Annotated in this window: 45 protein-coding genes and 1 pseudogene (1 of these 46 cut by a window edge); 24 read left to right on the top strand and 22 right to left on the bottom strand. The window is 65.7% G+C overall.

The features are described from left to right. The 3 genes from atpA to ACJ8FR_RS13265 all read right to left on the bottom strand — a co-directional run. A partial coding sequence (gene atpA, locus ACJ8FR_RS13275) for a F0F1 ATP synthase subunit alpha (protein WP_407829111.1) occupies window positions 1-953 on the bottom strand: 953 nt, incomplete at its 3' end. An 8-nt stretch (window positions 954-961) separates the two neighbouring features. Further along, window positions 962-1,516 (bottom strand): F0F1 ATP synthase subunit delta, encoded by a 555-nt coding sequence (locus tag ACJ8FR_RS13270; RefSeq protein WP_407829110.1) that lies wholly within the window; start codon window positions 1,514-1,516, stop codon window positions 962-964. A 124-nt stretch (window positions 1,517-1,640) separates the two neighbouring features. Beyond that, window positions 1,641-2,063, bottom strand: coding sequence for a nuclear transport factor 2 family protein (locus tag ACJ8FR_RS13265; protein WP_407829109.1), 423 nt, complete (start codon window positions 2,061-2,063; stop codon window positions 1,641-1,643). Window positions 2,064-2,200: 137 nt separating this feature from the next. Here ACJ8FR_RS13265 and ACJ8FR_RS13260 point away from each other — a divergent pair, with 137 nt between their 5' ends. From ACJ8FR_RS13260 to ACJ8FR_RS13250, 3 genes are read left to right on the top strand one after another with little or no spacing between them, the layout of a single operon-like run. Further along, window positions 2,201-2,668 carry a DUF1203 domain-containing protein gene (locus tag ACJ8FR_RS13260; RefSeq protein ID WP_407829108.1) on the top strand — a complete coding sequence of 156 codons (468 nt, stop codon included), beginning with the start codon at window positions 2,201-2,203 and terminating at the stop codon, window positions 2,666-2,668. Between the two features lie 2 nt (window positions 2,669-2,670). Continuing rightward, complete coding sequence (locus tag ACJ8FR_RS13255; RefSeq protein ID WP_407829107.1) at window positions 2,671-3,783, top strand: bifunctional transcriptional activator/DNA repair enzyme AdaA; 1,113 nt, start codon at window positions 2,671-2,673, stop codon at window positions 3,781-3,783. Between the two features lie 3 nt (window positions 3,784-3,786). Further along, a complete protein-coding gene (locus ACJ8FR_RS13250) occupies window positions 3,787-4,725 on the top strand; it encodes a lysostaphin resistance A-like protein (protein ID WP_407829106.1) in 939 nt (312 codons plus the stop codon). Here ACJ8FR_RS13250 and ACJ8FR_RS13245 read toward each other — a convergent pair. The 5 genes from ACJ8FR_RS13245 to ACJ8FR_RS13225 form a co-directional block, all read right to left on the bottom strand. After that, window positions 4,722-6,254, bottom strand: coding sequence for a tetratricopeptide repeat protein (locus ACJ8FR_RS13245; RefSeq protein ID WP_407829105.1), 1,533 nt, complete (start codon window positions 6,252-6,254; stop codon window positions 4,722-4,724). The two genes, ACJ8FR_RS13250 and ACJ8FR_RS13245, sit on opposite strands and share 4 nt — an antisense overlap. A 78-nt stretch (window positions 6,255-6,332) precedes the next feature. Next, window positions 6,333-8,501, bottom strand: coding sequence for a primosomal protein N' (locus tag ACJ8FR_RS13240; RefSeq protein WP_407829104.1), 2,169 nt, complete (start codon window positions 8,499-8,501; stop codon window positions 6,333-6,335). 91 nt (window positions 8,502-8,592) lie between these two features. After that, the gene (gene purC / locus ACJ8FR_RS13235; protein WP_407829103.1) at window positions 8,593-9,372 is read right to left on the bottom strand and encodes a phosphoribosylaminoimidazolesuccinocarboxamide synthase; all 780 of its coding nucleotides are present in this window, start codon (window positions 9,370-9,372) and stop codon (window positions 8,593-8,595) included. Window positions 9,373-9,461: 89 nt separating this feature from the next. After that, the gene (locus ACJ8FR_RS13230) at window positions 9,462-9,638 is read right to left on the bottom strand and encodes a hypothetical protein (protein WP_407829102.1); all 177 of its coding nucleotides are present in this window, start codon (window positions 9,636-9,638) and stop codon (window positions 9,462-9,464) included. 30 nt (window positions 9,639-9,668) lie between these two features. Beyond that, the gene (locus tag ACJ8FR_RS13225) at window positions 9,669-9,857 is read right to left on the bottom strand and encodes a hypothetical protein (protein WP_407829101.1); all 189 of its coding nucleotides are present in this window, start codon (window positions 9,855-9,857) and stop codon (window positions 9,669-9,671) included. A gap of 158 nt (window positions 9,858-10,015) precedes the next feature. Between ACJ8FR_RS13225 and ACJ8FR_RS13220 the strand changes: the two genes are divergently transcribed. The 4 genes from ACJ8FR_RS13220 to ACJ8FR_RS13205 all read left to right on the top strand — a co-directional run bounded on the left by ACJ8FR_RS13220 (window position 10,016) and on the right by ACJ8FR_RS13205 (window position 17,233). Next, window positions 10,016-10,993 (top strand): LysR substrate-binding domain-containing protein, encoded by a 978-nt coding sequence (locus ACJ8FR_RS13220; RefSeq protein ID WP_407829100.1) that lies wholly within the window; start codon window positions 10,016-10,018, stop codon window positions 10,991-10,993. Window positions 10,994-12,005: 1,012 nt separating this feature from the next. Continuing rightward, window positions 12,006-13,133, top strand: coding sequence for a hypothetical protein (locus tag ACJ8FR_RS13215; protein WP_407829099.1), 1,128 nt, complete (start codon window positions 12,006-12,008; stop codon window positions 13,131-13,133). Window positions 13,134-13,173: 40 nt separating this feature from the next. Continuing rightward, window positions 13,174-15,399, top strand: coding sequence for a DNA topoisomerase IV subunit A (gene parC / locus ACJ8FR_RS13210; RefSeq protein ID WP_407829098.1), 2,226 nt, complete (start codon window positions 13,174-13,176; stop codon window positions 15,397-15,399). Between the two features lie 181 nt (window positions 15,400-15,580). Continuing rightward, the gene (locus ACJ8FR_RS13205) at window positions 15,581-17,233 is read left to right on the top strand and encodes a putative bifunctional diguanylate cyclase/phosphodiesterase (RefSeq protein WP_407829097.1); all 1,653 of its coding nucleotides are present in this window, start codon (window positions 15,581-15,583) and stop codon (window positions 17,231-17,233) included. Here ACJ8FR_RS13205 and ACJ8FR_RS13200 read toward each other — a convergent pair. Next, window positions 17,230-17,970 (bottom strand): DUF2334 domain-containing protein, encoded by a 741-nt coding sequence (locus ACJ8FR_RS13200; RefSeq protein WP_407829096.1) that lies wholly within the window; start codon window positions 17,968-17,970, stop codon window positions 17,230-17,232. The genes ACJ8FR_RS13205 and ACJ8FR_RS13200 overlap by 4 nt on opposite strands. A 93-nt stretch (window positions 17,971-18,063) precedes the next feature. Here ACJ8FR_RS13200 and ACJ8FR_RS13195 point away from each other — a divergent pair, with 93 nt between their 5' ends. Then, on the top strand, window positions 18,064-19,308 hold the full coding sequence (locus ACJ8FR_RS13195; RefSeq protein ID WP_407829095.1) for a glycosyltransferase: 1,245 nt from the start codon (window positions 18,064-18,066) through the stop codon (window positions 19,306-19,308). Window positions 19,309-19,323: 15 nt separating this feature from the next. Here ACJ8FR_RS13195 and ACJ8FR_RS13190 read toward each other — a convergent pair whose 3' ends face one another. Genes ACJ8FR_RS13190 through ACJ8FR_RS13180 form a run of 3 tightly spaced genes read right to left on the bottom strand, consistent with a single transcriptional unit; the run spans window position 19,324 to window position 21,649 of the window. Beyond that, entirely contained in the window at window positions 19,324-20,514 is a 1,191-nt protein-coding gene (locus ACJ8FR_RS13190; protein WP_407829094.1) for a CCA tRNA nucleotidyltransferase, read from the bottom strand. Then, complete coding sequence (locus tag ACJ8FR_RS13185; protein ID WP_407829093.1) at window positions 20,505-21,086, bottom strand: CoA pyrophosphatase; 582 nt, start codon at window positions 21,084-21,086, stop codon at window positions 20,505-20,507. The genes ACJ8FR_RS13190 and ACJ8FR_RS13185 overlap by 10 nt, the downstream gene beginning before the upstream one ends. Beyond that, window positions 21,083-21,649, bottom strand: coding sequence for a DUF1285 domain-containing protein (locus ACJ8FR_RS13180; RefSeq protein WP_407829092.1), 567 nt, complete (start codon window positions 21,647-21,649; stop codon window positions 21,083-21,085). The genes ACJ8FR_RS13185 and ACJ8FR_RS13180 overlap by 4 nt, the downstream gene beginning before the upstream one ends. A 52-nt stretch (window positions 21,650-21,701) precedes the next feature. Here ACJ8FR_RS13180 and ACJ8FR_RS13175 point away from each other — a divergent pair, with 52 nt between their 5' ends. From ACJ8FR_RS13175 to glmU, 7 genes are all read left to right on the top strand, one after another. Next, window positions 21,702-22,433, top strand: a complete 732-nt coding sequence (locus ACJ8FR_RS13175) for an SDR family oxidoreductase (RefSeq protein ID WP_407829091.1) — start codon at window positions 21,702-21,704, stop codon at window positions 22,431-22,433. Then, on the top strand, window positions 22,430-22,855 hold the full coding sequence (locus ACJ8FR_RS13170) for a dihydroneopterin aldolase (protein ID WP_407829090.1): 426 nt from the start codon (window positions 22,430-22,432) through the stop codon (window positions 22,853-22,855). The genes ACJ8FR_RS13175 and ACJ8FR_RS13170 overlap by 4 nt, the downstream gene beginning before the upstream one ends. A gap of 203 nt (window positions 22,856-23,058) precedes the next feature. After that, window positions 23,059-23,712 (top strand): energy transducer TonB, encoded by a 654-nt coding sequence (locus tag ACJ8FR_RS13165; protein WP_407829089.1) that lies wholly within the window; start codon window positions 23,059-23,061, stop codon window positions 23,710-23,712. A gap of 41 nt (window positions 23,713-23,753) precedes the next feature. Beyond that, window positions 23,754-24,572, top strand: coding sequence for a MotA/TolQ/ExbB proton channel family protein (locus ACJ8FR_RS13160; RefSeq protein ID WP_407829088.1), 819 nt, complete (start codon window positions 23,754-23,756; stop codon window positions 24,570-24,572). Between the two features lie 66 nt (window positions 24,573-24,638). Then, the gene (locus tag ACJ8FR_RS13155) at window positions 24,639-25,124 is read left to right on the top strand and encodes an ExbD/TolR family protein (RefSeq protein ID WP_407829087.1); all 486 of its coding nucleotides are present in this window, start codon (window positions 24,639-24,641) and stop codon (window positions 25,122-25,124) included. Window positions 25,125-25,142: 18 nt separating this feature from the next. Next, entirely contained in the window at window positions 25,143-25,571 is a 429-nt protein-coding gene (locus ACJ8FR_RS13150) for an ExbD/TolR family protein (RefSeq protein ID WP_407829086.1), read from the top strand. 89 nt (window positions 25,572-25,660) lie between these two features. Further along, window positions 25,661-27,034 carry a bifunctional UDP-N-acetylglucosamine diphosphorylase/glucosamine-1-phosphate N-acetyltransferase GlmU gene (glmU, locus tag ACJ8FR_RS13145; protein ID WP_407829085.1) on the top strand — a complete coding sequence of 458 codons (1,374 nt, stop codon included), beginning with the start codon at window positions 25,661-25,663 and terminating at the stop codon, window positions 27,032-27,034. 6 nt (window positions 27,035-27,040) lie between these two features. Here glmU and ACJ8FR_RS13140 read toward each other — a convergent pair whose 3' ends face one another. Then, window positions 27,041-28,024, bottom strand: coding sequence for a proline iminopeptidase-family hydrolase (locus tag ACJ8FR_RS13140; protein WP_407829084.1), 984 nt, complete (start codon window positions 28,022-28,024; stop codon window positions 27,041-27,043). A gap of 121 nt (window positions 28,025-28,145) precedes the next feature. On the opposite strand from ACJ8FR_RS13140, the gene glmS reads away from it, so the two are divergent. Continuing rightward, entirely contained in the window at window positions 28,146-29,969 is a 1,824-nt protein-coding gene (gene glmS / locus ACJ8FR_RS13135) for a glutamine--fructose-6-phosphate transaminase (isomerizing) (RefSeq protein WP_407829083.1), read from the top strand. Window positions 29,970-30,046: 77 nt separating this feature from the next. Next, window positions 30,047-30,922 (top strand): phytanoyl-CoA dioxygenase family protein, encoded by an 876-nt coding sequence (locus ACJ8FR_RS13130; RefSeq protein WP_407829082.1) that lies wholly within the window; start codon window positions 30,047-30,049, stop codon window positions 30,920-30,922. Here the strand turns inward: ACJ8FR_RS13130 and ACJ8FR_RS13125 are convergent. Then, window positions 30,919-31,833: a LysR family transcriptional regulator gene (locus ACJ8FR_RS13125; protein ID WP_407829122.1), complete on the bottom strand. Its 915-nt coding sequence runs from the start codon at window positions 31,831-31,833 to the stop codon at window positions 30,919-30,921. The two genes, ACJ8FR_RS13130 and ACJ8FR_RS13125, sit on opposite strands and share 4 nt — an antisense overlap. 149 nt (window positions 31,834-31,982) lie before the next feature. Between ACJ8FR_RS13125 and ACJ8FR_RS13120 the strand changes: the two genes are divergently transcribed. The 3 genes and pseudogenes from ACJ8FR_RS13120 to alr form a co-directional block, all read left to right on the top strand. Then, the gene (locus ACJ8FR_RS13120) at window positions 31,983-32,312 is read left to right on the top strand and encodes a UrcA family protein (RefSeq protein WP_407829081.1); all 330 of its coding nucleotides are present in this window, start codon (window positions 31,983-31,985) and stop codon (window positions 32,310-32,312) included. Between the two features lie 86 nt (window positions 32,313-32,398). Next, window positions 32,399-33,112 (top strand): haloacid dehalogenase type II, encoded by a 714-nt coding sequence (locus tag ACJ8FR_RS13115; RefSeq protein ID WP_407829080.1) that lies wholly within the window; start codon window positions 32,399-32,401, stop codon window positions 33,110-33,112. Between the two features lie 6 nt (window positions 33,113-33,118). Continuing rightward, window positions 33,119-34,141: pseudogene (gene alr, locus ACJ8FR_RS13110) on the top strand (alanine racemase); the annotation flags it as partial. Here the strand turns inward: alr and nth are convergent. From nth to ACJ8FR_RS13085, 5 genes are all read right to left on the bottom strand, one after another. Continuing rightward, the gene (gene nth / locus ACJ8FR_RS13105; protein ID WP_407829079.1) at window positions 34,026-34,793 is read right to left on the bottom strand and encodes an endonuclease III; all 768 of its coding nucleotides are present in this window, start codon (window positions 34,791-34,793) and stop codon (window positions 34,026-34,028) included. The pseudogene alr and the gene nth sit on opposite strands and share 116 nt — an antisense overlap. Before the next feature lie 2 nt (window positions 34,794-34,795). Beyond that, window positions 34,796-35,512: a 4-hydroxy-tetrahydrodipicolinate reductase gene (gene dapB / locus ACJ8FR_RS13100; protein WP_407829078.1), complete on the bottom strand. Its 717-nt coding sequence runs from the start codon at window positions 35,510-35,512 to the stop codon at window positions 34,796-34,798. A gap of 59 nt (window positions 35,513-35,571) precedes the next feature. Further along, window positions 35,572-36,012 carry a hypothetical protein gene (locus ACJ8FR_RS13095; RefSeq protein ID WP_407829077.1) on the bottom strand — a complete coding sequence of 147 codons (441 nt, stop codon included), beginning with the start codon at window positions 36,010-36,012 and terminating at the stop codon, window positions 35,572-35,574. A gap of 138 nt (window positions 36,013-36,150) precedes the next feature. Further along, a complete protein-coding gene (locus tag ACJ8FR_RS13090) occupies window positions 36,151-36,900 on the bottom strand; it encodes a DUF72 domain-containing protein (protein WP_407829076.1) in 750 nt (249 codons plus the stop codon). Between the two features lie 22 nt (window positions 36,901-36,922). After that, window positions 36,923-37,420: a YybH family protein gene (locus tag ACJ8FR_RS13085; protein ID WP_407829075.1), complete on the bottom strand. Its 498-nt coding sequence runs from the start codon at window positions 37,418-37,420 to the stop codon at window positions 36,923-36,925. 142 nt (window positions 37,421-37,562) lie between these two features. Here ACJ8FR_RS13085 and ACJ8FR_RS13080 point away from each other — a divergent pair, with 142 nt between their 5' ends. After that, on the top strand, window positions 37,563-38,327 hold the full coding sequence (locus ACJ8FR_RS13080) for an NAD-dependent deacylase (RefSeq protein WP_407829074.1): 765 nt from the start codon (window positions 37,563-37,565) through the stop codon (window positions 38,325-38,327). Here the strand turns inward: ACJ8FR_RS13080 and era are convergent. Genes era through lepB form a run of 3 tightly spaced genes read right to left on the bottom strand, consistent with a single transcriptional unit; the run spans window position 38,263 to window position 40,684 of the window. Continuing rightward, a complete protein-coding gene (gene era, locus ACJ8FR_RS13075; RefSeq protein ID WP_407829073.1) occupies window positions 38,263-39,165 on the bottom strand; it encodes a GTPase Era in 903 nt (300 codons plus the stop codon). The two genes, ACJ8FR_RS13080 and era, sit on opposite strands and share 65 nt — an antisense overlap. After that, a complete protein-coding gene (gene rnc / locus ACJ8FR_RS13070; protein ID WP_407829072.1) occupies window positions 39,162-39,827 on the bottom strand; it encodes a ribonuclease III in 666 nt (221 codons plus the stop codon). Before rnc ends, era begins: the two co-directional genes overlap by 4 nt. Beyond that, window positions 39,824-40,684, bottom strand: a complete 861-nt coding sequence (lepB, locus tag ACJ8FR_RS13065; protein ID WP_407829071.1) for a signal peptidase I — start codon at window positions 40,682-40,684, stop codon at window positions 39,824-39,826. The genes rnc and lepB overlap by 4 nt, the downstream gene beginning before the upstream one ends. Before the next feature lie 78 nt (window positions 40,685-40,762). Here lepB and pgi point away from each other — a divergent pair, with 78 nt between their 5' ends. The 3 genes in view from pgi to ACJ8FR_RS13050 are tightly spaced (at most 23 nt apart) and all read left to right on the top strand, a layout consistent with a single transcriptional unit that may run on beyond the window. Further along, window positions 40,763-42,238, top strand: a complete 1,476-nt coding sequence (gene pgi / locus ACJ8FR_RS13060; RefSeq protein WP_407829070.1) for a glucose-6-phosphate isomerase — start codon at window positions 40,763-40,765, stop codon at window positions 42,236-42,238. Continuing rightward, complete coding sequence (gorA, locus tag ACJ8FR_RS13055; protein ID WP_407829069.1) at window positions 42,238-43,578, top strand: glutathione-disulfide reductase; 1,341 nt, start codon at window positions 42,238-42,240, stop codon at window positions 43,576-43,578. The genes pgi and gorA overlap by 1 nt, the downstream gene beginning before the upstream one ends. Window positions 43,579-43,601: 23 nt before the next feature. Next, on the top strand, window positions 43,602-45,032 hold the 5' portion of the coding sequence (locus ACJ8FR_RS13050; RefSeq protein WP_407829068.1) for a phytoene desaturase family protein. 153 nt of this gene lie beyond the right edge of the window; 1,431 of the gene's 1,584 nt are visible here — the first part of the coding sequence; the start codon lies at window positions 43,602-43,604; its stop codon lies off the right edge, out of view.

Below are 45,032 nucleotides of genomic sequence, written 5' to 3'. Positions count from 1 at the left end.
GCGCCATTGTCCTCGTTCATCTTGGCGGCGCGCTCGAGCAGGCGGCTGTGGAGATAGAAGACGTCGCCGGGATAGGCTTCGCGGCCGGGTGGGCGGCGCAGCAGCAGCGACATCTGCCGGTACGCGACGGCCTGCTTGGAAAGGTCGTCGTAGACGATCACGGCGTGCATGCCGTTGTCGCGGAAATATTCGCCCATCGCGCAGCCCGTGTAGGGCGCGAGGAACTGCAGCGGCGCCGGCTCCGACGCGGTCGCGGCGACGACGATCGTATATTCCATCGCGCCATTCTCTTCGAGCGCGCGGACGATTTGCGCGACGGTCGAACGCTTCTGGCCGATCGCGACGTAGATGCAGTAGAGCTTCTCGCTCTCCTTGCCCGACTTGTTGATGTCCTTTTGGTTGATGAAGGTGTCGAGCGCGACAGCGGTCTTGCCGGTCTGGCGGTCGCCGATGATCAGTTCGCGCTGGCCGCGGCCGATCGGGACCAAGGCGTCCAACGCCTTCAAGCCAGTCTGGACCGGCTCGTGCACCGACTTGCGCGGGATGATGCCCGGCGCCTTGACCTCGACACGGCTCCGTTCGGTTGTTTCGATCGGTCCTTTGCCGTCGATGGGATTGCCGAGCGCATCGACGACGCGGCCGAGCAGCGCCTTGCCGATCGGCACGTCGACGATGGTGCCGGTGCGCTTGACACCCGAGCCCTCGGAAATCGCGGCGTCCGAGCCGAAGATCACGACGCCGACGTTATCGGCTTCGAGGTTGAGGGCCATGCCCTTGGTGCCGTTGTCGAACTCGACCATCTCGCCAGCCTGGACATTGTCGAGGCCATAGATGCGGGCGATGCCGTCGCCGACCGAGAGGACCGTGCCGACCTCGGAGACCTGCGCTTCGGCGTCGAAGTTCGCGATCTGGTCGCGGATGACGCGGGAAATTTCAGCGGCGCGGATGTCCATTGTCTTGCTTAGCCTTTCATCGCCGAAGCGAGTCGGTTGAGTTTGGTGCGGATCGAGGCGTCGATCTGCTGGCTGCCCAGCTTGACGACGATCCCGCCGAGGATGTCAGGATCGACCGTCGCGTCGATCGTCACGTCGCGGCCGGCGCGGGTGCGCAGCTGTTGCTTCAGAGCCGCGAGCTGGTCGTCGTTCAAGGGCCGGGAGGTGACCACTTCGGCGGTGGCTTCGCCGCGATGCTCAGCCGCGAGCCGGCCGAAGGCGCGGATGATCTTGCGCAATTCGCCTTTGCGACCGTTGCGCGCGAGAACGCCGAGGAAGTTGGCGGTGATGGCGTCGAGGTTCAGCTGGGGCGCGAGGGCGGCGAACGCCTTGGCGGCCGCTTCCCGGGAGACGATCGGGCTCGAGACGAGCTCGGCGAAATCCCTGGAATCGAGCAGCGCCTGGCTCAGCGCATCGAGGCCCTTGCCGACGGATTCGATCTGCCGCTGGTCGCGGGCAAGATCGAACAAAGCGGTCGCGTAGCGCCCTGCTAAGCTGGCCCGAATGCCGCCGGATGTCTCCACGCGCTTGCAAGCTCCAGTAACGGAATGTGCCCCATGCGAAAATGGGGCGTAGCAGCGGCTTAGCCCCGCACGCCCCCATGGGATGGCGCGCCACTAGCAAGGGGTTTGCGGCGATGCAAGGAGGCTAGTGCCCAGCTTGAGCGATCGGGGTCGAAGCGCCTTCGATCATCTCCCAGCGGCCGGCGCGGCGGCGGTAGATGTGCAAGTAGAAGCTGTCGCTGATGATGCGGGTGCGGTCGGCCGTCGTCAGCTTGAGACGGCCCTCGGCAAAAACCACGCCGTTGACGCGCCGCGCCGAGAGGATGGTGCTGTCGGCGATGAAATCGCCGCCCGCGTTGCGCTTGAAGACCCCGAGCAGCGTATCGCGGTCGACCCGAGCGCCGCTTGCCGCAATGCCGTGGAACCCAGGCGCGTAGAGCTTCCTCAGCGCCGCCATGTCTCCGGCTTTGATGGCCGCGTTGCGGCCCGCCTCGACACGCTGCATGTCGGCGAGCAGCCGATCGGCCGACGCAGGACTGGCCACGGCCAGAACCAGGGCAAGGATCATCTGAGCCTCCTGTCCGCCCTTCGATTGAGCAACGGGCGGATCAAGGCCAGCGCCGGGCTGCAAACCGGCCGGAACATTCGACGTTTGACCGCAAGCCAGCGGAAGCGGGGCGGTGCCCCACGCCATACAAGCCGCCCATGACTTATCGAATCAAAGGCATTGACGCCGCGCCTTACAGGCACCTCTACGGACTGTCCGACGAGGAGCTGGCGAAACAGGGAATCGTCCGCATGACGGTCACCCAAAAACCCAGCTTCCCGTGCCGCGTGAGCCTGACCGATCGGGACATCGGGGAGCGCGTGCTGCTGCTCAACCATCTCAGTCATGATGTCGCCAATCCTTACCGCGCAAGCCATGCGATCTTCGTGACGGAGGGCGCGGACGCGGCAACGGAATATGTCGACGAGGTGCCGCCCGTATTCGGCCCCCGCGTCCTGTCGTTGCGCGGCTTCGACAAAGACGGGATGATGACCGAGGCGATCTTGACCCAGCCGGGTGAGGCGGACGCGGGGATCCGTACACTGTTCGAGAATCCCGAGGTCGAGACCATCCACGCTCATAACGCGACACGCGGATGCTTTGCCGCGAAGATCGAAAGGAACTGACCATGGCCAGCCTTGCACCCACCGCCGACGCGGCTAGATCGAGCAACGTGAGCAATGTCTTGCGCCTGGATCCGGAGACCGCCTGGGCGGCGTTCGAGCGCCGCGACCGAAGCTGGGACGGCCGCATCATCGGCGCGGTCAAGACGACCGGAATCTACTGCAAGCCGAGCTGCCCGGCGCGGCGCCCGAAGCGCGAAAATGTCGAGTTCTTCGCGCGCAGCGAGGAAGCGCGGGCCGCGGGCTACCGCGCCTGCATGCGCTGCAAGCCTGACGAGGTCGGCCGCGACCGCGAGGCCGTGGCCGCCGCGGTTAAGCTGATCGAGCGGGCCGAGGAGCAGCCGACCCTCGATCAATTGGGAAATGCCGTCGGTTATGCGCCCCATCACTTCCAGCGCATCTTCAAACGCGAGCTCGGCGTGTCGCCGGCGGAATATGCGCGCGGGCTGCGCAATCGACGCACCGAGGCGGCGCTCAAGGCCAATGGCCGGGTCACCGATGCGGTCTATGAAGCCGGATATTCGGGGCCGAGCAGCTTCTACAGCGATGCGAAGGAGAGGCTTGGAATGACCCCTTCCGCGTGGCGCGACGGCGGGCGCGGCGAGACCATTCGCTGGACCCATTTCGACAGTCCGCTCGGACAGATGCTGATCGCCGCGACGAGCAAGGGCATCTGCCGCCTGACGTTCGACGACAATGTCGAATCGCTCCGCCGCCTGTTCCCCAGGGCCACGATCGTCGAAGACGGCGGCGGGCTTCGTGAACTGGTCGAAGGCGCGCTCGAGGCGATCCAGCGGCCGCTCGCCGCCCGCGACCTGCCGATCGACGTGGCAGGGACGGCGTTCCAGGAAGCCGTGTGGCGGGAATTGCGGAAAATCCCGGCGGGCGAGACGCGCAGCTATGCCGACATTGCCGCGGCGATCGGCCAGCCCAAGGCGGTTCGTGCGGTCGGGACGGCGAACGGCGACAACCATGTCGCGGTACTGATCCCGTGCCACCGGGTGATCCGCTCGGATGGCACGCTCGGCGGCTATGCCGGTGGTCTCGACCGCAAGCGCAAATTGCTGTCGATCGAAGGGAGTCGCCAAGACGCTCCGGAGCTGCCGCTGCTCGATTGAGACTTGCCGATCCACCCGGTCTGCCCTCAACTGTGGGGAGAAAGGGCGGGTATGACCGACGTTCAAGCCTTCACTAGCGACGAGCGGCCGCTTTGGCGGCGGATCGTCGATTTTCCGCTGATCGCGATGGTCATCGCGGTGGCGCTTTTCATTCTCGCGAACGGCGCAGCCGGCTTACTTGGCAAGCTCCTCCCGCCCATGGCCCCCAACGCCGCGGCCGCGATCAAGGGGCTGATGGCCGTTGCACTGGTACTCGCCGTCTACAAACTTGTGATCGTCCGCCTCGGCCAACGGCCTCGTGACGATTTGCCCATTGAAGCGGCGCCGCGAGGGCTCACGATCGGGCTGCTGATCGGTTTTTTGCTTTTCTGCGCCGTGGTCGGAATCGCGGCGCTGTTCGGCGTTTACGATATCGTGGGTCGCGGCGACACGCGCGAGCTGATCAAGGATCTGATCGGAATGACGGTCCTTGCCGCCTTCATGGAAGAGCTGCTGTTTCGCGGGATCCTGTTCCGCTGGATCGAAGAGTTCGGCGGGAGCTGGGCGGCGCTGGTTGTTACCTCGGCGTTGTTTGGGCTGGCGCACATCTTCAACGCCAATGCGACCTGGACGTCCTCACTCGCGATCATGGTCGAGGCCGGGATGCTGCTCGGCGGCGCCTACATGCTGGCACGAAACCTGTGGCTGCCCATGGGCCTGCACGCAGCGTGGAACTTTACGCAAGGATTCGTCTTCGATGTGCCGGTTTCCGGCCATGACATGCACGGGCTGGTTCAAGCCAAACTCTCCGGGCCGGTGCTTCTTTCGGGCGGCGCGTTCGGCCTGGAAGCTTCGATGATCGGCGTTGTGCTGTCGATTCCGCTCGGCGCGGCCATGATTGCGCTTGCCGCTCGCCGCGGGAAGCTGGTGCCACCCTATTGGCGCCGTAATCGGCCCGGCTAATCATTGTTGCCGGGGGCTGCGGCAGCCTGGCTCAACGCAGCCAAGGCTGCTTTTTGGTCCTTGGCCTTCAGCGCGTCCATGACCTTGCGCGCCCGTTCTCGACCGCCGCTCGAATGGGGGTCGTACGCGAGCGGCCCGAGAGTTTCCTGAGCTTCGGCTATCCGGCCGGCGTTGATCATTTCGGCGACCGCCATCAGCCGCAGCGATTTGTCCTGCGGCGCAAGAACCAAGGCGTATCGAAGACCTTCGACGGCATTCGCGGTCGGCCGCTCGCCCGATGCGCCGAAACTTTCATAATAACGCATCAGGGGCTCGGCGTCCTCAGTGTCGAGCAGGTTTGCTTTGAGGAAATTGTCGCGGATCGCACTCCAGTCCGCCTTTGGATCGGACGCGGACAATTCCATCTCCGCGCGTCCTTTGTAGATCAGTGCTTTCTCGAGCTTCGGATCGAGTGCCAGAGCGCGCAGCGCAGCCTTTCTCGAAGCGGCATAATTTTGCTCATCGAACTCTGCTTCCGCGAGCTCGCGCTGAACGAATGGATCGTCCGGATAAGACGCCGCAACTGCGCGGGTCTGCGCGGCGACCCCCGCAGCCTCCGTCTTATCCACCCCGCGCGTCGAATGAATCCGTGCGGGCATCCCTGCCGCTTCGCCTGGACGCAGCGGTCGCACTACGACCGAAATTCTATTCAGCTCCGGTGCGTTCACCTGGAGATACCTGAACCGATTGACGTGCAGATAGTGATCGGAGTCGCGATCAAGCCTCTTCAAGTCGCCGAATGCCACGGTCGCTGCCTTCATCAAATCATCGCCGCTGCGGATCAACGCGATATAGCGGGCGAGTTGACCCTTCCGTTCATCGGCAAAGGTCAAATAGTGGGTGAGCACCCACGCCCAACCGTAGAAGGCTTCGAGTTGGTCCTCCGTTGCCTTGTTGGTTCCTGGCCCGAGCAGCATGTCCATCGACGGCTTGGCGAGCAGGTAGAGGCCGACGATGCGGTGGTTGGCGGGATTGCCCAGCCGGACCGAGCCGTCCCGTTCGAACTCGGCTGTGCTGTAGAATTCCGCAAAACCTTCAACCAACCACGGCGGTAGCGCGGCATCGGTATTCTGAAGCTGAAGGTGATGCGAATATTCGTGGAAGAAGACGGTGTCGGCACTTATGTCCCATTCCTGGTGGCCGTCGGTCTGCTTGGGAACAAAGGCGACGGACCCCGAAGCGCGCGGGAGATAAAAGCCGGCGATCGAGCTATCCTTACCGACGGCAAGATGCGACACGGCGTCGGTTGACGGCAGGACGTAGACATTGACGCGGCCGCCGTCGCCGATTGGCGGGTCGTCCATTGCGCGCAGAATGCGCACGGCCTTGTCGAACTTCTCAAGCTTGGTGGCGAACGCCTGCAACGACTTTGGGCTTTCGTCCGCATAAATGGCGAAATGCTTCGATTTCGCCTCATACCATGCGGCGTGGGCCGGCATGGCGGTGGCGCTCAAAAGGATCGCGAGCGATGCTCCAGATCGACGACGCATAGTTCCCCCAATCCCGAGCTTGCCACGAGTAGCATGATCGCAACTGCGTGCAAGCTGCTGATTAGGTGAGCCTTTCCATTAAACGAACGAATAGGGATCGACGTCGACGCTGACGCGGACCTTGGCGCTCCATTCGACTGCGGCGAGCCAGTCGCGGATCACGTCCTGGACGTCGAGGTTGCGCCGTGCGTGGACGAGCAAGCGTTGCCGGTATCGGCCGCGAAGCATCGCCAGCGGCGCTGGGGCGGGGCCGAACACAGCCATGCCTTCGACATCGGGGGCGGCATGGCCAATGCGCCGGGCGACAGCGTCGGCTTCGGAAGCGTCCTCCGCCGATACGACGATCGCGGCGAGGCGCCCGAACGGCGGCATTGCGGCCTCGCGCCTGGCCTCGGTCTCGGCGGCGTAGAAGCCAGGCGCATCGCCCTTCACAAGCGCCGCGATGACCGGCGCGTCCGGGTCATGGGTCTGGACGAAGACGCGGCCCGGCTTGTCGGCACGCCCAGCGCGGCCGGCAACCTGCTGGATCTGCTGGAAGCTGCGCTCGGCCGCGCGGAGGTCACCGCCGGCAAGGCCGAGATCGGCGTCGACGACGCCCACCAAGGTGAGGTTGGGGAAGTGATAGCCCTTGGTGACGAGCTGGGTGCCGATCACCACGTCGATCGCGCCGGCTTCCATCGCACCGACGAACTCGGCCGCGCGCAGCGGCGACCAAATGGTATCGGACGTGACGATCGCGGTGCGGGCTTCCGGGAACAGCTCGGCGACTTCGTCGGCAATCCGCTCGACGCCGGGGCCGCAGGCGACCAGGCTGTCCTCCTCGCCGCATTCGGGACAGGCCTTGGGCGGCGGCATGACATGGCCGCAATGGTGACAGGCGAGGCGATGCATCAGCCGGTGCTCGACCATCCAGGCGGTGCAGTTGGGGCACTGGAAACGATGGCCGCAGTGGCGGCACAGGGTGAGCGGCGCGAAGCCGCGGCGGTTGAGGAACAGGAGCGATTGGTCGCCCCGCTCGAGATTGGTCTCGATCTCGGTGACAAGCGACGGCGCCAGCCACCGCCCGCGCGGCGGCGGATCCTGCGTGAGGTCGATCGCGCTAATGTCGGGCAGCGATGCGCCGGCGAAGCGCTGCGGCAGGCTGACTTCGCGGTAGCGCCCAAGCTCGACCATGTGGCGGCTCTCGATTGGCGGCGTGGCGGTCGACAGAATCACCGGAATGCCCTCGAACCTCGCGCGCATCACCGCCGTGTCGCGGGCGTGATACTGGACGCCGTCTTCCTGCTTGAAGCTCGGCTCGTGGGCCTCGTCGACGACGATCAGGCCGAGGTTTGGATAGGGCAGGAAGAGGGCCGAGCGGGCACCGACCGTGACGGCCGCTTCGCCGCTCGCGATCCCGCGCCAGGCGCGCCGTCGCTGCGACGAACGGAGGTCCGAATGCCAGGCGACGGGTGCGCAGCCGAAGCGCGCATCGAACCGCTTGAGGAAGGGCTCGGTGAGCGCGATCTCGGGGAGGAGGACGAGCGCCTGCTTGCCCTGGCGGAGGCATTCGGCGATCGCTTCGAAATAGACCTCGGTCTTGCCCGAACCGGTCACGCCGTCGAGCAGTACCGGGTCGAAGCCCTTACCAACCGATGCGGCCAGGCTGGCCGAGGCTTCGCGTTGATCGTCATTGAGCTCCGGCGGCGCGAAGTCCGGGCGCGGGCGGGGGAGCGGGCGGTCGGCATCGACGGCGATGGCTTCGAGAGCGCCGGCATTGACCAGGCCGCGAAGCACCGCGTCGCTGACGCCGGCATGATGGGCGAGCTCGCGGATCGTGCCCTGGCGGCCTTCCAGCACAGCCAGCGCTTTCTCGCGTCGCGGCGTCAGGCGCGCGGGAGCGAGGCCGGTCGGGCGATATTCAATGAGCTGGCGGGGGCCATCGAGCGCGGCCGACGAGGGCAACACCATCCGCAGGACCGAGGCCAGCGGGGCGAGATAATAATCCGCGGTCCACTCGCACAGCCGGCGAAGCGGCGCCGCGAGCGCCGGAACGTCGACCACGCCGGCCAGCGGACGCAGCCGGCTATCGGGCACCTCAGTGGCCGGCAGCCGCTCGGGCTCCCAGGCGACCCCAAGCAGCTGGCGCGGGCCGAGCGGCGCGACCACGATCGAGCCTGGCTCGACGTTCATGCCCTCGGGCACCCGGTAATCGAGCGGCCCCAGCGCGGCATTGAGGGTGACGACACGGGCGCGGCGAATGATCATTCCCGTCCGTCATTGCGAGGAGCGAAGCGACGAAGCAATCCAGTCCGCGTAGCTGGATTGCGTCGCTACGCTCGCAATGACGCCGGTGTGACTACTTGCCCCGCTTCTTGCGGTGGCTGTCGAGGTCGAGGACCGCGGATTCCTCTTCGGGCTGGAGCAGGCCGAGCCTGCGCGCGACTTCCTGATAAGCTTCCTCGACGCCGCCGAGGTCCTGGCGGAAGCGATCCTTGTCGAGCTTCTCGTTGGTCTTGATGTCCCACAGGCGGCAGCCGTCCGGGCTGATCTCATCGGCCAGGATCACGCGCACATAATCGCCTTCCCACACTCGCCCGAACTCGAGCTTGAAGTCGATCAGGCGGATGCCGATCGCCGCGAACATGCCGGACAGGAAGTCGTTCACCCGGATCGCCATGTCGGCGATATCGTTCATCTCGTCCTGGGTCGCCCAGCCGAAGCAGGCGATATGCTCGTCGGCGATCATCGGGTCGCCGAGCGCGTCGTCCTTGTAATAATATTCGATGATCGTGCGCGGCAGCTGCGTGCCCTCCTCGATCCCGAGGCGCTTGGACAGCGAACCGGCGGCGACGTTCCGGACCACCACCTCGATCGGGATGATTTCGACTTGGCGGATCAGCTGCTCGCGCATGTTCACGCGGCGAATGAAGTGCGTCGGCACTCCGATCGCGGCGAGCGAGGTGAAGATATGCTCGGAGATGCGGTTGTTGATGACGCCCTTGCCGCTGATCGTGCCGCGCTTCTGCGCATTGAAGGCGGTCGCATCGTCCTTGAAATATTGGATGAGCGTGCCCGGCTCGGGACCCTCGTAGAGGATCTTGGCCTTGCCCTCATAAATCTGGCGGCGGCGAGCCACGGTTCGCGTCACTCCAAGGAAATTTCGAAGGAGCGCGCGCTATAAGCGAGGAGGGCGGTGCGTGCTAGTCCGCCCTCCTCTTTGCGGGATCAATGGAGACGGGCGCGCTTGGGCTTCGCCGCCCACGGTGCCGAATACTCGATCCGGTTGAGCACTTCGAAGGCGTTCCCAAACGCCTTGCCGAAGCGGCCGGCGATTTCGAGAATGGCTGCATTCATCTCGATTCGGCCGGCTTGATAGTGGCGATCGAAAATCTCATCGACCATGGTGACCATTCCTTCTCTTTCCTGTGCTCGTCAGAGCGCGATCGGATAGCTGTCGATACGGTCGTTGGCGGCGCGAACGGCCTGCTCGACGACGGCCAGGCGGCAAGCTTCGCTCAGCGCGCGCCACGAGCGCGCGGTGGAGTAGGCCGCTTCCACTTTGGCGACCTGCTCGACAGGGCCGTCTTCGATGAACGCACGGGTGCTGAGGCCATAAGTCATGGCAAGTCTCCTATCGGTATCGGTGGCCGCCGGCGGGGCGGGCTGTGAGGGGAGGGTTTGTCCCCGCCGGCGACTTGAATACCATGTAGGATTCGAGCGTTCGTTTCGCCAATCAAACACTCGACACAGGTCATAAATTGGACTTATCAACTGATGTGATGAGAAGGCTTCCTCCACTGGCGGCGATCAGGGCGTTCGAGGCGGCCGCTCGGACGGAGAATTTCACCGCGGCCGCGGCCGAGCTTGGCATGACCCAGGCCGCGGTCTCCTATCAGGTGAAGAGCCTCGAGGAGCGGCTCGGGGCCCCGCTGTTCGTGCGCGAGAAAGGGCGCGCCCGGCTGACGCCTCTCGGAGCACGGTTGCTGCCCGCTTTGTCGGGCGCCTTCGACGCCATCGAAGCCGCGTTCGCGAGCCACCGCGAGGAAGACGAATCGCTGCTGACGATCACCACGACCCATACGTTCGCCAACACCTGGCTGGCCTGGCGGCTCGGCGCCTTTCAGATGGACCATCCCGATCTTGCCGTTCGAATGACGACCAGCAACGAAATGTGCGATCTGCGCGGCGGGGATGCGGATGTGGCCGTTCGCGCCGGCGGCGGCGGCTGGGAGGGAATGGACGAGCATCGGCTGTTCGAATCCGCGTTCACCCCGATGACCAGCCCGGAATACCTCGCTGAGGTCGAGCGCAAGATCGGCCGCAAGCTCGAGCCGCACGACCTCCCGGGCGAGAACCTCATCAATCCGGCGGACGAATGGTGGCAGCAGTGGTTCTCCGACAATGGCGTCCCCGCCGACGAAGCCGTGCTTCGCCGCCCGGGCATCCGTCTTGAGAACCAGGCGAACGAAGGCCATGCGGCGATGGCGGGGCAGGGCTTTGCGCCACTGACACCGTTGCTGTGGAAGGGCGACATTGCCGCGGGCCGGCTGTGCATGCCGTTTCCCGACCGGATTTCGGCGCGGGCCTGGGCTTATTGGCTGGTCTATCCAAAGGAGCGACGGACGGTTCCGAAGGTCAAGCGCTTTCGCGAATGGCTGATCGCCGAAATGGCCAAGGCACTGGCCGAACAGGATGGCGGCTGGGCGAGCCAAGGGCGTATTTCGTTGGAAACACAACCGACGGCAGTGGCAAACTAGCCTCGCACCCCTGCCCGCGAGCCGCATCTCGCGTGAACTCGGTCGGACGATTGTTAAACACCCGTTCAAGAGATGTGGTTAACAAAAAAGCTTGCATAATTAACCAAATCTGGCTTCCGCTGCGTCGTCTAGCCGACGATTTTGGCCGAGTCGCGTCTCCTATAGGGGCGGAAGGAGCGCTGTGGTTCGTTTGGCGCCGAATGCCGGAGCGGGGACGCGCGTCGGGGGGCGGGCGACGTTGCTGTGCGCCTGTGCGATTGCGGCTTTGGTAGTCGGTGCAGGTCTCAGCATGACGGCTGCGCGGGCGGATCCGCCCACTTGGGCCGGTCCACCGCCAAATGCGGGTCCACCGCCAAATGCGGGCGCACCACCCAACGCGGGTACACCGCCCAACGCTGGTCCACCACCCAACGCTGGTCCACCACCCAACGCTGGTCCACCGCCAAATGCGGGTCCACCGCCGAACGCTGGTCCTCCGCCCAATGCGGGGCCGCCGCCCAATGCGGGGCCGGCGCCCAGCGCAGTCCCGGTGCCCAACGCGGGGCCTCCGCCCAATGCGGGCGTGCCATCGAACGCCGGACCTCAACCCAATGGGGGCCCGCCCCCGAACGCTGGCCCGCCACCCAACGCTGGCCCGCCACCCAACGCTGGTCCATCACCGAACGCAGGACCTTCACCGAACGCCGGTCCGCCGCCGAACACAGGACCCTCGCCAAACGCGGGTCCGCCGCCCGATGCAGGTCCACCATCGGGCAGCGGCTCATCCAATGCGGGCGGGCCGCCGTCCAATACTGGTGCACCTCAAGGGACACCTGGCACGCCAGCTGGATCACCTCCATCGAACGGCGCTGCACCGGAAGGGTCGGGCGCGAATGGCGGCGGGTCTTCGCCCAGCGCAGATCATGGCGGGAATTCTCAGGGCGGGGCTGGTTCGCAGGGCCAGGGCGCTCCTTCCGCGACAGCCGGCACTGGTGCAAGCAATGCGTCCGCTGCACCGACCCCGGTCGCGGAAGTGGTTGTCAACCAGGGCACCTTCGACGTCGTCGCCAGCGCCACCGCTGCCCAGTTGGCGTCGGCGGGGACAGCCACCGCACAAGCGGCCTTAATCATCTTTGCCGGGAACCTGGCACCGCCAGCCGACACTGCGCGCGTGGAAAGCGGCACGATCGTTTTGGCCGCTTCCACACAGGGTTCGGGCCGCGGCAACGGTGCGATCGGCTCCGACCACAGCAACGGTAAGGCTCCGCCGGGTGATCCCTGCTCGAAGGGCAACGGCAACCCGTGCGACGGCAACAACGGCAATGGCGGCGGCCAGGGCAACGCCAACCGGCCGCCGCCGCCGCCTCCACCGCCGGAAGCTACGCCGCCTCCGTCTCCGCCGCCGCCGCCGCCGCCAGGCGACCCGTGCGCCAAGGGCAACGGCAATCCGTGCAATGGCAATAACGGCAACGGCGGCAATCAGGGCAATGCGAACCCACCGCCTCCACCTCCGCCCCCGCCGCCGCCTGAGGTAACTCCGCCCCCGCCACCGCCGCCACCGCCGGGCGATCCCTGCGCGAAGGGCAACGGCAATCCGTGCAACGGCAATAATGGCAACGGCGGCCAGCAGGGCAACGCTGTCCCGCCGCCGCCGCCGCCGCCGCCACCGCCACCACCGCCGCCGCCTCCGCCGCCACCGCCGCCGCCGCCGCCGCCACCGCCTCCGCCTCCGCCTCCGCCACCGCCGCCGCCGCCACCTCCGCCACCGCCACCGCCACCGCCACCTCCGCCGCAGGTGCCACCGCCACCTCCGCCGCCGCACGTGCCACCACCGCCGCCGCCGCCGCACGTGCCACCGCCACCGCCGCCGCCGCCGCCGAAGCCGCCGCATCTCGATATCGTCAGCGCGCCCGATCGCGAAAAACCGAACGTAGACCTGTTCGACTTCTCGCAGCTCAGCGCCTCGGACGCGGATTTCGAAATCGATACCGGCGTGACAAGCGGTGCAGATTCCTCGTCGTGGGAGGAGGTCAGCGTCGACAGTGACGGAGGCGGGAACAGCTGCGACGACGCGACCGCGCACAAGAAATCCGCTGACCACGAAGCGGCGGCCGTCTGCAGCGACTCCCAATCCGGGAAATCGACGACTCCGAAGTCCTGAACGGCTGGAAGAGCGCGGAGGCGCTTGCTAGCGAGGGGGAATGGCCGACCCTGATATCGCTTCCGTAATCGAGACCCCATTCGATGCCGCACTGTCCGAGCGCTATCTTGTCTATGCGCTGTCGACGATCACCGCCCGCTCGCTGCCCGACGTTCGCGACGGGCTGAAGCCGGTCCATCGTCGTTTGCTGTGGGCGATGCGGCTGCTGCGGCTCGATCCCGCCGGCGCCTACAAGAAATCGGCGCGGGTGGTCGGCGACGTCATCGGCAAATATCACCCGCATGGGGATCAGTCGGTGTACGACGCGATGGTCCGCCTCGCGCAGGATTTCGCGCTCCGCTATCCGCTTGTCGACGGCCAGGGGAATTTCGGTAACATCGACGGCGATAATGCCGCCGCCTATCGCTACACCGAAGCGCGGCTGACGCCGGTCGCGATGCAGCTGATGGCCGGGCTCGACGAGGGCACGGTCGACTTTAAGCCGACCTACAACGGCGAAGAGGAAGAGCCCGAAGTCTTCCCCGGTCTGTTCCCCAACCTGCTGGCCAATGGCGCGAGCGGCATCGCGGTCGGAATGGCGACGTCCATCCCCCCACATAATGTCGCCGAGCTGATCGATGCCGCGGTCCATCTGATCGACGACCCGAAGCTCGACGACCGGGCGCTGATGGAGTGGGTCAGGGGCCCCGATTTCCCGACCGGCGGCGTGCTGGTCGACGATCCCGACACGATCGCCCGCGCCTACGTCAGCGGGCGCGGCTCCTTTCGCCTTCGTGCCTCGGTCTCAGTTGAGCGCGAAAAGGGCGGCGGTTGGCACCTGCTGGTCAGCGAGATTCCCTACGGTGTGCCGAAGGCCAAGCTGATCGAGCAGATCGCCGAGCTGATCGCCGAGAAGAAGCTTCCGATCCTTGCCGACGTCCGCGATGAAAGCGACGAGCAGGTGCGCCTCATCCTCGAGCCCCGCGCTCGGACGGTCGACGCTGAGCTGCTGCTCGAGAGCCTCTATCGGCTGACCGATCTCGAAATCCGGTTCCCGCTCAACCTAAATGTCCTCGACGCGACGCGAACGCCGGGGGTGATGAGCCTCAAGGAGACATTGCTCGCCTGGCTCGATTTCCAACGCGAGGTCCTCGAGAATCGTTCGCGCACGCGGGTGGGCAAGATCGTCGACCGGCTTGAGCTGCTCGACGGCTTCCTCGTCGCTTTCCTCAATCTCGATCGCGTGATCGAGATCATCCGCACGCAGGATGAGCCGAAGCCGATCCTCATGGCCGAGTTCTCGCTTTCCGACCGCCAGGCGGAGGCGATCCTGAATATGCGGCTGCGCTCGCTGCGCAAGCTCGAGGAAATGGAAATCGGGCGTGAGCGCGCGGCGCTGGCCAAGGAGCAGGAGCAGCTCGAGCGCCTCGTCGCCAGCCCCCGCAAGCAATGGCAGCGGCTGCAAAAGGACCTTGGGCAGCTCAAGGAAAAGTTCGGCGATGCGCGGCGCACGCGTGTCGAGGAGGCGAGCGCCGCGCGCGAGATCGACTGGTCGGCGATGATCGAGAAGGAACCGATCACCGTCATCCTGTCGCAGCGCGGCTGGATCCGCGCGATGAAAGGCCATCTCGCGCTCGATCAGGTTGGCGAGCTCAAGTGGCGCGAGGGCGACGGACCGTTCCTCCATTTCCATGCGCAGACGACGGATCGGCTCGCGCTTTTCGCGTCGAACGGGCGGGCGTACACGCTTGCGGGCGACAAGCTGCCAAGCGCCCGCGGCTTTGGTGAGCCGGTCCGCCTGTTCATCGACCTCGACGCCGACGTCGACATCGTCCAGCTGCTGGTCGTGCGGCCGGAGACAAAGCTCCTGATCGCCTCGTCCGACGGCAAGGGGTTCGTCACCGGCAGCGATGCGACGCTGGCGGAAACGCGCAAAGGCAAGCAGCTCGTCAACATACGCCCCGGTGCGCGAGTCAAAGTGGTGCGCCCAGTGCCCGCGAACGCCGATGCCGTCGCGGTGGTTGGCGATAATCGTAAAATGGTGGTGTTCCCGCTCGCCGAGCTACCGGAGCTCGCCCGTGGCCAGGGCGTGACGTTGCAACGGTATCGTGACGGCGGATTATCGGACGCCGTCGCGTTCCCGCTGGCCGAAGGGCTAAGTTGGCCGCTCGGCGGCGAGAGGGGGCGCGTGCGGACCGAGGCAGACCTGTCGCCGTGGCGCGCGGCGCGCGGGGCCGCCGGCCGCATGCCGCCGATCGGCTTCCCGCGTGATAATCGCTTCGCCTGAGCATGCCGCAGGGCGGCCGCTCCCTAACCGGTGTTAAGATGCTGGCTAGAGGGAAAAAGATACTCGGAATTAACCCCTTCCGCCCATAGAAGCCGGAATGCAGGCTGCAGCGACCCGTTCGGCCGGAGCTCAACGGTTCCGACGGACGGACAGATTGAATGTGACTCCACACCTTGCGGCGGTGGACGACCTTGGCTTGCTTCACGCGCTGCCCATTGCAGCCGCGATCATCGAACGAACCGACGGCGTCCTGCACGTCACGGCCCACAACGAACGGTTCATCCAGGCGGTCGAGCGGTCGTCCTGCACCGCAGCCGACTGGAACCAGGCCGATTGCCTCAAGAGCGGGCCGATCGCCGAGCTCGTTCAGGTCTTCCTTGACGGGAGCGACCTTAATGGTGAGCTCGACCTCAAGCAGGGCGAAGGCGTCTCGTCCCAGTTTTTCCGGCTGAAGCTCGCGCCCCTGTCGAAAAAGGATGGAACGCAGCGGTGCCTGTTGAGCGTCGTCGACCGCACCGTCGAGGTGCAGGCTGAGCGGACGCTCCGTGCCGAGATGCTGCGCGACAGCCTGACCGGCCTGCCCAACCGCCTTGCGTTCACCGAGGCGATCGAAACGGCTGGCGCCACGGTCGCCCGCGATCTCGAGCATGCGGTGCTGGTTGTCGACATGCTGCGCTTCTCGCGCATCAACGAATCGATGGGCGGCCTCGCTGGAGACGAGTTGCTGATCACCTTCGCGCGGCGCTTGATCCTCGCGCTCCGCGCCGGTGACGTGCTGGCGCGCACAGGTGGGAACGAATTCGGCGTCCTGGTGTCGCTGCGCCGCGGGGTCGCCGATGCGCTCAAGGCCGCGGAACGTATCCAGCAGGTGATGACCGCGCCGTTCAAGCTATCGGAGCTCGAGATCAAGGTCGAATGCGCGATCGGAGTCGCGCTGATGAATGCCGGCCAGGATGCCGAGGAATTGTTCCGCAACGCGCAGTTCGCGGTCAAGCAAGCCAAGACCGCGGGCCGGCCGCAGGTCTATGAACCCAAGCAGGCCACCGAGGCGCGGCGCCGCTTCTCCATTGAAACCGAGCTTCGCCGCGCGCTCGACAAGGATCAACTCGACCTGTTCTACCAGCCGCTGATCAATTTGAAATCGGGCCAGGTCGCGGGCTTTGAGGCGCTGGCACGCTGGAGTCACGAGGACCGTGGCGAAATCAGCCCGACCGAGTTCATTCCGGTCGCTGAGGAATCCGGGCTGATCCTTCAACTTGGGCGCTGGGCGATGGACAAAGCGGCGCGAACGCTTGCCGATTGGGACCGCCAGATGGGCGAGAAGTTGCCCCTTCACGTCGCGGTCAACCTGTCCGCAATCCAGGTCGCGCGGGACGACATTCCCGGCATGGTCGAGAGCACGCTTAGGTCCACCGGGCTAACGGGTGACCGCCTGACGCTGGAGCTTACCGAAAGCTCGATTGTCCAGAACCCGGCCCGTGCGACGCGGGTGTTCGACGCGTTGAAGGCGCTCGACACCACGGTGGCGATGGACGACTTCGGTACCGGCTATTCGAGCCTCGCCTATCTCCAGCGCCTGCCGATCGACGTACTGAAAATCGACAAGAGTTTCGTCTCCGGGATGATGGTCGACCCTGACGCGGTCGCGATCGTCCGCGCGGTCCTCAGCCTGGCCGAAGCGCTCGGCATGTCGACCACGGCTGAAGGCATCGAAACGGTCGAGCTGGCGACGACGCTGGCGACGTTGGGCTGCGCGTCGGGCCAGGGCTTCTATTTCGCCAGGCCGCTCGAGGCCAAGGCCGCGCTCAAATATTGGAAGTCGCGCAAGCGCTAGTTGAGCAGATCGCCGTAGCGGCTAGGGCGCCGCTTGCGCGTCGCGATCCTGAAGGTCTCGCCAATGCTCCTGACAAGCGCCGGATGGCGCACATCCGGGGGATGCACGCCGATCCGAAGCACCTCGAGCGGCGCGTGGCGAAGTGCCGCTGCCGCGGCAAGTGAAGAGGCGAGGCGGAGGCGGGTGCGGCTCGCCCAAGTGATCACCGGACCCCAGGCAAGCTGCGCGCCGGTGGCCGGCGCCCAGACCCGCAAATGGTCTTCGGCGAGCGGGATCCCGGCTTGCGCGAGGGCTTCGCGCGCTCCGCTGCCGTAGAGCCAGGCGGGAGCGACGAAGCCGTCGACCGGGCGCCCTGTCACGCTTTCGATCAATGCACGGCCGTTGGCGATGCGCGCGGCCGCTTCGCCGCGCGACAAGCCGAGGAACTCGCCCTCGCTGGCCGTCATGAAACGGGCGCGGACGCGGTTTGCCGCTCCCGAATGCTGCGCCTCGTCGCGATGGGTGAACCCGTGGAGCAGGATCTCGATGCCCTGATCGGCCCAGGAACGTAATCGCGCGGCGAACTGCGAGCCCGGGACGATCGGCGCGTCGCCCCAGTGATTGGGGACCACCAGCATCGCAAGCCGCGAACCCACATGCGGCGCGAGGAGGTCGAGCAGGCGGTCGACCTCGCTTTCGAAGCGTGGCGAAACGTCGTGGATCGAAGCCAGCAGCAGCCGGTGCGGGGTTGACGACATAGAGTGCTATCTGTGCTAGCGGGGCCGCAGACGCCAGCCCATTAACAAAGCTTCACTTGAAGTTCAGTAGCAAGGACACTCTCTAGCGTGCCGATGCGTATTGCTGACGTCTCCGCGTTTTACACCCCCACCGGCGGCGGCGTCCGCACTTATGTCGAGGGCAAGCTGCGCGCCGCCGCGCGCTTCGGCCACGAGATGATCGTGATCGTGCCCGGCGAGCGCCACGAGGTCATCAAGCGCGGGCCCGGAGCGGTGCTGGTGACGATCCCGTCGCCGCTGTTGCCGGTCGACCGGCGCTACCGATATTTCGACGATGAAGCGGCGATTCACGCCGCGCTCGACGCGTGGCAGCCCGACCATGTCGAGGCCTCCTCGCCCTGGTCGAGTGCGGCCATGGTCGGCCGCTGGCAGGGAGGCGCCAGCCGTTCGCTGGTGATGCATGCCGACCCGCTTGCGGCTTATGCCTATCGCTGGCTCGGCGGTTTCGTGCCGACGTCGACGATCGACAGCTGGTTCGGCTGGTTCTGGCGCCACCTGCGCGGTCTTGGCCGGATGTTCGACACCGTGGTTTGCGCCAATGCGCAGCTCGCCCAGCGGCTTACCGACGGCGGGGTTGATCATGTTGAGACGATCCGCATGGGGGTCGAGGGCGGGCTGTTCACGCCTGCGCTTCGCTCGCACGCGATGCGTGAGCAGGTTCTGTGCGCCTTGGGTCTCGACGCGAGCGCGACCCTGCTCGTCGGAATCGGCCGGTTTTCGCCCGAGAAGCGCTGGGACATGGTGTTGAGAGCCCTTGGCGGGGCCGCTCACCGTCATCCCGTCGGAATGGTGCTCGTCGGCGACGGCCCGAAGCGCGCCAAGCTCGAACTGCTCGCTGACCGGACCCGCACCGCGATGGTCCTTCCACAGATCACCGACCGCGACGAGCTCGCGCGGCTGCTGGCAAGTGCCGATGCGCTGGTCCATGGCTGCGAGGCGGAAACATTCTGCATGGTCGCGGCCGAAGCGCGCGCCAGCGGCACGCCGCTGATCGTTCCCGACCGTGGCGCCGCCGTCGACCAGCTCGTTGGCGGCGCCGGCACCGTTTATCGGGCAGCGAGCGAAGTCTCACTCGAGCGGGCGATCGCCCGCTTCATCCGCCGCGGGCCGGAGCTGCAGCGGGCGGCGGCCGTGCGTTCACGCCTGGTCCGAACCATGGATGAGCATTTTTCCGATTTGTTCGCGCGCTATGAGGAACTCGCGCCGCGGCAGTCGGTGCAGGTGGCTCGGCTGGACGGCGCTAGCGCCGACGCGGAAATCGATCTCACGCTTCCGCGGCCGGCGGTGCTCGGAAGCTGATCGGCGCATAACGCGCTAGCGGGCGGCGCCGAGCGCCGCCGCGACGATGCGCTCGAACTCCTCACCCGACGGAAAGCCCGCCTCCACCCAGCGGTCCTCGATTCCTCGCAACGTCCGGGCGACGACAGGCCCCTCCGGCAAGCCGCGCTTGACGAGCGTGCCTCCGCCGATGGGAAGGCGTGGGGTGTGCCAGTGGCGGATGGCGGCTGCATCGGTCGGACGGTCGGCCAACAGCAGCCGGTCAACCGCGCATTCGATGCCGACCCGATAGGCAAGCGCGTGCGGCGGCGACGCGCCGATCTCGCCGGCGGTGCAGGCCAGCCGCTTCTTCGCCTTGTTGGACAGCCGGAGCCGGCCTGCCACGCCCTCCACCAGCGGCGGGTCGCGCGGGAGGAGGGCGGCCAAGCGGCGCACCGGATCGCCTTGGATGTCGGCACTCCGTTCGGCTGCGATCAATGCCTTGAGCGCCGGTAGCGATGTCGGTTCGATTTCCGGCAACACCGGCCGAAGGATCCCGCGGCTCAGCATGATTCCGACCGTTCCCGCCGGATCAGGCAGAGCGAGCAGCTTGAGCAGCTCATCGGCGATCCGCTCGCGCGATAGCGCCATGAGGTCGTTGGCGCGGGCGGTGCAGGCGTCCAGCGCCGCTGCATCGGGCGCGCCGCGGCCGAAACGGGCGTGGAAGCGGAAGAACCGGAGGATGCGTAAATGGTCCTCGGCAATCCGTTGGAGCGGATCGCCAATGAAGCGGATGTGGCGTTGCTCAAGATCGGCGAGACCGCCGAAATAGTCGAACAGCTCGCCACTGCGGGGGTCGGCCGAAAGGGCGTTGATGGTGAAGTCGCGGCGCGCGGCATCTTCCTGCCAATCATCGGTGAATGCGACCGTCGCTCGGCGTCCGTCGGTCGACACGTCTCGCCGCAAGGTGGTGATCTCGACCGGCTGGCCGTCGCTGACCGCTGTGACAGTGCCGTGGTCGATCCCCGTCGGCACCGCCTTGATCCTGGCATTCTCGAGCCGCACGATCACGTCGTCGGGCGCGATCCGTGTCGCAAGGTCAATGTCGCTGATCGGGAGGCCGAGCAGGTCGTCGCGGACGGCGCCGCCGACATAGCGGGTTAGCCCCTCGTCGGCGCCGAGCGCCGCCAGCAGCCGTTTCATGCCGCGCTTCTTGCGCCATTTGGCTGCGTCGAGCTTCAGCGCCACTGCAGCCTGCGCGATAGATTTACGAGCATGGCCGCGGTCGCTCCCCAGATCCTGCGATCATCCCAGATAATCTCGTAATAGTGGCGTGTCCGGCCGCCGAACAGGGCGCTTGCGCGCCGCTGATTGGCGGGGTCGAGAAGGAAGTCGAGCGGCGCCTCGAACAAGTCCGCGACCTCATGCTCGTGCGGCTCGAGCGCGAGGTCGGGCGGCACGACCGCAAGCACAGGTGTCACGACATAGCCCGTGACCGTCCAGTAAGGCTCAATGACGCCGATGACTTCGGCCGCTTCGGCGTCGAGGAGGATTTCCTCATGTGCCTCGCGAAGCGCGGCTGCCACGGCATCCTCGCCAGGATCGATGCGGCCGCCGGGGAATGCGACCTGGCCGGCGTGGGTGCGTAGATGCTCGCGCCGAACGGTCAGGATGATGCCGGGTTTGGGCCGGTCGGTAATCGCGACGAGGACCGCCGCATCAATCTCCGCCTCCGCGCGCTGCTCGGGCAGATCACCTTCGAGCGGCGGATCGCGCGGGGATGCTGCGAGGGCGCCGCGGAGGCGTTCAGCGAGCGTCACTGCCGCTCCAACGGGAAGAACTGGCCGTCGCTCCACACCCCGGGCAGGACGCCGCCGCCAGCGAGCGCCAGCTCGGCAAGCTCGTAATAAACGGCGCGCGTGAGTTCGGCCTCGAGCCCGTGTCTGACGAGCAGGCGCGGAGAGGGGCCGGCGGGCGTGTCGACGACGTTCAGCGGATGGTCGCGGCCGAGAATTACGGCGTCGCCGCTGTCGAGCCGGAACGCGATGCGCTGGTCGCGCCCTTCGCCTTCGAGCGTCATTTCGACCGCGCGGAAGGCGGTGGATTCGACATCGATGTCGAGCTTCTGCGCCGGCGTGACGAGCACGTGGCGGCCGTCAGGCTCGCGCCGAAGGACGGTCGAGAACAGGCGCACCATGGCCGCACGATGGATTGGGGCTCCCTCGTGGTACCAGGTGCCGTCGCGGGCGATGCGCATACCGGAATGCCCGCACGGCTCGGGATTCCATTGCTCGACCGGGGGCAGGCGGCGGTCGTCGATCAGCTTTTGCAGATCGGCAAAGCTCAGTCCCTGAAGCTCGATTGGGGGGCGGCTCTCGGGCATCGCGATCCTCCTTGGATTGCTTCGCTGCGCCACTCAAGGCAGGAGCGCGGGAATGTCGGGTGAGAGAACCGCGATCGTTACCGGGGCAGGCAAACGCGTTGGCGCCGCGATCGCCGAGGCGCTGGTTGCGGACGGCTGGACGGTACTGGCCCATGTCCACCATGAGCAGGACGCCGTCACCGACGGCGCGACGAAGGTCGTCGCGGACCTTGCCGACCAGGATTGCGCCGAGCGCATCTTCGCGGCCGTAGAGGGCCTGCCGCCAGTGCGGCTACTCATCAACAATGCCGCGCGTTTCGCGTGGGACGGCTTCGGCGAGTTCAGCTCGGCCGAGTTCGATGCGCACATGGCCGTCAATGTCCGCGCTCCGGCGCTGCTGATCGAGCAGCTGGCTGCGATCCACGACGGCAGCGATGCGCTCGTCATCAACCTGCTCGATGCCAAGCTCGCGGCTCCCAATCCGGACTATCTCAGCTATACCCTGTCGAAACAGGCACTCGCCAAGTTGACCGAGCTCGCGGCGCGCGCGCTTGCGCCGCGCTCGATCCGGGTCAATGGGATCGCGCCGGCGCTGATGTTGCGCTCAAGCGGCCAAAGCGAGGAGAATTTCGCGGCCATGCACAGCAACAACCCGCTGGGACGCGGGGTCGACCGCGCCGATGTCGTTGCGGCGCTTCGCTACCTCGTTGGCGCGACCGCAGTCACGGGGCAGGTCATCACCATCGATTCCGGCCAGCGCTTCATGGCGCTGCAGCGGGACGTGCAATTCCTCGGCCGGCAATGAGCGCGACCGAGCCAAAGCTCAGCGGGCTCGTTCCGCCGCATCTTGCCGTGAGGTCGGCACGCATCCTGCTGGAGGGCCTCGACGTTCAGGCGGACATTGGCTTCCACGAGTTCGAGATTGGGGCGCCGCAGCGGCTACGAGTCAGCGTCGAGGTCTGGCTGATGGACCTCGCGGCGCCGGCCGAGGATCACCCGGAACGGGCGTGGGACTACGATTTCCTGCGCACCGAGGTGGCGGAATTGGCCGGGGCGCGGCGCTACAACCTTCAGGAGACGCTCGCCCACGCGATTTTTGCGCGGGTTGCGGCTTTCCACGGCGTACGAGCGTTAAGGGTGCGGTTGTCGAAGCCGGACATCTATCCGGATGCCGAGGCCGTGGGCGTGGAAGTGGCTTCGTTCGCAGGGCTTTGGCCGGAGGGTTGAACCCGGCTTCAGCAGCCCGTGGTTCGAGGCCTTCCGGCAGTGGAACAAAATCCGTTGCACGGCCTTTGACGCGGAGATAAGGGAGGCGCGCCTGCCGATGCCACAATGATACATTGGCGGAACGAACATGTGGCGGGCGAGCGTCCGAGGGCCCGAGTTGACCGTGGAGAATTCCACGGTGTGTCGAGGAGAATTGCGGCTTAATGGCTTACGCCCAACGTAGAGAGCTTAGCGGCAACCGGACCATGGGGGCCTTCTTCACCGCCGTGGTCGTGGGCGGTTTGTTGTACGCAATTGTCACAGGACTGGCGTACGACGTGGTCAAGAAGAGCATTCAAGACCTCAAGACCTTCGACGTCGAGGAGCAGCCGCCACCCCCGGAGGCACCACCGCCGCCGCCGAAGGACATGCCCAAGGTGCCGCCGCCGCCGATCACCCCGCCGCCGCTGGTGCGGATGGAGGCGCCGCCGCCGCCGATCCAAACGGTCACGACGCCGGTAATTCCGCCGGTCGCTCCGCCGCCGGCGCCGATGTCGCCGCCGCCACCGCCGCGCAAAGTGCAGTCGGCGCAGAGCGCGAAGGGTGATTTGCGTACGCTGTTTGGAGCCGACGACTATCCTGCCTCGGCGCAGGCCTCGGGTGCCGAGGGCACGTCGCAAGCTCAAATCACTATCGGGTCCGATGGCCGCGTCGTCGGCTGCGATATCATCCGTTCGAGCGGCAATAGTGCGCTCGACTCCGCAACCTGCAACATTCTTCGCCGGCGGGCCAAGTTCACGCCCGCACGCGACAGCAATGGCAACGCGACGACCGACACGATAACGACACCGCCGATCACTTGGCGGCTTGAAGGCTGACGGACTAGTTTTCGACCAAGGTTTTAGAAGGAAAGCACAGTATGCAAGCAGCACCCGCCGCCGCAGGATCAAATCCATACGGCCTCGTTCCCGCTCTCCAGCAGGGTGGTGTGATCGCAATTTCGGTGTTCACGATCCTGGTGATCATGTCGCTCGGAACGTTCTACATCCTGTTCACCAAGCTGATGCAGCAGCAGAAGATCATCAGCCAGGGTCGCAAGGTCCGCTCCAGCTTCTGGAACTCGCCCAATCTTCGCGAGGCGGCGGGCAAGCTCGACGCCAAGAGCGCTTACCGCGCGATCGTCGACGATGCGCTGGTTGCCCAGGATCAGCACGGCAAGCTGACCGACCCGATCGATCAGCACGACTGGATGGCCAACAGCCTGGCGCGCAGCCAGGGCGCCATCGGCGCGCGGCTTGGCGAAGGCCTCGCCTTCCTCGCGACCGTCGGCTCGACCGCTCCGTTCATCGGTCTGTTCGGGACCGTCGTCGGCATCTATCGCGCATTGATCAGGATTGGTGCTTCGGGTCAGGCGTCGATCGACGCCGTAGCCGGCCCGGTCGGTGAAGCGCTGATCATGACCGCGCTCGGCCTCGTCGTCGCGGTTCCGGCCGTGCTCGCCTACAACTGGCTGATCCGCCGCAACAAGTCGATCATGGAGGACCTCGCGGCCTTCACCAACGACCTGCACGGATACCTCATGTCGGCCGGCGCGGTGAAGCCGCAGACGGGCCCGAGCTCCGGAGTGCGGTCCACCGCGCAGACGAGGACGGGCACCGCCCCGACGCAGCCGGGCAGCGACCCCCTGCGCACCGGGCGCACGACGGGCGCGCAAGCGACCCCGACGACCGCCAAGTAATGACGAGGGGGGTCCGGTCCCGCGACCGGACCTTCGTTCGACTGAACTAAAGGAAAGAGCCGCCTTATGGCAGGACAAGTAATCCAGGGCGACGACGACGAAGCCCTGTCGGACATCAACGTCGTTCCGTTGACCGACGTGATGCTGGTGCTTCTGATCGTGTTCCTGATCACCACTCAGGTAATCAAACAGGCAGTCCCGATCAAATTGCCGAATGTCCGGTACGAGCCGACGATGACCAAGCCGGACAATGTGTCGCTCACGGTCCGCAACGGGCCTGGTGGCGTGTGCGAGGTGTATTGGGGCGTGACCAGGGTTACTCAAAAGGACCTGCTGGACCGCGCCGTCAAGAAGCTCGAGGACCAGATCAAGAAGGTCGGCGGGGTTCAGAACATCAACGAAGACAATATGCCCGAGGCGCACATCCGCGGCGACGTGAATACCCAGTACAAATGCATCGGTGCGGCCATCATCACCATGCAGCAGGCGGGCTTCCAGCGCGTCGGATTCATTTCCGAGCCCCCGCCGCTGACCGGTTATCGCGCCGCATAGGAATTTTTCACCATGTCAATGCAAACCACCAGTGACAACAGTTCCGGCGAACCGATGCTGGACGTTAACGTGACGCCGCTCATCGACGTCATGCTGGTCCTGTTGATCATGTTCATCATCACCATTCCGATCCAGACGCACGCGGTGAAGCTCGACCTGCCGGTCAACCAGCCGCAAAACACGCCGCCGCCGATCAATCCGGTCAAGAACGTCCTCTCGATCAATGCCCAGGATCAGGTCCTGTGGAACGGCCAGCCGGTGAGCATGGTCCAGCTGCGGAGCTATCTCGACACCACGCAACAGATGAACCCGATCCCCGAACTTCATCTGCAGCCCGACGCGACCGCGCGCTACGAGATTGTCGACCAGGTGCTGGCGGTGACCAAGAAAGCGCACGTCCAGAAGATGGGCTTCGTCGGCAACGAATATTATATGAACATCTTCTAGGCCGTCCGGCCCGGGAAAAAGCGAGGGCGGTTCCTTCGGGAGCCGCCCTTTTTTCATGGGCGATCGACTCTGGCGCTGACCATTGGGCCATGCCATTGCACACGCCGATGAGCGACAAGCGCCGTTTCGCCGTGATCATCCTGGCCGCCGGGCAGGGCACGCGCATGCGCTCGGACACGCATAAGGTCCTGCACCCGATCGCCGGGCGGCCGCTGTTGCTGCACCTGCTCGACCGGGTCGACGCGCTCGGTGCGGACAAGCGCATCGTCGTCCTCGGCAAAGGCCGCGATCAGGTCGAAGCGGCGATCGTCGGGCATGGCGTTCAAGTCGTCGTCCAAGCCGAGCAGAAGGGGACCGGCCACGCTGTCCAGCAGGCCGCGGAGACCCTGGCGGGCTACGACGGGCCGGTGATGATCCTTTACGGCGATACGCCGTTCGTCGAGACCAGCACGCTTCGACGCATGCTCGACCGTCTCGATGGTGAAGACGGACCAGGCATTGTCGTCCTCGCCTCCACGCCGGCGGATCCGCTGCGCTATGGCCGAATCGTTCTCGGCGAGGACGATCGCATCGCCAAGATGGTCGAATATAAGGACGCGACCGAGGAGGAGCGGGCGGTCAAGCTGTGCAACTCCGGCATGATGGCGGTCCGCGCGAAGGACCTGTTCCGCTGGCTCGGCAAGGTCGGCAACGACAATGCCGCAGGCGAATATTATCTGCCCGACATCGTCAACGTCGCGGCCGCGGAAGGACGCGAGGCGGTGGTCATCGAGGGCGACCCGTACGAGGCCGCGGGGGTCAACAGCCGCGCCGAGCTCGCCCATCTCGAGCTCGAGTGGCAGCGGCGGCGGCGCGAACAGGTGCTTGAAGACGGCGCGACCCTGATCGATCCGGAGAGCGTCTGGTTCGCTTACGATACCAAGCTCGGGCGCGACGTGACGGTCGAGCCGCACGTCGTCTTCGGGCCCGGCGTCGAGGTCGCGGACGGGGCAACGATCCACGCCTTCAGCCACATCGAAGGGGCGACGATCGGGCTCCAGGCGAGCATCGGTCCGTTCGCGCGGATCCGCCCCGGCACGCGTCTCGGCGCGAAGGCCAAGGTCGGGAATTTTGTCGAGCTCAAGATGGCCGAGGTGGGCGAAGGCGCCAAGGTCAACCACCTCTCCTACGTCGGCGATGCGTCGATCGGCGCCAAGGCGAACATCGGTGCAGGAACCATCACCTGCAATTATGACGGCTTCGGAAAATATCGGACGACGATCGGTGCCGGCGCGTTCATCGGCTCGAACACCGCGCTGGTCGCTCCGGTCAGCGTCGGCGACGGCGCGATCGTTGGCGCGGGCTCGGTGATTACCCGCGATGTCGAACCGGACAGCCTCGCGTTGGAGCGTAGCGAACAGAAGGGCATCGCTGGCTGGGCGCGTCGCTTCCGCGAGCGCATGACCCGAAAAGCGGCGGAGTGAGCGCGGCTATCTGAACTTGCGCAGGAAGGCTGTCAGTTTCGCGAAAAAGGTCGGCTGGTCGTCGTACATGTCCATGTGGCCGCCGTTGGTCGCCGCAAGCTCCCCGTGGGGGAGCTGCTTCGCCATCGCCGCCATGTAGACCGGGTCCATCGTGTCGTATTTGCCCGAGATGACCAGCGCCGGAATCGTGATGCGCTTCAGGTCATTGAACCGGTCCCAGTTCACCAACCGCCCGCTCGCGCCCATTTCGCTCGGCCCTTGCATGGCCACGTAGAACTTTCGATTCATATTCTCTGCGGCTCTAAGCACCGGCTCCGGCCATTCGGCCGCCGGGCGGCGAAGGATGTGCTGCTCGTACCAGTTCGGAATCAGCAGCTGCATGTACTGCGGCTGCTCGGTCTTGCCCGTGGCCTCCATGGTGAGGATTTGCCTCAGCACGGTGGGGTCCATCTTCGGCTCAAGCGTCTTCTTCGCATAGGCGTTATAAGCCGGGATCGACGCCATCATATTGGAGATGACGAGGCACTTCATCTGATCCTGATGGGCGAGTGCATATTCCATAGCCAGCATCCCGCCCCAGCTGTGGCCGAGCAGGCAGAAGTTGCTCTTGTCGCCGCCGATCGCTTTGCGGACCTGGTCGACCTCGTCGACGTAGCGCGCGAGTGTCCAGAGATCGGGATCGTTGGGGCGGTCGCTTTCTCCCGTCTCGAGCTGATCATAGTGGTAATATTCCACCCCTTCACCCGGAAGACAGCGGTCCATGACCTCGAGATAGGAGTGGCTTAGGCCGGGGCCCCCAGTCAGCAGCAGCAGCTTGAGCTTCGGTGTTGCCGACGCGCTTGATCCACAGCTGGTGAGGCCCCTTGGGAGTCGAGATGGTGATCTTGCGCGCACCGCCGCTCCACGCGTCGGGGTGGGAGGCGTTGTCGAAATAGGCCGCCGGCGGGCCGGCCGGCTGTTGGGCCGACTTCTCTGCGCGCATGCACCCATTGACCAGCAGCAACGCTGCGCTTGCGGCCAACATGAATGTGCGCGACATGCCGTCCCCCTATAGCTCGCCAGGAATTGCATAGCCTCGCGGGACCCCCGGTTAAAAGGAGTTGCGCGAGGCATGTGCGGGATTGTCGGGATCGTCGGCAAAACGGACGTCGCGCAGCGGCTGTTCGATGGTCTGAAGCGCCTCGAATATCGCGGCTACGATTCCGCCGGCATCTGCACGATCGACGACGGCAAGCTCGAGCGCCGGCGGGCCGAAGGCAAGCTCGAGAACCTGGCGCGCGAGCTCAAGGCCGAGCCGCTCCACGGAGCGACCGGGATCGCGCACACGCGCTGGGCAACCCACGGCGCGCCGACCGTCGGCAACGCGCACCCGCACATCGTCGGCTCGGTGGCGCTGGTTCACAACGGCATCATCGAGAACTTCAAGCCACTGCGCGACGAGCTGATCGCCCAAGGCCGCACCTTCGAGAGCGAGACCGATACCGAGGTCGTCGGTCACCTCGTGGCGCGCGAGGTCGAGCGTGGCGCCTCGCCGGCGGAAGCGGTCGCAGCGGTGCTCCCGCGTCTGACCGGGGCTTTCGCGATTGCATTCCTGTTCCGCGACGATCCGGACCTGATCATCGGCGCGCGCATGGGGGCGCCGCTCACCGTCGGCTATGGCGAGGGCGAGAATTACCTCGGTTCCGACGCGCTCGCGGTGGCGCCGTGGACGCAGCGGATCGCGTATCTCGACGAGGGCGACTGGGCGGTGGTGCGGCGCGAGGGAATTGACATTTTCGACCGCGACAACCGCCCGGTGCGGCGCGAGATCGTCGAATCCGGCGCCTCGTCAGCACCGGTCGAGAAGGGCAATTACCGCCATTACATGCAGAAGGAGATTTTCGAGCAGCCGATCGTGGTTGCCCAGACTCTCCAGACCTACGTCCGGCCGTTCGAGGGCGAGGTCGCGCTTCCGGTTGCCGATGCCGATCTCGAACAGATCAATCGGCTGACCATCGTCGCCTGCGGGACCAGCTATTACGCCGGGCTCGTGGCCAAATATTGGGTCGAGCAGTTCGCGCGCGTGCCGGTCGACATCGATGTCGCGAGCGAGTTCCGGTACCGCGAGCCGGTGCTCGAGCCGGGCGGCCTCGCACTCTTCATCAGCCAGTCGGGCGAGACCGCCGACACGCTGGCGGCGCTTCGCCACGCACGCGCGCAGCAACAGCGGATCGCGGTCGTCGTCAATGTTCCGACGAGCTCGATGGCGCGGGAGGCCGACCTGCTGCTGCCGACGCATGCGGGACCCGAGATCGGAGTCGCGTCGACCAAGGCCTTCACCTGCCAGCTGGCGGTGCTTGCCGCGCTGGCCGCGAACCTTGCGCGCGCCAAGGGGCGGCTCAGCCGGGAGGAGGAGAAGGAGATCGTCGCGCACCTCCAGGAAGCGCCGGCGGCGCTGAATGCTGCGCTTGGCCACGACGACGATATCGCCGCCATGGCGCACCTGATCGCGCCGGCGCGCGACGTGCTCTACCTCGGTCGCGGGCCCGACTTCCCGATGGCGCTTGAAGGCGCGCTGAAACTCAAAGAAATCAGCTACATCCACGCCGAAGGCTATGCCGCGGGCGAGATGAAGCACGGCCCGATCGCGCTGATCGACGAGCACGTGCCGGTGATCGTGCTCGCGCCCTCTGGGCCGCTGTTCGAGAAGACCGTCAGCAACATGCAAGAGGTGCGCGCGCGCGGAGGAAAGATCGTGCTGATCAGCGACGCGCAGGGGATCGCGGAGGCAGGCGAGGGATGCATGGCGACGATTGAAATGCCCCAGGTGCATCCGCTGATCGCGCCGCTGGTTTACGCGGTGCCCGTGCAGCTGCTCGCCTATCACGTCGCGGTTCTGAAGGGCACGGACATCGACCAGCCGCGGAACCTCGCGAAGAGCGTCACGGTCGAGTAGCATCTTCGCCGCCCGACAAATTTCATGGATTTGTCAAAGAGTTGCTGTATCCTCCCCGCGGGGGTGGGAGAAAGGTCATGCGTTCTTCGCAGCAGTTGCGGAGAGATGAGCCACACGGCCTAAGCGCCGATCTCGCGCACTATTGGCGCGACGGCTACGCGGTGGTTCGCGGCTTTCTCAGCGCGGCCGAAATCGAAGAAATCCGCGTTGCCCTGGACCAGCTCTACGCGGAAGGCACGGCGCACGGCCGCAGCTTCCGCCACGCCAACCTCTTCTACAATGTCGCGCGGGACGGCGAGGGCGAGCCGCTGGTGCGGATGGTCCAATGGCCGTCCTATCACCAGCCGGTCCTCAATCGGGTGCGTCTCGACGCGCGATTTGCCGAGCTGCTCGAACCGTTGATTGGGGGCGATCTCAAGCAGATCATCAACCAGGTCCACTGGAAGGCGCCGGGCTCGCTTGGCGATTTCGCGTGGCACCAGGACAGCCGCTCGCGCCGGCCACCGTCGGCCTACCGGAACCTTGCGGCCGCTTATGTGCAGACCGGCCTGGCGATCGACGCGCACAATGCACAATCCGGCGCCATGCGCTTCATCCCGGGCAGCCATCTCGCTGGCGATCTGGATATGGACTGCTCGAAGCATGCGTTGGGCGCGGCGATGACCGATGGGGCGCTCAAGGCGGTCGGTCTTTCCGCTTCGGACGCGATCGACCTCGCGCTGGAGCCCGGGGACCTCGCATTGTGGAGCCCGTATCTGGTGCACGGTTCGGGTCAGAACCGGTCAAGCCATCGACGGCGCTTCTACATCAACGGCTATGTCCGGGCGTCGGACTGCGATCGCGGCGAATGGGCGTTCCGTGACGGGAAGCCGGTGTCGTTCGGGCCGGAGCCGGCGTTGGTTCATAACGAGGAGCTGCGCGAGCGTCCCGGGCCCCATTACGTCGACGATTAAGCGGCGGCCTGCTTCGCCTCGAGCTGCCGGATGTGGCGGCTCAGCCGGTCCCAGAGAAAATCGACGACCGTCCGCACGCGTGGCGTGTGACGCACCCGTTCGTGAGTGAATAGCCACAGACCGCGTTCATGCTTGCTCCGCGGCGGGAGGCACTGGATGAGCTCCGGATCGGCGTCGGCGACAGCGCATGGCAGGACGGCGATTCCGAAACCGGACCGGACGCCGGCCAGGAGTCCACCCGACGTCGCGTGGTGCATCGCCACCTGGCTCTCCAGGCCGAGCTGTTGAAGCCAGGCTTGGTATTGAAGCCATAAATTGCCCCCGCCGCCGCCAATGAACGCATGATCCTTGAGTTCCGAGACGGCGCGAGGGACCCCGCGACGCTCCGCATAGGCGCGGCTGCAATAAGGCGCCCAATCGTCGAAGCACAGCTGACGCCCGACGAGCCCGGCCGGCTGTTCCGCTCCGATCTTGGTTGCGCGCAAGGCGATGTCCGCCTCGCCGGCGCCGAGATCACGGACGGTGCCGGCGGTATCGAGCTCGATCATGATATCGGGGTGCAGGTCGTGAAGCTCGGTGAGGACGGATGCGACGAGCGTGAGGCCGTACACCTCTTCGGTTGTGATCTTGACCGTCCCGCGAAGCTCGCGCGCGTGGCTGGACGCAGCGCGGGTGAAATCGTCCACCACTGCTCCGACCTGCACCGCACGGCTAAGCAGGTCTTGTCCTTCGGGCGTGAGTGCGTAGCCCGCCTGCCTCTTGTCGAACAGCTTGATGCCGAGCGCCTGTTCGAGTGCTGCGATGCGTCGGGCCACGGTCGTTTGACTGACGCGGAGCGCGCGGCCCGCCGCAAGCGTGCTGCCCTCGCGCGCCACGGCGAGGAAGTAACGAAGGTCGTTCCAGTCGAGCATCGTCGTCAAGTTTAACCCCCGCGTTTACGCATCAGGTTCTGCAATTTCGCAGAATCATAGCACGAACTCGTTGCTCACGTAAGTTGCGCTTTGAGACTAAATAGATGGTCGCGCCGGGAGCACCGGCCCTTGAGAAAAGGGAACCGACCATGAAGACCTTCAAAATCACGCTGTCAGTATTCCTGGTGACCGCAGCACTGATCAAGGGTGCGCCGGCACTCGCCCAAGCGGCGCCCGTGCAGAACTTCAGTATCGTGCGCACCGCCGACCTCGACCTGTCGAGCGGGGTGGGACGTGCGGCCCTCGACCACCGGCTCGTGACCGCGGCCTATGAGGTGTGCGGCACGCCTTCAGACGCCGACCTGGTCGGCAAGAACGCCGCACGCGCATGCCGCGCCGACGTACTCGCCACAGCCCGAGCAGAGAGCGCACAGCTCGCCAGCCGCGGTTCATCGATCCTGATTGCCGCTGCCCGCTGACGATCGCCGAGGCGAGCGGAAGGCTGCGCTCGCTGCCCGGGCGCGGCCTTCTTGCATGGTATCGGGCGGCTCCGTAGGGGCCGCCTATGCGACTTTCCGATTTCAAGGCGCTCAGCTTCGATTGCTATGGGACCCTGATCGACTGGGAGAGTGGGATCCTCGAAGCGCTGCAGCCGCTCAGTCAACGGAGCGGCGCCACCGCCGTGGAGATCCTTAAGGCCTATGGGCCGATCGAGCACGACATCGAGGTCCAACAGCCTGGGCTGGCATATTCGCGACTGCTTGAACGGGTACACGAGCGGCTGTGCGGCCAGCTCGGCGTCGAGCCGGACGAGGTCGAAGCCGCGAAGTTCGGCGGTTCGGTCGGTGATTGGCCGGCGTTCCCGGATTCGGCCGAAGCGCTCGCCTACCTCAAACAGCACTTCAGGCTGATCATCCTGTCCAACGTCGACCGCGTAAGCTTTGCCGGCAGCAATCGCCGCCTGGACGTTGAATTCGATCGTATTTTGACCGCCCAGGATATCGGCTCGTACAAGCCGGACCTGCGAAACTTCGAATATCTGCTGGCGGGCGTTCAGGACGACGGCATCGCCAAGAGCGATTTGCTCCACGTCGCGCAAAGCCTGTTTCATGACCATGTGCCGGCCAACCGCATGGGCATTGCGTCCGCGTGGATCGATCGCCGCGCCGGCAGCGCCGGCTCCGGTGCGACAATGCTGCCCGACCCGATGCCGCATTACGACTTTCGCTTTACGTCGCTCGGCGAGTTGGCGGATGCGCATCGCGCGGAGCAGGGCTGAGCGTCGATGCACCGACCGTTGCGCCTGACCATCGATCGCTCCGCAATCCAATCGAATTGGCGCTGGTTGCAGGATCGTGCCGGCGTCCCGGCGGGCGCCGCCGTGAAGGCCGATGGCTATGGGCTCGGGGCCCGGGAGACGACCGAAGCGCTGATCGATGCGGGATGCCGCGACTTTTTCGTCTCGACCTGGGCGGAGGCCGAGGCGCTCGGCAATCTGCCGGAGGACGTTAGCCTGGTCGTGCTGCACGGCGTGGGCGCAGACGATACCGAGGCCGCGCTTCGGCTGCCGGCGCGGCCATGCCTCAACACGGTCGAACAGATCGCTCGTTGGAAGGAGGTCGCGCCCGCGCGCGCCTGCGACGTAATGGTCGACACCGGCATCAACCGCCTGGGCCTCAGGCCAACCGAAATCGACACCCTCGACGGGCTCGTCATCGACACCTTGCACAGCCACCTCGCGTGCGCCGACGAGGACACGCCGATGAACGGCATGCAGCTCGAGCGCTTTCGCGCGGTCGCATCGGCGGTGCCGGCGCGTCGCTACAGCTTCGCTAATTCCGCCGGCATCTGTCTGGGCCGCGACTATAGCTTCGACCTCGTCCGGCCCGGGCTGGCGCTGTATGGCGGCGTCCCGCGGGCGGAAGCGGAGAACAATATTCGCCAGGTCGCGCGGGTCGAGGCGCAGATCGTCCAGCGCCGCACCATCCCGGAGGGCGAGAGCTGCGGCTATGGCGCAACCTTCGTGGCTATGGATGATGTCGAAGCCGCAATCCTCAACATCGGCTATGCCGACGGCTACCTGCGCGGTTTCTCTTCGCGCGGTTCGGCGTTCGCGGGCGAATATGCGCTGCCGGTCCTCGGCCGTGTATCGATGGACCTGATCGCCGTCGGCGTGGACGCAGCGCCGGGTCTCAAGGAAGGCGATTGGGTCGAGATCGACTACGATTTGCCGTCGGCGTCGAAGCAGTCCGGCCTTTCTCAGTACGAGTTGCTGACGACGCTCGGCGCGCGCTTCGAGCGGCGCTGGATTTAGCCCGCTCTTCCGGCGGCGGCGTCTTGGGCTTGTAGCGGCAGAGGTCGATCACTGGGCAGCGCCAGCATTCAGGCAGCCGCGCCTTGCAGGTGTAGCGACCGTGCAGGATCAGCCAGTGGTGCGCGTCGCGGCGGAAAGGTTGCGGGACGAGGCGCTCGAGTTTCGCTTCCACCTCCTCGACGGTCTTGCCGGGCGCGAGGCCGGTCCTGTTGCAGACGCGAAAGACATGGGTGTCGACCGCGAACGTCTCCTCGCCGAATGCGGTGTTGAGCACGACATTGGCGGTCTTGCGGCCAACGCCGGGAAGCGCCTGGAGCTCCTCGCGAGTGCGCGGCACCTCGCCGTCATGACGCTCGATCAGCGCCCGGCTCAGCGCGATGACGTTCTTGGCCTTGGTGTTGAACAGGCCGATGGTCTTGATCGCCTGACGAAGTCTTTCTTCGCCAAAGTCGATCATTTGCTGAGGGGTCGTAACCCGCTCGAACAGCGGCCGCGTCGCGATGTTGACGCTCGCATCCGTGGCCTGCGCGGACAGCACGACCGCGACCAGCAGCTGATACGCGTTATCGGACTCGAGCTCGGTCGTCGGCGACGGGTTGTTCTCCGCCAGCCGCCGAAAAAACTCGAACACCTGCTCACGTTTCAAACCTACGACCCTTGGGCTTCGATCACGTCTCGCATCGAATAAAGACCCGCCGGCTTGCCGACCAGGAAGCGCGCCGCGGCGAGCGCGCCGCGCGCGAAGATCATCCGGTTTTCGGCGCGATGGGAGAGGACCAGGCGCTCGTCGGGACCGAGAAACATCACGTCGTGGTCGCCGGCGGCCGTCCCGCCGCGCAGGCTCGCGAAGCCGATCGCGCCGGGCTGCCGCTTGAGGCCGGTTCCATCGCGGCCGCGCTCGGCCAGGAGGGGCGTGCCACGGCCCCGCGCCGCCGCTTCGCCGAGCAGCAGGGCCGTTCCGGACGGCGCGTCGGCCTTCATGCGATGGTGAGTTTCGGCGATCTCGATGTCCCACTCAGGCCCGAGCACGCGCGCGGCACGCTCGGCCAGGTCGGCAAGGAGCGCCACGCCTAGCGAGGTGTTGGCTGCCCGCAGAACGGCGACTTGTCGGGCAGCGGCCGCGATTCGTCCGTCCGCCAGCTCGTCGAGGCCGGTGGTGCCGATGAGGATCGGAACCCCGCTGGAGGTGGCGCGGTCGAGGCTCGCCTGGAGCGCGACCGGCGCTGAAAAGTCGACCAGCACGTCCGCGTGGTCCTGATCGATCGTGAAGCCGGAATCGTCGGCCGCGGCCGCCGCGATCGCTTGGCCCATGCGCCCATTGGGGGCGATCAGGCTGATGCGGATCGGTTGGTCGGCGGTGCGCATGCCGCCGTGTCATGGCGAAAGGCGGAGCGCCGCGCAATGACACGGCGCTCCATCGACAATCAGTGCGACCAGGTCATCTCTTGAAGCAGCATGTCCGAGCCGAGATGGCGGTAGGTGGCGCGTTGACCGCTACCGGCGATCCCCTGCCGCGTCGTCTGCGCGAGGAAGGCATTGGCTTCTTTCTCGCGCTGGATGTCCTCGGCCGGCGTCGTCACGTGGTCGAACACCGTGACCAGATAGAGGTCGGGCTCGCCTTGGCGCTTGTTCGCGTTCGACAGGATGTAATAGCCCTTGATCCAGCCTTTCGACTTCTGGAATTCCATGTTCTTGCGGTATTGGCCGGCGAGATAATCCGTATAGTCTGAAAAATGGCCGTCATCGACGGAGATGGCCGCGACGTCCCAGAAATCCGCGGTCTTGATCGGCAGTTCCTGAGCCGCTGCTGGAACCGCACAGATCATCGTTGCGGCGCAGACCGCGCTTAGCATCAACTTACGCATGTTTCTTGTCCCCCGGAAGAGTGCGGTCAGCACCTGCTGTCCACTTCTGAGGAACGGCGTCGCCGAGCCGGCGGGACGCCAGCTAGAAGCGGCGTCGTTCCGATCTGCTCTAGAGCAGAGAATTTTGGTTAACGCAAATTAAACTCCGAGCTGTTCTTGCAGTGCGAGCGCCGCGGCTGGAGCGCGGACTTTCGCGCCGTTGATCATGAACAAATAGGCGTCGCGGCCATCCTGCCGCCAGCGGCGCGCGCGTTTAGCGAAGCCATCCAGCGCGGCCTCATCATAACCGGTTGCTACCTCTTCGCGCATGCGCTGCAACCGCGCATAGGCGAAGTCCGCAGTGTCGCCTTCGACAGTTGGGTAATCGTCCGAATCCTCAAGTACGACGGCGATATTCCGAGCCCGACAGATCTCGAAAAACTTTACGTCGTTAAAGCTTTGGTGGCGCGGCTCGATCGCATGGCGGAGCGCGATTCCGTCGAGCCGCTCGGGGAGCAGATCGATGAAGGCGGCGATATCGTCACGGTCGAAGGCCCGGCGTCCCGCGAATTGCCAGAGGATTGGCCCGAGCTTCGGACCGAGCGCGGAGAAGCCCTGTGCGAAAAAGTTTCCGATGCCCTCGGCGCCTTCGGCCAGGCGGGCACGCATCACGCAGAAGCGCGAACCCTTGATCGCGAACTGGAAATCCTCGGGCACGGTTTTCGCCCAGGTGGCCCAGCTCTTGGGACTTTGCCGGCCGTAGAAAGTCGCGTTGATCTCTATCGCCGCAAGCTGCCGCGAAGCATATTCGAGCTCTTTGGCCTGCGGCAGCTTGTCCGGATAGAAGCTGCCGCGCCACGGCGGGTAGGTCCAGCCGCCGATGCCGACGCGGATGCGGGCCTCGCTCATATCCGCATCAACGCCCGTCGTGCTACTTCGCGGCAGCCGCCGCAGCGGGCCCGGGGATGACGAAGTCCTCCGCGGCCTTCCAGGCGCCGTCACCCTGCTTCTTATACACGGTGAGGTAGGTTCCGGTGCTGGTTACCGGCTTTCCTGTCGCTTTGTCCGTGGTCGTGATGCTGTAGTGGCCGCGGCTGGACGCGAGGTCGCCGGCGGAGGCGACAAGGACATGGTCGCTGGCAAAGCTGAGCTTGAAATTGGAGTCGCTGATCAATGCCCCAATCGCCTTGCGCCGGTCGACATCGTTGGTCGCGACCGGATCGCCGGGGTCGCCGAGCGCCGCGTCATCCGCATATTCAGCGGCCAGCGCGTTGATGTCCTTGTCGGCATAGGCCTTTTCCCATTGCGCTTCCTGCGCCTTGATGGTGTCGGCGATCTTCGTCGTGTCGGCCGCCGCCTCGGCACTCTTGGTGCAGCCGCTTGCCGTAAAGGCTGCGGTCGCAAGCATCACCAGAATGAGCTTTTTCATTGGACGTCTCCCCCTTGCGGGCCGCCCCAGCGGTCCAGACTGGAGACAATCACGCGCGGCTGAGTCGCACAAGCAACATTCACTTGAGTTAGTCTTGAGCGAGAGCCTTCAACTCGGCGCCATCAGGCTCTAGGCGGGCGTGATGCGTTCGGCGGCTGTCGACAATATCGTGATCCTGACCGGTGCCGGCGTGTCGGCTGAGAGCGGGCTTGCGACTTTCCGCGGGCCCGATGGCCTGTGGGAAGGGCACCGGGTCGAGGATGTCGCGACGCCGGAAGCCTTCCGCCGCGATCCCGCGCTGGTCCACGCTTTCTATGACGCGCGACGCGCAAGGCTTGGAACCGTCGACCCGAACGCGGCGCACGAGGCGCTGGCGCGTCTCGACGCGGAATGGCCCGGCGAGCTGCTCCTGGTCACTCAAAACGTCGACGATTTGCACGAACGCGCCGGATCGAAGCGGTTGCTGCACATGCACGGCGAGCTGACCAAGGGCTGGTGCCTTGGTTGCGATGAACGCTTCAGCTGGTCAGAGCCGATGGGCGAGGGCGCGATGTGCCCGAGTTGCGGAACGCAGGGCCGGGTCCGGCCCGACATCGTGTGGTTCGGCGAGATGCCGTACGAGATGGAGCGGATCGACGATGCGCTGCAGCGCTGCGACCTGTTCGTGTCGATCGGGACGTCGGGGGCGGTCTATCCCGCCGCTGGCTTCGTCCAGACCGCGCGCTATTGCGGCGCGCGGCGCTCGAGATCAACCTCGAGCCGAGCCTTGGCAGCACCATGTTCGACGAGAGCCGTATCGGGAAAGCTGGCGAGCTGGTGCCCGAATGGGTGGATGCGGTCCTTCAATCCGCCCATTCCAGCCCGATTTCGCGATAGAGGCCGCGGTCCTCGTCCCAGCGCGGGTTGACCTTTACGTGAAGGAAAAGGTGGACCGGACGGCCGAGGTGCTCGGCGATTTCCGCCCGAGCCGCCGCACCGATGGCTTTTAGCCGCTGTCCGCTCTTGCCGATCACGATCGCCTTCTGGCTGTCGCGCTCGACCAGGATCTGCTGGCGGATCTCGGTCGAGCCGTCGGGCCGGTCTTCCCACGTCTCGGTCTCGACCGCGGTCGCGTAGGGCAGCTCCTCATACAGCTGGTTGACGATCTGCTCACGCGTCAGCTCGGCGGCGATCATCCGGTCGGTCGCGCCGGAGACCTCGTCCTCGGGGTAAAGCCACGGACCCTCGGGCATCGCGTCGGCCAAGGCCTGCTTGAGGTCCGGCACCCCGTCGCCCTGCGTCGCGCTGATCATGAAGACTTTGTCGGGATTCAATCGAGCCGTGAGCTCGGAGGACAATGCCAGCAGGGCGGGCTTCTTGATCAGGTCGATCTTGTTGAGCACGAGCAACAGGGGATGCTGGCGTCCCGCAAGCGAAGCGATGATCCGCTCGACATCATCGTTCACGCGGGCGGCGGCATCGATGACCAGCACGATGAGGTCGGCGTCCTGCGCTCCGGTCCAGGCGGCCGCGACCATAGCGCGATCGAGCCGACGCTTCGGCTCGAAGATGCCGGGTGTATCGACGAGCAGGATCTGCGCCGCCCCGTGGACCGCGATCCCCATCAGCCGCGCGCGCGTGGTCTGCGCCTTGGGGCTGACGATCGCGACTTTTTGCCCGACCAGCGCATTGACCAGGGTCGATTTGCCGGCGTTGGGCGCGCCAATCACCGCGACGAAACCGGCCTTCGTCGGTGCATTCGTCATTTCAACTGCGACAACAGCGCTTCGGCTGCGGCGGTTTCCGCCTCCTGCTTGCTCGTGCCGTCGGCTGTTGCGTCGCCGAGCCGAGGCACCGAGACGCGCACCGTGAACTGAGGTGCGTGGTGGGCGCCGGTGCGAGAGACGACCTCGTAAACGGGCGCTTTCAGGTTGCGCGCCGCGGCGAGCTCCTGCAGCGCCGATTTGGGATGCTGCGGGGCGCGCCCCTGGCTCGAGAGATCCGGCCCCCACAGCTCGAGGATGAAGCGTTCCGCGGCTTCCATCCCGCCATCGAGGTAAAGCGCGCCGATCAGGGCCTCGATGACATCGCCGACGACGTTTTCGCTCTGGTTGGCGCCATCCTCGCGCGCTTGTTTCCCCAGCCGGATGAGCGCCGGAAGCCCGATCTCCCGGCCGTTCTCAGCGCAGGTCGCGCGGTCGACCAAGCCATTGTAGCGCTTGGAAAGATTGCCTTCCGGTTCCTTTGGGTAGCGAGCGTACAGAGCATTGGCGATGACCAGCCCAAGCACGCGATCACCGAGGAATTCGAGCCGCTCGTAACTCTGGTCGCCAAGGCTGGAGTGCATCAGGGCGAGCTCGAACAGGGCGATATCCTTCGGTTCATGGCCGAGCTTGTCGCGGACGAAGGCGGCGACGGCCGCGCTCATTTGGCGACGCCCGTATAGCCGTTGCCGATGCGGCCCGCGCGCAGCGCCGGAAACCAGGTCCAGGGCGTCAGCCAGGAAGCGCGGCCGTCGGTCGACCAGAAAGTGAACGCCGCTCGGCCGATCAGGTTTTCGGCCGGCACCATCCCGATCCCCCCCTCATCAGCCGGGAAACGGCTGTCGAGGCTGTCGTCGCGGTTGTCGCCCATCAGGAAGACATGGCCCGCGGGGACCCGCATCTCCATAAAGTCATCTGCCGGGCCGTGATCCACCTGATCGAGCACCGTATAGCTGGGGCCGCCAGGGAGTGTTTCGAGGAACGCATGATAGACACAGGCCGGCGTCTCCGAGGCGACGACGACCATCGGCGTGGCCGGGGGCACCGCCTTGCACGGGCTGTTGGCGGTCACGGGTACCTTGGCGGGCGGCAAGGGCTCGCGGGGGACCATTTGGCCGTTGAGAATCAACCTGCCGCCGCTCATCGCGACCCTGTCTCCGGGCAGGCCGATCACGCGTTTGATGAGGTCGGCATCTTCGCCGGGGTGGCGGAATACGACCACGTCGCCGCGGCGCGGCAAACGGCCGAAAATGCGGCCGTCGAAAGCCGGTTGCCCGAGTGGGAAACTGTAGCGCGAGTAGCCGTACGGCCATTTCGCGACCGCGACATAATCACCGATGTACAAGGTGGGCAGCATCGATCCCGACGGGATGTTGAATGGCGCACCGATCAGGCTGCGGAACGCCCAGGCGAGAATCGCAACCGTCAGGACGAAGCGCAGCACCGAGCCGACGCTCTCTTTTTGCACGCTTTTTGGTGAACCCGCGGTCGAGCGACTGCGGCGGGTAGGACGCCGAACCATCGGCCGCTTGTTTCGGGCCGCGGCGCGCCCGTCAAGCCGGGGTGGCAAATGGCGGGCCGCGCAGTATGTGCGATGTCGATGCAGCCATCCTCGATCAAGCGGCTCGATGAGCTTTTCGCCGCCGAGCCGGATCGGCTGAGCCGCTTGAGCTTCGAGGTCGCGGGTCTCTATTTCGACTGGTCGAAGACCCATCTCAACGCGGCATTGATCGCCCAGTTCATCGAGCGTGCGGAGAGGATGGGCTTTGCCGCGGCGCGCGACGCCTTGTTCGCCGGCGCGATCGTGAACCAAAGCGAGGGACGGCCGGCAACCCACGTTGCCGAGCGCGGCAGCGGCGCACCGGATGATGTCGACCTCGCCACCGCCCGTAGACAGCGCATGCGTGCGCTCGTCGATGCGATCGAAGCCGGCGCTTTCGGTGATCTGACGGGTGTGCTGCACATCGGGATCGGCGGATCGGTAATGGGACCGGCGTTACTCGTGGATGCGCTTGGGCGGCGGTCGGCCACGCTCGAGGTTCGCTTCCTGTCGAACATCGACGGCGCTGCCTTTGATGAGGCGGTGGCGCTGCTCGATCCGGCAACGACGCTGGTCGTCGTGGCGTCCAAGACCTTCACCACGCTCGAAACTCTCACCAACCTCGAAGCCGCGCGGGCGTGGCTGCGCGGCGGCGGGGTCGATGATCCCGACGGGCGCTTGATCGCCGTGACCGCGAAGCCCCAGGCAGCGCTCGATCAGGGCATCGACGAGAGCCGAATCCTCCAGTTCGCGGAGGGGGTCGGGGGACGCTATTCGCTGTGGAGCTCGGTCAGCGTCACCGCGGCGCTTGCCCTCGGTTGGGATGCGTTCGAGGCGCTGCTCGAGGGCGCCGCGGAGATGGACCGCCATTTCCGCTTCGCAGAGGCGGCGGCCAACGTCCCGCTGATCGCCGCGTTCGCCGACCGGCTCTACGCCGAGCAGCTCGGCTGCCAGACGCGCGGCGTGTTCGCTTATGATGACCGGCTGCGGCTGCTGCCGCCCTACCTCCAGCAGTTGGAGATGGAATCGAACGGCAAATCGGTAACATCTGACGGGAAGCCGGTCGCCAGTCCGACGGCGCCGGTGACGTGGGGCGGAACAGGGACCGATGCGCAGCACGCCGTGTTTCAGCTGCTCCACCAGGGAACGGTGCTCGTGCCGGTCGAATTTGTCGCGGTCGCCGAGGCGGACGACGCGCAGGACCCGGATCATCACCGGCTGCTTTTGCTCAACGCCTTTGGCCAGGCCGCGGCGCTGATGCAGGGCCGGCAATCGGAAGACGCGCAGCGATCCTATCCCGGCAACCGCCCGAGCGCGACGGTGCTGCTACAGCGGTTGGACGCGCGCACGCTGGGCGCGCTGCTCGCTTTCTACGAGCACCGAACCTTCGCCAATGCCGTGCTGCTCGGCATCAACCCGTTCGACCAGTTTGGGGTCGAACTCGGCAAGGAGATCGCTGGGCGGCTGGCGCAAGGCGGCGACAGCGGGTCGCTCGATCCGTCGACGCGCGCACTTATCGAGAGGGCGGGAATCTGATGGCTGACTTCGACCTGTTCGTGATCGGCGCCGGCTCCGGCGGCGTCCGCGCCGCGCGTGTCTCGGCGGCTTATGGCGCGCGCGTCGCGATCGCCGAGGAGTATCGCGTCGGCGGGACCTGCGTGATCCGCGGCTGCGTGCCCAAGAAGCTGCTCGTCTATGGCGCGCATTTCGCGGAGGACCTCGAGGACGCCGCCATGTTCGGCTGGGACGTGCCGAAGAAAAGGTTTGATTGGCCGACCCTGCGCGACAACGTCCTGGCCGAGGTCACCCGGATCGAGGCCGCCTATACCGACACGCTCACCAATCACGAGGTCACCATCTTCCGCGAGCGGGCCGAGATCACCGGGCCGAACGCCATCCGTTTGGCGAGCGGTAAACAGGTCACCGCCGACAAGATCCTGATCGCCACCGGCGCGACCCCGGTCATGCCCAAAATAGAAGGCATCGAGCATGCGATCAGCTCGAACGAGGTGTTCCTGCTCGACGCCCTGCCCAAGCGGATCGTGATTGCCGGCGGCGGCTATATCGCCAGCGAGTTCGCCGGCATCTTCCACCAGTTCGGAAGCCACGTGACCCTGGTCAACCGCACCGACGTCATCCTCCGCCAGTATGATCAGCAGATCGTCGACCGGCTGATCCAGATTTCGCTGCGCAAGGGGATCGATTTCAAGTTCCATTCGACCATCGACAAGATCGATCGGCGCGATGATGGCTCGCTGCACATTAGCATGACCGGATGCGATGACATCGAAGCCAGCGCGCTACTGTTCGCCACCGGGCGCAAGCCCAACACCTCAGGCCTCGGCCTGGAAGCCGCCGGGGTCGAAATGGGCGAGAAAGGCCAGATCAAGGTCGATGCCGATAACCGCTCCAGCGTTCCCTCGATATTCGCCGTCGGCGACGTGACCGACCGTATCCAGCTGACTCCGGTCGCCATCCGCGAGGCCCAGGCGTTCGCCGACACCTTCTTCGGCAACACGCCGCACCAGGTGGATTATAGTTGCGTGCCGTCGGCGGTGTTCAGCCATCCGCCGCTCGCGGGCGTCGGCATGACCGAGGGCGAGGCGCGCAATAAGCTTGGCCAGATCAAGACCTACACATCGGACTTTCGGGCGATGAAGAATGCACTCGCCGGACGCGACGAGCGCTCGCTCTACAAATTGGTCGTCGACGGGTCGAACGACCGCATCGTCGGGATTCACATGATCGGTCCCGACGCGCCCGAGATCCTCCAGGCGGCGGCGGTTGCGATCAAAGGCAAGCTTAAGAAGTCGGATTTCGACGCGACGGTTGCGCTGCACCCGACCATGGCCGAAGAGCTGGTGCTGATGCGCTAGCCGCACAGGCCCGGGGGACAAGCTTGCACGATGCGATTGTGATTGGGGCGGGGCACAACGGGCTGACCTGCGCTTATTATCTGGCGAAGAAGGGGATGAAGGTCGCCGTGCTCGAGGCCGCCGGAACGGTCGGCGGTGCGGCTGTGACCGACGAATTCCTGCCGGGGTTCCGCAACAGCGCGGCGAGCTATACCGTCAGTCTGCTCCAGCCGAAGGTCATTCGCGACATGCAGCTCGAGCGGCACGGGCTGAAGGTCGTGCTCAGGAAGACCGACAACTTCCTTCCGGGCGACGGCGATTATCTGCTTGCCGGTCGCAACGGCCTGACCCGCAAGGAGATCGGCCGGCACATCAAGGCCGACGCCGACGCTTACGACCGCTATCTCGCCGAGATCGAGACGGTCGTGCGGCTGCTCAAGAAATGGCTTCTGCGCGCGCCGCCCAACGTGGGATCCAGGGTCAGCGCCATTCCCAAGCTCCTGAGCCTTGGACGCGACATGGCCGGGCTGACGCTTGCCGAGGCTCGCACCGTCCACGATTTCGCGGTGCGCAGCGCCGCCGACATTCTCGACCGTCACTTCGAAGGGGATCTCGCAAAGGCATTGTTCGGCTTCGATGGCGTCGTCGGCAATTTCGCTTCGCCGCAGTCGCCCGGGACCGCTTACGTCCTGCTGCACCATTTGTTCGGCGAAGCGGCCGGCGTACCCGGCGCCTGGGGCCATGCGATCGGCGGCATGGGCGCGATCACACAGGCGATGGCGCGCGCCTGTCGCGAGGCCGGCGTGGACATCGTCCTCAACACGCCGGTCGAGGAACTGATCGTCGCAAGCGGCCGCGCTGTCGGTGTTGTTGCGGGTGGCAAAGCTTGGCGGTCGATAAATGTTGTCGCCGGGGTAAATCCGAAGCTGCTGTTTGATCGGCTGGTCCCGCATGGCGCGGTCGACCGCGACGTCGCCGAGCGCATGCACGGCTGGAAGTGCGAGAGCGCGACCTTCCGCATGAACGTCGCTTTGTCGGAGCTGCCCAAGTTCACCGTGCTGCCGAAGAAGGGAAATCACCTGACCGCCGGCATCATCATGGCGCCGAGCCTCGACTACATGCATCGCGCTTATCTCGACGCGGCGGTGAATGGTTGGGCGAAGCGGCCGATCATCGAGATGCTGATCCCCTCGACGCTGGATTCGACGCTCGCGTCCAAGGGCAGGCACGTCGCGAGCCTGTTCTGCCAGCACTTCCGCTACGACCTTGGGCCGGGACGCAGCTGGGACGACGAGCGGGAACAGGCGGCCGATCAGGTCATCTCGACGGTCGACGCGCATGCGCCGGGCTTTGCCGCCTCGGTGCTCGGGCGGCAGATCCATTCGCCGCTCGACCTCGAGCGCAGGTTCGGCCTGATCGGCGGCGACATTTTTCACGGCAAGATGGGCCTCGACCAATTGTTCAGCGCGCGGCCG

The organism is Sphingomonas sp. (assembly GCF_045810705.1).
Lineage (GTDB): Bacteria > Pseudomonadota > Alphaproteobacteria > Sphingomonadales > Sphingomonadaceae > Sphingomicrobium.
Note: the sequence above shows the minus strand (reverse complement) of the source record. Positions and strands in the feature narration are given on the sequence as shown.

Coding starts and splice junctions, on each gene's coding strand:
- ACJ8FR_RS13265 (WP_407829109.1), bottom strand. CDS start 2,063: ATGATCCTTGCCCTGGTTCTGGCCGTGGCCAGTCCTGCGTCGGCCGAT.
- ACJ8FR_RS13260 (WP_407829108.1), top strand. CDS start 2,201: ATGACTTATCGAATCAAAGGCATTGACGCCGCGCCTTACAGGCACCTC.
- ACJ8FR_RS13255 (WP_407829107.1), top strand. CDS start 2,671: ATGGCCAGCCTTGCACCCACCGCCGACGCGGCTAGATCGAGCAACGTG.
- ACJ8FR_RS13245 (WP_407829105.1), bottom strand. CDS start 6,254: ATGCGTCGTCGATCTGGAGCATCGCTCGCGATCCTTTTGAGCGCCACC.
- ACJ8FR_RS13240 (WP_407829104.1), bottom strand. CDS start 8,501: ATGATCATTCGCCGCGCCCGTGTCGTCACCCTCAATGCCGCGCTGGGG.
- ACJ8FR_RS13230 (WP_407829102.1), bottom strand. CDS start 9,638: ATGGTCGATGAGATTTTCGATCGCCACTATCAAGCCGGCCGAATCGAG.
- ACJ8FR_RS13225 (WP_407829101.1), bottom strand. CDS start 9,857: ATGACTTATGGCCTCAGCACCCGTGCGTTCATCGAAGACGGCCCTGTC.
- ACJ8FR_RS13220 (WP_407829100.1), top strand. CDS start 10,016: ATGAGAAGGCTTCCTCCACTGGCGGCGATCAGGGCGTTCGAGGCGGCC.
- parC (WP_407829098.1), top strand. CDS start 13,174: ATGGCCGACCCTGATATCGCTTCCGTAATCGAGACCCCATTCGATGCC.
- ACJ8FR_RS13200 (WP_407829096.1), bottom strand. CDS start 17,970: ATGTCGTCAACCCCGCACCGGCTGCTGCTGGCTTCGATCCACGACGTT.
- ACJ8FR_RS13195 (WP_407829095.1), top strand. CDS start 18,064: ATGCGTATTGCTGACGTCTCCGCGTTTTACACCCCCACCGGCGGCGGC.
- ACJ8FR_RS13180 (WP_407829092.1), bottom strand. CDS start 21,649: ATGCCCGAGAGCCGCCCCCCAATCGAGCTTCAGGGACTGAGCTTTGCC.
- ACJ8FR_RS13175 (WP_407829091.1), top strand. CDS start 21,702: ATGTCGGGTGAGAGAACCGCGATCGTTACCGGGGCAGGCAAACGCGTT.
- ACJ8FR_RS13170 (WP_407829090.1), top strand. CDS start 22,430: ATGAGCGCGACCGAGCCAAAGCTCAGCGGGCTCGTTCCGCCGCATCTT.
- ACJ8FR_RS13165 (WP_407829089.1), top strand. CDS start 23,059: ATGGCTTACGCCCAACGTAGAGAGCTTAGCGGCAACCGGACCATGGGG.
- ACJ8FR_RS13160 (WP_407829088.1), top strand. CDS start 23,754: ATGCAAGCAGCACCCGCCGCCGCAGGATCAAATCCATACGGCCTCGTT.
- ACJ8FR_RS13155 (WP_407829087.1), top strand. CDS start 24,639: ATGGCAGGACAAGTAATCCAGGGCGACGACGACGAAGCCCTGTCGGAC.
- ACJ8FR_RS13150 (WP_407829086.1), top strand. CDS start 25,143: ATGCAAACCACCAGTGACAACAGTTCCGGCGAACCGATGCTGGACGTT.
- glmU (WP_407829085.1), top strand. CDS start 25,661: ATGCCATTGCACACGCCGATGAGCGACAAGCGCCGTTTCGCCGTGATC.
- ACJ8FR_RS13140 (WP_407829084.1), bottom strand. CDS start 28,024: ATGGGTGCATGCGCGCAGAGAAGTCGGCCCAACAGCCGGCCGGCCCGC.
- glmS (WP_407829083.1), top strand. CDS start 28,146: ATGTGCGGGATTGTCGGGATCGTCGGCAAAACGGACGTCGCGCAGCGG.
- ACJ8FR_RS13130 (WP_407829082.1), top strand. CDS start 30,047: ATGCGTTCTTCGCAGCAGTTGCGGAGAGATGAGCCACACGGCCTAAGC.
- ACJ8FR_RS13125 (WP_407829122.1), bottom strand. CDS start 31,833: ATGCTCGACTGGAACGACCTTCGTTACTTCCTCGCCGTGGCGCGCGAG.
- ACJ8FR_RS13120 (WP_407829081.1), top strand. CDS start 31,983: ATGAAGACCTTCAAAATCACGCTGTCAGTATTCCTGGTGACCGCAGCA.
- ACJ8FR_RS13115 (WP_407829080.1), top strand. CDS start 32,399: ATGCGACTTTCCGATTTCAAGGCGCTCAGCTTCGATTGCTATGGGACC.
- dapB (WP_407829078.1), bottom strand. CDS start 35,512: ATGCGCACCGCCGACCAACCGATCCGCATCAGCCTGATCGCCCCCAAT.
- ACJ8FR_RS13095 (WP_407829077.1), bottom strand. CDS start 36,012: ATGCGTAAGTTGATGCTAAGCGCGGTCTGCGCCGCAACGATGATCTGT.
- ACJ8FR_RS13090 (WP_407829076.1), bottom strand. CDS start 36,900: ATGAGCGAGGCCCGCATCCGCGTCGGCATCGGCGGCTGGACCTACCCG.
- ACJ8FR_RS13085 (WP_407829075.1), bottom strand. CDS start 37,420: ATGAAAAAGCTCATTCTGGTGATGCTTGCGACCGCAGCCTTTACGGCA.
- ACJ8FR_RS13080 (WP_407829074.1), top strand. CDS start 37,563: ATGCGTTCGGCGGCTGTCGACAATATCGTGATCCTGACCGGTGCCGGC.
- era (WP_407829073.1), bottom strand. CDS start 39,165: ATGACGAATGCACCGACGAAGGCCGGTTTCGTCGCGGTGATTGGCGCG.
- rnc (WP_407829072.1), bottom strand. CDS start 39,827: ATGAGCGCGGCCGTCGCCGCCTTCGTCCGCGACAAGCTCGGCCATGAA.
- lepB (WP_407829071.1), bottom strand. CDS start 40,684: ATGGTTCGGCGTCCTACCCGCCGCAGTCGCTCGACCGCGGGTTCACCA.
- pgi (WP_407829070.1), top strand. CDS start 40,763: ATGCAGCCATCCTCGATCAAGCGGCTCGATGAGCTTTTCGCCGCCGAG.
- gorA (WP_407829069.1), top strand. CDS start 42,238: ATGGCTGACTTCGACCTGTTCGTGATCGGCGCCGGCTCCGGCGGCGTC.